This window comes from Cryobacterium adonitolivorans, assembly GCF_004402695.1.
Lineage (GTDB): Bacteria > Actinomycetota > Actinomycetes > Actinomycetales > Microbacteriaceae > Cryobacterium > Cryobacterium adonitolivorans.
In genome coordinates this window covers 56,604-113,812 of record NZ_SOFL01000008.1, presented here as the reverse complement: position 1 = coordinate 113,812, position 57,209 = coordinate 56,604, and the positions used below count along the sequence as shown (strand labels likewise).

Here is a 57,209-nt window from a genome sequence, read left to right as displayed (position 1 = left end):
ATGGCCGGCTTCCCGCTAGCCGGCACCTTCCGCACGCCGGTGGATGTCACCTCCAATGTGAGGGAAATCCTCGGTCGGGACGGGGACGGCTGGGCCGCCCACGACCACAGCTCCGTCGTCGACGGTGAGAACGTGGTGGTGCTTGCCCGCTACACCGCCACCCACCGGGCCACCGGCAAGAGCCTGAACGTGCGCGCCGCCCACCACTTCATCGTGCGCGGCGGGCTCATCGTGCGCTTCGAACAATTCGTGGACACCCTCAAGGTCGCCGAAGCTGCCTAGTCCACCCCACGCTAGATCCCTGTCTCGCGACCCCCGGGCACCCGCATGCCCGGGGGTCGTTCCCCTTTCATTGACAGGGCACGGCTGGAGGTCGACCCCTCTACTTAGGGGAAAGCCACCGGTTGGATCAGCGTTGCGTCCGGCTCACGTTTCGCTAGCCAGGCGTCCAGCTCGGCCGCCGGGACGGGCCGGGACATGAAGAATCCCTGCGCCGCGTCGCACCCGTAGCCGGCGAGGTCGGCGTAGGCGGCGCTGTTTTCGACTCCCTCGGCGACCATCCGCAGGCCGAGACTGTGAGCGAGGTCGATGGTCGAGGCCACCAGCGCGGTGGCACGGGGATCGTCGGCCATCGGCATCACGAACGACTTGTCCAGCTTCAGCTCGTCGATGGGCAGATCACGAAGGTACGCCAGCGAACTGTAGCCGGTGCCGAAATCGTCGACGGCGATCCGAACGCCGATGGCTCGCAGCCGGGTGAGGATGGCGTGGGCCCGGTCTCGATCTGCCATCAGGAAGTCTTCGGTGATCTCGAGCACGAGAACGGATGGCACCAACCCGCGGACAGTGACCATGTCACCGATCCGATCGGGCAGTTCGGCGTCGACGAGTGAGCTGGCCGAAAGATTGACCGCCACCGATAGCGTGCGGCCCTGCTCCTGCCAAATCGCGGCCTGGTCCAGGGCCTTCTCGAACACGATCTGTGTCATCGCCGGCATCAGCCCTGCCTCCTCGACGAGAGCGAGGAACGCATCCGGGTAGAGCAGGCCACGCACGGGGTGATCCCAGCGCACGAGGGCCTCCACTCCGCGGACGGTGCCCGTTGAGAGATCGATCTTGGGCTGGTAGTGGAGCAGCAGCTGGTCCTCGTGCAGCGCCGTGCGCAGCTCCGCCAGGGTGCGCAACCGCTCGTCGCCGTGGCTGTCGCCGTCGCGGTAGACGTGGTGCCCGCCCCGCGTGGACTTCGCCCGGTACATTGCCATGTCGGCCTTGCGCAGTAGAAGGGTGAGGTCCTGGCCTTGCTCCGGGTACAGGGCGATCCCGATGCTAGCGCTGGCCTGCAGGGTGATGCCGGCCAGGGTGAACGGTTCGATGAGTGCCGCGCGCAGCTTCGCCGCGACGCTCTCGGCCTTGCCCACGTCGCATCCGGCGAGGTGGATGGCGAATTCGTCACCGCCCAGCCGGGTCAACAGATCCGCCTCGCCAAGTTGCTCCGAAAGGCGCCCGGCGACCACCCTGAGCAGGCCGTCGCCGACGTCGTGGCCGAGGCTGTCATTGACCTCCTTGAACTTGTCGAGATCCAACAGCAGCAGCGCGCTGTGGCGATGCTGATCGGCGGCCAGCCGAGCAGGTACCTCGGCGTACAGTGCGCGCCGGTTGGGCAACCCGGTGAGCTCGTCGGTCATGGCTTGGCGGTGCATGTCCGCAAGCCGTATCCGCTGCCGGAACACCAGGGGGACAGCAGCGAGCACCAGAGTCAGGCTTGCGAGGGCTACGGCGAGCGGCGGGATCTCCACCTCGCTGGCCAGGATCAGCACACCCAGCGCCGTGGCCGTGGCCAACGCCGGCACGGCCTGCGCGGGAATCGCCAACGCCGGGACGGCTCGCGTCCTGTCGCTACGGGCGGACCCGTCGATCCACCAGGCGATGAAGGCGAGGCCGATGGCCCAGCCCATGTCGAGGGGAGTCCCCACGACGTACAGATCAGTGAGTTCCAGCAGGGCGTAGGTGACATCGGTGGCGGCAAACGTCATCAGGCCCAGCACGAGCAGGATCCACCGTGCACCCGCGCTCCGCCCCTGGGAAGCCCCGACCCCGACGAATGCGGCCACGAGCAGGAGGTCGCACAGGGGATACGCAACCGCGACCGCCGTGGCCAGCGAGGCGGGTCTGTCGGCGACGGGGCCCAGGATGGGATTGAGCAGCACCGCCAGCACGGCTGCGGCGGCGACGCTGCCGAGAGCGCCGTCCAGGGCCACGGGCCAGGCCATTTCCCGCGCTTTCCGGCCCACCAGCACCACCAGCGCAGCCATCATCAGGGGGCAGAAGGCCAGGAACCCGATATCGGCGAGCGACGGATACGGCAGCGGCACGTTGAAGCCCGCTGCGAGCACGAAGTAGATATTTCCGGCTGCCCATGAGGTCACTGCTGCTGCAGCGAACACCAGTTCCCGCTGGCGGAACCGGGTGCGGTGGAGCGCCCTCACGCTCACGAAGACGGGAAGCACCATGGCAAGCAGGCCCAGCCAACCGTCCACGAGCGGGCTGAACTCGGCGTCGGTCCGCAACATGATGGCGGCGAAGAACACCAGCAGCAGGACGGCCATGAGCCAGATCGGCCACGAGGCGAATCGGCCACCAGACCGACGTTGTCGGCCCTGCGGCGCAGTATTTATCGCCACCATGGCAGCCCCCAATGTCGTTTGTTCACGATAGCCGAATACCCGCCGCGATCGGTCGCCTGACCCGCCGGGCTACTGGTCGGCGTGCGCCTCGAGAAACTGGTACACCTCGGTGTCGTCGACGCCGGGGAAGGTGCCGCTGGGCAGCGGCGAGAGCACATGCGCGTGCAGCCGGGCGCTCGGCCAGGCCTTTTCGTTCCAGCGGGCAGCCACCGCACCCGACGGACGCCGGCAGCAGGACTCGTCGGGGCAGTGGGACACCGCCCGCTGCGTGGTCTCCCGGCCGCGGAACCACTTGGCCTGCGCGAACGGGGCGCCAACGCTGATCGAGAACTCGCCATCCGAGGTGCTGCCGGTCTGGGTGGCGCACCAGAAGGTGCCCGCCGGGGTGTCGGTGTACTGGTAGAACTCGGTGGTGCGGTTGGTGTGTGTGAACGCACTGCGGGCACTCCACTGCTTGCAGACCAACTGGCCCTCGATCGAGCCGGTCACGTCCGCGGGCAGCGGCAGGCCGTCGTTCTCGTAGCCCTTCTGCAGGGCGCCGTCGCCGGAGACCCGCAGGAAGTGCACGGTCATGTCCAGGTGCGTGCTGGCCAGGTTCGTCAGCCGCAACGCCGCGGCCTCGTGCGTGACCCCGAACGCGTCACGCAGGTCTTCCACCGACAGCACCCGCTCCCGCTTGGCGGTTTGCAGGAACGAACGGGTCGCCTCCAGCGGCATCAGGCAACAGGCCGCGAAGTAGTTGATCTCCAGCCGCTGCCAGAGAAACTCCGCGTAGCTGGAGGGACGCTCGTGGCCGAGCAGCCGGTGTCCCATCGCCTGCAGCGCCATCGACCGCAGCCCGTGCCCGCCGGGAATCGAGGCCGGCGGCAGGTAGATCCGGTGATTGGCCAGGTCGGTAACCGACCGGGTGGAATGCGGCAGGTCGTTCACGTAGATCAGGGTGAAGCCCAGCTGCTCGGCCATCACGCTCACCTCGCGGTGGGTGAGCGCCCCGGAGACGTGCCCGGATGCCCGCACCCGCTCCTCTGCGAGCCGCTCGATGTCTGGCATGTAGTTGCCGTGCTCACGCATCCGCTCACGCAGTTCGGTGTTGGCCCGGCGGGCCTCCTCCGGAGTAGCGATGGCCTCGCTGGCCCGGCGGGCGAGCTCGCGGTGCAGGCCCACCAGCGACTCGATCGCCGGCAGCGGCATGCCCTTGGTGACCTTCACCTGGGGCAGGCCGAGCGCGCCGTAGAGCGGGTTCTTCTGCGCGCGGGCCAGCTCGATCTCTAGGGCCGCGCGGGTGTTGGGCGCCTCGCCACTGAGCAGCTCGGCCAACGGCACGCCCAGCGCCTGCGCCAGCTGTTGCAGCACGGAGAGCTTGGGCTCGCGCCGGCCATTCTCGATCAGCGAAAGCTGGCTGGCCGCCAGGCCCACTTCCTCGCCGAGCTGGTCGAGGGTGAGCGTGCGCTCGCTGCGAAAGTGACGGATGCGGTGACCGAGGGTGACCAGGTCGGAGGCCGGCGTTGGCATTCCTTAAGCATACGTAAAGAACGGTGATTCTTAACACCTGTTTTTCGGTTTCTGGCCCGAATTCGGTCGCATTCTTAGTGCACAGGAGGAAATTAGCGCTCCTGCCCCACTCTTCCCGCCCCGCCCGCATCCTGAGGAAGGCCAGACCATGACCGTCACCCACCCCGTCCGCAGCGACATCCGCGCCCATGCCGCCCACGCCGTCCAGACCACGGCGGCCACCGTCGCCGGCCCGCCGACCTTCAGCACCGACCCCGCCCTGCAGGCCTGGGTCGACGAGATCGCCCGCCTCACCCGGCCCGACGCCATCGTCTGGTGCACCGGCACCGCGCAGGAGGCCGACGGGCTGTCCAAGCAGCTCGTCGCCGAGGGCAAACTCATCAGGCTGAACCCGGAGTGGCGGCCGAACAGCTTCCTTGCCCGCACCAGCCCGACCGATGTGGCCCGGGTGGAGGACCGCACCTTCATCTGCTCCGCCCTGCGCGAGGACGCCGGCCCAACCAACAACTGGGCCGAACCCGGCGAGATGCGTGTCGAGCTCGACGGGGTCTTCGCCGGCAGCATGCGCGGCCGCACGATGTACGTCGTGCCGTTCTCGATGGGTCCGCTCGGCGGCCCCATCTCGCAGCTCGGCGTGGAGATCACCGACTCGCCCTACGTCGTGCTGCACATGGGCATCATGACCCGGATGGGCGCTGCCGTGCTCCGCCTGATCGAGTCGGGCACCCCGTGGGTGCGTACCGTGCACAGCGTTGGCTTCCCGCTCATCGACGGAGCGGGCATCCGCCGGGCCGACGTGACCTGGCCCAGCAACGACACCAAGTACATCGTGCAGTTCCCCGAGGACCGCGAGGTGTGGTCGTTCGGCTCCGGCTACGGGGGCAACGCCCTGCTGTCGAAGAAGTCGTTCGCGCTACGGATCGCGTCGGTCATGGCCCGCGACGAGGGCTGGCTCGCCGAGCACATGCTGCTGATCAAGGTCACCTCGCCCGAGGGTGGCACATACCACGTGGCCGCCGCGTTCCCCTCTGCTTGCGGCAAGACCAACCTGTCGATGCTCAAGCCCACCATCCCGGGCTGGACCGTGGAGACCATCGGTGACGACATCGCCTGGCTCCGCCCCGGCGACGACGGACGGCTCTGGGCGATCAACCCGGAGGCCGGGTTCTTCGGCGTGGCCCCTGGCACCGGCGAGACCACCAACCCCACCGCCGTGCAAACGGTGTGGGGCAACACCATCTTCACCAACGTCGCCCTCCGCGACGACGGCGATGTGTGGTGGGAGGGCCTGACAGACACCCCGCCCGCGCACCTCACCGACTGGGAGGGCAACTCCTGGACGCCCGACAGCGGCCGGCCTGCCGCACACCCCAACTCCCGGTTCACCGTGCCCGCGGCGCAGTGCCCGTCGATCGCCGACAGCTGGGAAGACATCGGGGGTGTGCCCATCGACGCGATCATGTTCGGCGGCCGCCGCGCCACCAACGTGCCCCTGGTCGCCGAGGCGCGCAGCTGGAAGCACGGTGTGTTCATGGGCGCCACCATCTCCTCGGAGAAGACGGCCGCCGCCGAGGGCACCGTCGGGGAGCTGCGCCGCGACCCCTTCGCGATGCTGCCGTTCTGCGGCTACAACATGGCCGACTACTGGGCGCACTGGCTGCGCGTCGGCCGGGGCCTCGGCGCGAAGGCCCCCGCGATCTTCCAGGTCAACTGGTTCCGCAAGGGCGACGACGGCAGTTTCCTCTGGCCCGGGTTCGGGGAGAACTCCCGGGTGCTCGAGTGGATCATCCGCCGGGTCGAGGGCAGCGTCGACGCCGTCGACACCCCGATTGGGCGGATGCCGGTGGACGGGGCCATCAACATCGACGGCCTCGACGTGACCCCGGCTGCCCTCGAGCAGCTGTTCCGCATCGACCCGGAGTCCTGGCTGGCCGAGTGCGACCTCACCGAGGAGTTCTTCGCCCGATTCGGCAGCCGGGTACCGCCCGCCCTGCAGTCCGAGCTCGCCAGCCTGCGCTACCACCTCGCAACCTAGCGGCGCGTGCCCCGCTTAGCGCGCGGCGGCCCTGCGCCCGGCGCTCACAGCGTCGTGCCCGGTGACGGAATATGATGGCGTCATTCCGAGGGTGACGATGAGGTGGATCCGTGGTTTCAAACGGCGATGCTCAGGCTCGGCACGAAGAGAGCCGGCACAGTCATGCACGATGACAGCACACTCGTGGAGTTGCGGATCAGCCGATTCGTTCGAGAACGGCTCCGACCCGCCCTCAACCGGGCCGCCGTGCCCCTGGCCATCGAATCCTGGGATGCGCCGGGAGAGCCCGTGCCGTTCGACGACGCCATCCGCCAGGACTACAGCCCCTTCGGCACCGGCCGGGCCTGGGGACGCCCGTGGGGGACGACCTGGTTGCACATCACCGGCAGTGTTCCGGCGGAGTGGCCGGTCGATGACGCCCTGCGGGTTGAACTCCTGGTCGACCTCGGCTTCAGCAAAGCGACCCCGGGGTTCCAGGCGGAAGGCCTGGTCTGGTCGCCGGATGGCGTCATCCTCAAGGCCGTCGAGCCCCGCAACCGCTCCGTCCCGCTGGCGACGGGACCCGGCGGGCAGATCGACCTCTACATCGAGGCGGCCGCCAACCCGGATGTCACCTCCGGCTTCACCTTCGTCGCCACCGACCAGGGCGACCCCGCCACCGCCGGGGCCACACCGATCTACCGACTCCGGCAGGTGGACGTCGTCCTCAAGGACCAGACCGTGTGGGAGCTCCTCCAGGACTTCTGGACCCTGACGGGTCTCATGCGCGAGCTGCCGAAGGGTCTGGCGCGGCGGGCAGAGCTCCTGCGGGCTCTCGAACGAAGCATCGACGTCGTGGACCCCGACGATGTCGCGGGCACCGCAGCCCTCGGGCGCTCCGCGCTCGCCGGGGTGCTCGCTCGGCCGGCAAACGCCAGCGCTCACCATCTGCACGCCGTGGGGCACGCACACATCGACAGTGCCTGGCTCTGGCCGGTGCGTGAGACCGTGCGCAAGGTGGCACGCACCTTCTCCAATGTGCTGGCCCTGATCGAGCAGAACCCCGACTTCACGTTCGCCGCCTCATCCGCCCAGCAGTACGCGTGGCTCAAGGAGCACTACCCGGAGCTGTTCGCCCGGGTCAAGGCGCAGGTCGCGGCCGGCGCCTTCGTGCCGGTGGGCGGGATGTGGGTCGAGTCGGACACCAACATGCCCGGCGGGGAGGCCCTGGCCCGCCAATTCGTGGCCGGGAAACGCTTCTTCATGGAGGAATTCGGCGTCGAGCCGCTGGAGGTATGGCTTCCCGATTCGTTCGGCTACTCGGCGGCGTTGCCGCAGATCGTGGCGGCGGCCGGTTCGCGGTGGTTCCTGACCCAGAAGACCTCGTGGAACGAGACCAACCTGATGCCGCACCACACCTTCCGGTGGGAAGGCATCGACGGCACCCAGATTTTCACACACTTCCCTCCCGTCGACACGTATAACGCGGAGTTGTCGGGGGAGGAGCTGGCGCGAGCGGAGCACCAGTATGCCGAAAAGGGGACGGCTAACACATCGCTCGTTCCATTCGGTTGGGGGGACGGCGGCGGCGGACCGACCACGGAGATGATCGCCGCCGCCCGCCGAACCGAGTCGCTGGAAGGCTCGCCGACGGTTGAGCTGTCCAGCCCGCGCCGGTTTTTCGAAGCTGCCGAGGCCGAGTACCCCGAGCCACCGGTGTGGCTCGGCGAGTTGTACCTCGAGTTCCACCGGGGCACCTACACCTCCCAGGCGCGCACCAAACGCGGCAACCGCCGCAGCGAGCACCTGCTGCGCGAGGCCGAACTGTGGGCGACCACAGCGGCCGTGCGTTCGGGGGCCGCGTACCCGTACGACCTGCTCGAACAGACCTGGCACACCGTGCTGCTGCAACAGTTCCACGACATCCTGCCCGGCTCGTCCATCGCCTGGGTGCACCAGGAAGCCGAACGCAACTACGCCACCGTCGCCGACACCCTGACCGGGCTGATCGAGACGTCGGTGCGAGAGCTGTGCTTCGACGGCGACGCCACCGTGCTGCTCAACGCGGGTCCGTACGCCATCGACGGCGTCGCGGGGCTGGCGGGCGCGGATGCCGCCCGCCCCGATTCGGCAGCGCCGAAGCCCGACGTCACCCTGACCCGCACGGCGGCGGGCCTTGTGCTCGACAACGGACTCGTGGCCGTCACCATCGACACCAACGGGCTCTTCAGCTCGCTGCGGGACGTGGCGGCGCATCGCGAGCTGGTGCCGGCGGGTTCCCGGGGCAACCTGCTGCAACTGCACCGCGACACTCCCACCCAGTGGGACGCATGGGACATCGATGAACACTACAAACGGCACACCATCGCCCTGACTGCCGCCGAGTCCGTCGAGGTGTTCTTGGATTCGCCCGAACGGGTCGGCGTGCGGGTGACCCGCGTCTTCGGTTCGTCGCGCGTGGTCGAGGACATCACCCTGTCGGCGGGGTCGCCGGCGGTGGACCTGCACCTCGACCTAGACTGGCACGAACGGCAGAAGCTGCTCAAGCTGTCGTTCCCGCTCGACGTGAACGCCGATCGCGCCGCCTCGGAGATCCAGTTCGGCCACGTCTTCCGGGCCACGCACACCAACACGTCCTGGGATGCCGCCCGCTTCGAGACAGTGGCGCACCGCTGGGCGCACGTGGGCGAGCCCGGCTACGGGGTGGCCGTGGGTAACGATTCCACCTATGGGCATGACATCAGCCGGTCCCCGGATGGTGCCGGCCGGTCCGCGACCACGGTGCGGCTGTCGCTGCTGCGCGCTGCGGTGTTCCCCGACCCCGCCGCCGACCAGGGCCGGCACGAACTGCGGGTCTCCCTCCGGGTGGGCTCCGGCATCCCCGAGGCCGTGGCCGAGGGCTACCGGCTGAACCTGCCGCTGCGCACCGTGACCGGCGTGGCCGACGCGACCATCGAGCCCCTGCTGCGGGTCGACAACCCGGCCATAGTGGTCGAGGCGGTCAAGCTCGCCGAGGACCGGAGCGGCGACCTGATCGTGCGACTCTACGAAGCGCACGGCAACCGGTCGACGGCCCGGCTCATCCGGCACTTCGAGGCGACGGAGGTGGTCGAAACCGACCTGCTCGAGCGCCCGCTGGCCGACCCCAGGGTGGAACTGGCCGCAGGGGCGCCGCTGCCGGTGGAGTCGCACGCGCTGACCCTGACGCTGCGACCGTTCGAGATCGTCACGCTGCGCTTCATCCGCCGCTGACCCCACCCGACTCGCCGCAAAAGGCCCCTCGCGACGCGGGGAGAGGCCTTTTGCGGCATCTCGGCGAACAGCTCGCGGGTGTTGGTTAGACCAACAGCTGGTGCTTGGCGAGGTCGCGGTACAGCGGAGTGGAAAGCACCAGCTCGGAGTGGGTGCCGGTGCCCACGACCTCGCCGTGGTCGAGGACCACGATCTGGTCCGAGTCCACCACGGTGGACAACCGGTGCGCGATCACGATGAGGGTGCGGTCCACGGCCACGGCGTCGATGGCCTCGCGCATCAGCTGTTCGTTCATGCCGTCCAGGCTCGATGTGGACTCGTCCAGCAGCAGGATCGGCGGCGCCGCGAGCAGCGCCCTGGCGATCGCCAGGCGCTGGCGTTCTCCGCCGGAAAGCTTGACGCCGTCCTCGCCGACCGCCGCGCCGAGGCCGGCCGGGTCACGGTCGAGTACTTCGCCGAGGTTCACGGCGTGCAGCACGGCCACGCATTGCTCGTCGGTGGCGTCCGGCGTGGCGAGGGTGAGGTTGTCACGCAGTGATCCGGCCAGCACGGGCGCGTCCTGCTCCACGTAACCGATCTGCGCACGCAGGTCGGTGCGGTCCAGGCTCCGGATGTCCAGGCCGCCGAGCCGCACCACGCCGGAGTCGGCGTCGTAGAACCGCTCGATCAGCGCGAGGATGGTGCTCTTGCCGGCGCCGGACGGCCCCACCAACGCGGTGCGCAGGCCGCGCGGGGCGCTGAACGACACCCCGCGCAGCACCGGCGTCTGAGGGGCGGGGGCGGCAGCCGAGGTGATCGCGTCCGCGCCGGGGTCCACGGTGGCGAGCTGCTCGCCGGTGGCGGCATCCGTCGTGGCGAGCACGGTGGGGGTGTAGTGGAACCGCACGTCCTCGAAGGAGATCGCCGGCGCATCCGGGTTGACCCTGGCGTTCGCGGCGCCTACCACAATGGCCAGCGGGGCGATGTCGCGGTCGAACTGGTCCTCGCTGGGCAGGTCGATGATCTCCTGAATGCGGCCGAGCGCACCAAGCGCCGAGTTGACCGAGGTGATCGCGCCGAAGAACTGGCCCAGCGGCATGATCATCATGAACAGGAACAGGATGAACGAGACCAGGTCGGCGATGGTGATGCTTTCGGCGGCCACCCGGAAACCGCCGACGCCGAGCACGACCAGCAGCGACACCTGCAGGGCTATACCGGCGATCGGCACCACCAAGGCCGAGACCTTGGCGACCTTGATGCCCATCTGCCAGGCGCCCTCGGCATCCTTTTCGACCACCGCGATCTCGCGGGCGGTGGCGTTGGCGGCGCGCACCGTGCGTACGGCGCTGATGGCCCGTTCCACGCTGGCGGCCAGGTCGCCGACCTTGGTCTGCGCGGCCAGGCTGGCGGTGCGGATGCGCCGCGACAGCAACACCACGGTGACTACCGACACGGCGATCACGAGCACCGTCAGGCCGAGCAGCACCGGGTCGATGATGAGCATCGCGATGATGGCCCCGATGAAAGTGAGCGACCCGCCGATGGCCTCGACCGCGCCCTGGGTGAGGACGGCGCGCAGCAGGGTGGTGTCCGAGCTGACCCGGGAGACCAGGTCTCCCGTGCGGCGGGCGTCGAACTGGCTGATCGGCAGGTTCAGCATCCGCCCGATCAGCCGGCGGCGGCTGGAGAGCACCACGCCCTCGCCGGTGCGCTGCAGCAGGTAGTGCTGGTAGCCGCTGATCAGCGCGGAGACCACAACGAGGGCGACGAGCGCGGTGACGATGTTGTTCAGCGGATCGCCGGCCTCGACGAGGGTGATCACCTGGCTCACCAGCAACGGCTGGGCCAGGCTCGCGGCGGCGCCGAGGACGCTGAGCACCACGACCACGCTGAGCACGGCCTTGTGTTCGGATAGGTAGGGCAGCAGCTGGCTGAAGGATGCCCGCGGCCCCTCGGCTTGAGCGCTGCGACGGCCCATCCGGGAACGCGGTTTCGGTGCGGGGGTCTCGGACGAGGCTGTGCCGGGGGTAGTCGTACTCACCAGTCGAGCTTAACCGGCGCCGGCCCGGATTATCTGCGGCCGTACTTCTTGTGCACGGCCTGGCGGGAGACCTCGAGCGCGAGGGCGATCAGTTGCCAGGAGGAGTTTGAGTTTCGTGCTCGCCGCACGGCGACGGCCTCGGCCCGGTCAAGCTCTCCGCGCATCGCCTTGATCGCCCGCAGCGCGGTGAACGGGTCACCCGAGCCGGCGTCGCCGATCAGTGTGCGTCCGGTGTCATCCAACATGATGTCAACGCTAGTTGACAGCCTGTGCCCGTGTCAACCCTCGTTGACACGGGCGCCCGGGTCAGCGCTCCAGGTCGAGGTCGCGGGTCTCGCGGCTGAGGTACAGCGCCACCAGGGTGATCAGGCCCATCGCCGAGAGGTAGATTCCGACCCAGAACGGGCTGCCCTCACCGAGGGTCCACAGCCACACGGCGATAAACGGGGCAACGGCAGCGCCGAGGATAGCTCATGTTGTAGGCGAACGCGGAGCCGGTGTAGCGCACCTGGGTGGGGAACAGCTCGGGCAGCAGGGCGCCCATCGGTCCGAACGTCATGCCCATCAGGGTGAAGCCGAGGATCAGGAAGATCATCACGCCGGGGAACCCGGCGCCCAGCAGCGGCACGAACAGGAACCCGAACACCACGATGCCCGCGGTGACCCAGAGCAGCGTGCGGCGGCGGCCGGCGGTCAGTCGTCTGGGGCGGACGGGGTAACGCTCAGGAACAAGAGGTCGGCCGCTTGTGGCGGCCTGTTGCAGCCTACATTCGCGCTGGCGCGCCGGACGAATCGGACTCGGGGGCCGCGGCGGCGGCCTGCGGCGGGACGCGGGGGAGGGCAACGGTGACGTGGGTGCCGGCGCGGCCGTCGGACTGCAGGTCGATGGTGCCGCCGAGCCTGTCGACGAGCCCCTTGGTGAGGGGAAGCCCGAGCCCGGTGCCCGCCAGCAACTCGGCGCTCGCCGACCTGAAGAACCTGTCGAAGACCCGCTCGATGTCCTGAGGAGGGATGCCGACGCCGTTGTCGCTGACGGTGAGCAGCAGGCCGTCGCCGTCGGCGGTGCAGCCGACCCAAACCTGGCCGTGCGGGGGAGTGAATTTGACGGAGTTTGAGACCAGGTTCGTGAGCACCCGGCGCAGGTCGGCGGAGGAACTGCGCATATCGAACGGCCCGGCGCCGAACTCGGCGGTCAGGCTCACCCCGGCGGCGTGCGCCTGCGGGGCCAGTTCCTCGACGCACTCGGCCACCAGCGCCGCCAGGTTGATGGGCTCGGCCTGGTCGGCATCGGACTGGGTGCTCATCTTGGAGAGGTCGAGCAGGTCCTCCACCACCTGCGCCAGCCGGTGCGAGTTGCGCACGATAACCCGGGTGAACCGGGCCTGATCGGCGTCGAGCGCGGTGTCCTCCAGCTCTTCGGCGAAGCCCAGGATGCTCGTGATCGGGGTGCGCAGTTCGTGGCTGACCGATGAGACGAAATCGTCCTTCTGCCGGTTGAGCTCACGCAGGGCGTGCACCGCCTCCCGTTCCCGGGTGAGGACGTCGTCGCGCTGGGCAAGCTCGGCGGCCAGCAGCAGAACCGAGCTGGCGTAGGTGACCAGGAAGATTTGCACGAAAGACCCGGCCGTAGCGATGGTGGTGCCCGGGCTGGAGGTGACGTAGCCGACCCCCATCGTGGTCAGACCCGACGTGACCAGCGCCGTTCCGCACAGTTCCCAGGCCACGATCCGGATGCCGAACCTGAACGCCGCCCAGGTGAGCAGGGGCAGGATCAGGAAGGAGATCGGCAGCAACCGGCCCGGCCCGTACGCCACGCCGAGCAGCAGGAGCATCACGCCCACATGGATGAGTAACTCCAGGCGGCGCTCCGGCCGGCCCCGGCTGCTCTGCACCAGGGCGAGCGGAACGAGAACGAAGACCGCGAACGCGTGCGAGGGGACGGCGGAGAGCAGCACAGTGCCGAAGTCAGCACTCTCGAACAGGACCAGGGTGCCCGCCGCAACGACCCCGATCGTCACGGCACCGCACACCGCCGCGATGGCGAACCGGAGCACCTCGCGCACAGTGTGCAGCCGGGCGGGTTCGTCGCGGGTGGCCAGGATGCCGGTGACCACCATCGCCTCCAGGGCGTTGGCCAGCCCGAATCCGATGGCCACGGGCAGCGGCCGGCCGCCGCCGAGATTCGAGGCCACGCCGACCACGGCAACCAGTGCCGCCACCACAACGCGTTCCCTGCCCCTGGCCACGCACATGGCGAGCACGGCCGCGGCGGCGGCGGGCCACCAGTGAGCGACGCCGGTCTGCGAGGGCGGCGCCGCGAGAGAGGCACGGCCGAGGCCGTAGGCCATCAGCAGGAGCGCGAGTATTGCCGCATACCGCCAATGGCGCGGCGCGGCCCAAAGCCAAGCGACGACATTGTTCACCGGCGTGGTGTCTCCCCCTGTGAAACCGACCGCGGCGCGATTGGATAATGTCAACGTAGCGTGTCGTGTGCCCACTGCGGGTGACACACGCGAAAGTTTGAACGCCGATTCAGGGGACACGCCGAATGCCACGCATATTGATCGTCGAGGACGACGAGGACGTCAGGGCCCTGATCGGCCACAAACTGCGCCGGGCCGGGCACGAGGTGTCTGAGGCGGGCGACGGCGAGGAGGGCCTCGCGGCCGCCCGAGCCGGCGCGCCCGACCTGATCGTGCTGGACTGGATGATGCCCAAGCTCACGGGAATCGAGGTGTGCGCGCAGGTCCGCGCTGACACCGCGCTGACCCAGCCGCGCATCCTGCTGCTCACCGCCAAGTCGCAGGACAGCGACATCGCCTTGGCCATGGCGACGGGCGCGGATGGTTACCTGATCAAGCCGTTCCGCGCCAACGACCTGCTCGAACGGGTCACCGCGCTCCTGGCGCCCCGTTAGCTCCGCCAGCGGACGCCCCCATCCCGTTGGTCGAGCCAGTCGAGACCTCGTGGGCAAAGCGGCCGCTTAGCGCTCGCGCAGGGCTTTGAGTACCAGGGCCGTGGCCAGTGCCGCGGTGGCGGCCTCCTCGCCCTTGTCCTCCTTCGAGCCTGGCAGTCCGGCCCGGTCCAGGCCCTGCTGCTCGTCGTCGAGGGTGAGCACGCCGAAACCGACGGGCTTGCCGGTGTCCAGCGCAACCCGGGTGAGGCCATCGGTCGCCGCCGCCGACACGTACTCGAAGTGCGGGGTGCCGCCGCGGATGATCACACCCAGCGCCACCACCGCGTCGGCGCCGCTGTCCAGCGCCACCTTGCTCGCAACGGGCAGCTCGAAGCTGCCGGGCACCCGCACCAGCGAGTAGCTGGCCCCCGACGCCTCGAGCACCCGGGTGGCGCCGGCGATGAGACCGTCGGTGATCACGTCGTGCCAGCGGCCTGCGACGATCACCACCTCCAGTCCGGTGCCGTCGACGTCAATGTCGGGGGATCCTGCTCCACTCATAGTGCGAGTCCTTTCACGATCTGGTGTGCTGAGATTTCGTGGCCCATGCGGTCACGCTTGGCGGCGAGGTAGTCCTCGTTGTGGCTGCCCACGCCAACGACCAGTGGCACCCGCTCGGTGACCGTCACGCCGTAGGCCTGGAGTTGGCGTACCTTCTCCGGGTTGTTGGTGAGCAGCCGCACCGAGCGAAGGCCAAGCTCGTCGAGGATGGCGGTGGCCGCGCCGTAGTCGCGGGAATCTGCCGGCAGGCCCAGCGCGAGGTTCGCGTCGAGGGTGTCCAGGCCGTCCTCCTGCAGCTTGTAGGCGCGCAGTTTGTTGATCAGGCCGATGCCGCGACCCTCCTGGCCGCGGAGGTACACCACCACGCCGCCTTCGCGTTCGATGGTGTCCAGCGCGGCCTGCAACTGCGGCCCGCACTCGCACTTGAGCGAGCCGAAGGCCTCGCCGGTGAGGCATTCGGAGTGCACTCGCACGAGGGCGCCGTCCCTGGGGCTGCCGGAGACGATCGCCACATGGTCAGCCCCGGTCATCCGGTCGCGGTACGCGCGGATCTGGAACGAGCCGTGCTCGGTGGGCACCGTGGTCTCCACCTCGAAGTCCACCCGCGGTGATTCGCGGATCGGGCTCACCGAGGCGAGGTCGTCGTCGCAGTGGAACTCCTGCAGGTGCGCGATGAGGTCTGCGATGGTGATCACCGGTACGCCCTCGCGCTCGCCGAGCACGAGCAGCCCGGGTAGGCGCATCATCTCGCCGTCGTCCGCCACGATCTCGGCGATCCCGGCGACGGGGGTGAGTCCGGCCAGCTTCATCAGGTCGACCGCGGCCTCGGTGTGGCCGTCGCGCTCCCGCACCCCGCCGTCCATGGCCCGCAACGGCAGGATGTGGCCGGGCCTGTTGAGGCTGGCCGGCGTGGACGTCGGCTCGGCCAGCACCCGCAGGGTGTGCGCCCGGTCAGCGGCGCTGATGCCGGTGCTCAAGCGATCGGCGGCGTCGACGGTGACCGTGTAGTTGGTGCCGCGCGGGTCCTCGTTGTTCAACACCATGACGGGCAGGTCGAGGGTGTCGGCGATGTCATTGGTCATCGGCGCGCAGATGAAGCCGCTTGAGTGGCGCACGGTCCAGGCGATCCACTCCTGGGTGGCCAGCTGTGCGGAGATGATCACGTCGCCCTCGTTCTCGCGGCCCTCGTCGTCGGCGACGATGACGGGCTTGCCGAGCCGGAGTGCCGCCAGTGCGGTGGGGATGTCGGCGAGGCTCATGGGGTGCTCCTTAGAACGGCGGATGGTGCGGATGTTTCGGATGGGACGTCGGAGGGAACGGCGGGTTCGGCGGCGGCGCGGTCGGTGGCGCTCGCCGCGAGGGCGAGCATCCGCTGCACGTGCCGGGCGAGGATGTCGGTCTCCAGATTGACCCTGTCGCCCACCGCCAGGCCGCCCAGCGTCGTGGCGCCGAGGGTCTCGGGGATCAGCGACACTTCGAACCACTGGTCGGGCCGGCCGGCGGGGGAGATGGTGCTCACGGTGAGGGAGACTCCGTCGATGGCGATCGAGCCCTTGTCCACCACCAGCGGCGCCAGGCTCGCATCGAGGCTGAAGCGCACGACCCGCCAGGCGTCGCCCTGCACGACGTCCAGCACCGTGCCGGTGCCGTCGATGTGGCCCTGCACGATGTGGCCGCCCAGGCGGCCTCCCACCAGTGCGGCGCGTTCGAGGTTCACCGGTGCGCCCTCGGTTATGCCGGCGAGGGTGGACATCGACAGGGTTTGCTCCATGACGTCGGCGGTGAAGGTATCGGGGGTCTGCTCCACCACGGTGAGGCAGACGCCGTTCACCGAGATGGAGTCGCCGTGCCCGGCGCCGTCGACTACGAGCGGGCCGCGGATGGTGAGGCGGGCGGCATCCGCCGTGTGCTCGATACGCTCGACGGTGCCGAGCTCCTCAATGATTCCGGTGAACATGGTGGTCCTTCAGCTTGTCTCTGCCGGGGTGGCCCGGGTGGTCTGGTCGGTCTGGTCGATAGGACTGGTCTCGTCGGCGCCGGCCGGCCGGGCGACCAGCAGGATGTCCTCGCCGAGGTACTGCAGCTCGCTGATCCGCAGCCGGAGCTGCCCGTCGATGCCGGCGACACCGATGTCGCCCAGGGCCAGCTTGTCTCCGCCGAGCAGGGTGGGCGCGAGGTAGATGAGGTACTCGTCGACCAGGCCGGCCCGCACGAACGCGCTGGCCACGGTGGGGCCGCCCTCAACAAAGACCCGGCGGATGCCGCGCTCGTGCAGTTCACGCAACAGGGCCGCCACGTCGTGCCCGGGTATGAACCATGGGGTGAGCGGATGCCGGCGCACGGCCGCGTCGGCCGGCACCGGCCGGCACCCCACCACCACGGGCCGCGGCTGGTGCGGCAGCAAGGCGCCGTCGGCGGCTCGGGCGGTCAGCGACGGGTCGTCGGCCAGGGCGGTGCCGGTGCCCACCAGGATCGCGTCGGCGCGGGCGCGGCGCTCGTGCACGTCCTGACGGGCGGCCGGCCCGGTGATCCAGCGGCTGGAGCCGTCGGCGGCGGCGGCGCGGCCGTCGAGGCTGGAGGCCCACTTCACGGTCACGAACGGTCGGCCCAGGCGCGCCGAAATCAGCCAGTCGGCGAGGAACGCCTCGACCTCGTCGGCGAGCAGGCCGCCGGCAACGTCGATCCCGGCCGCCCGCAGGCGGGCGGCGCCGCCGGAAGAATGCGGCCCGGGGTCGGCGACGGCGTAGACCACGTTTCCCACGCCGGCCTCGATGAGGGCCAGCGCGCACGGGCCGGTGCGGCCAGTGTGGTTGCAGGGCTCGAGGGTGACGACGGCGGTGGCGCCGCGGGCGGCATCCGCGTCGAGCTGGGCGAGGGCATCCACCTCAGCGTGGCAGGTGCCGGCGCCGCGGTGCCAGCCTTCGGCGAGGACCTCGCCGGCCGGGCTGAGGATCACGCAGCCGACCCGGGGATTGACGCCCTCTGCCGGTCCGTTGCCCGCCAGCTGCAGGGCTCGGCGCATGGCGCTTGCGAGCGTGTGCTGCTGGTGCATTCCCTGTCCCGTCGTGTTGACGCTCTCCGGGAGGGGGTTTTTCGCGTACGCGAAAACCGTCGACGGTCCACCAGGAACCATCGATTCGTGCGCCTCCCATCCGGACTTTAACCGTCGGTGCTGGAATTTCACCAGCTCAACTAAGAACCCAAACATCGGGTTCCCGCTCGCGGACTCTCACCGCCGGTTCGGATTCTCACCGACCCCGGAGCACGTTTCTTATAGTCAGTTATATCTCAACGCGCACCGCTCCGAAGTATTCCCGACGTAACCCGACGGCGTCTCGGAGTCCTCAGGCGCTGGCGACCAGGGCTCGGGCGGTGCTCTCGTCGACGAACAAATCGGTGATCAGCTCGGCCTTCAACGCCCCGCGAAGGCTGGGCAGCTTGGCTGCCCCCGAGACGACGCAGAGCCGCCGCGGGGTGCGCCGCAGGACGTCGAAGTCCGGACCGGTGCCGCGGGTGTTCAGCGGAATCCCGTCGGTGGAGCCGTCGGCCCGGTAGAAGATGGTGGCCACGTCGCCCACCACGCCCGAGCGGCTGAGCGACGCGTAGTCCGGCTCCTCGAGGTAGCCGCCCGCGTAGACGTGGCTGGGCACCTCGGAGAACGGCGAGCCGAGGCCGAACAGGGCCACGTCCATCCGAGCCTGCATTTCGAGCAACCGGCTCACGCTGCGTTCGCGCCAGAGCGCCTGCTTGGTTGCCGGGCTGTCGAAGAACGCCGGCACCGGGAACTGGTGCACGTGCGCGCCGAAGGCGTAGCCGAACCGGCCGAGGATCTCGCTGGCGTAGCTGAGGCCGGTGGTGCGCATGTTGCCGGCGCCGTTGAGCTGGATGATCTGCGAACCGTGGGTCTGCTTGGGCGTCACGTGGCGGCTGATGGCGTTCATCGTCGACCCCCAGGCGATGCCCATCACCATGTTCGAGTCGAAGAACTGGCCGAGAATCCGTGCAACCGAGAGCGCCACCCGCTCCAATCTGTCGACATCCGTGGCGTGATCGGGCACCGGAACGACGTGCGCGGTGATGTGGAACCGCTCCTGGATGAGCAGTTCGAGGCGGCTCGGGGCGTCCAGGGGGGAGCGGATCTGGATGTCGACGAGGCCGGTAGCGCGGGCGTGACTGAGCAGGCGGGACACCGAAGAGCGGGAGGTGTGCAGCTCGTGGGCGATGGCATCCATGGTCAGGTCCTGCATGTAATACAGGTGCGCGGCCGTGAGGGCATCCCGCACCCGATCGGACTGCGACTCGTCGACGAGGCTCACAGCCCCTCCTTGCACGTTTGTTCACCCGGCTTGACCGGATGTGATTGATCTACTCAAGCTTGATTAATCCATATGGAGGGCCCCCGCGCAAACCCGGCTGGGCCGTCCGCATCAATTCGGCCGGGTACCGCCCGGCCGAAGTACGAACAAAGGTAGTGAACAGTGCAGTCCATCCCCGTCTCCTCGCCCGCTGATTCCGCCCGATCCGCCCTCGCCCAGCGCCCGCACGCGAAGGTGCTCATCATCGGCGCCGGCATCAATGGCATCGCCACCTTCCGCGACCTGGCGCTGCAGGGTGTGGACGTCACCATCGTCGACCGCGGCGACTTCGTCTCCGGCGCCTCCGCGGCGTCGTCGCACATGATCCACGGCGGCATCCGCTACCTGGAGAACGGGGAATTCAGGCTCGTCAAGGAGTCGGTCACCGAGCGCAACGGCCTGCTGAAGATCGCCCCGCACTACGTGAAGCCGCTGAAGACCACGGTGCCGATGTTCTCCGCGCTGTCCGGCGTGCTTGCCGCCCCGCTGCGCTTCCTCACCCACAAGCAGGGCAAGGCGCAGGAGCGGGGTGCACTGCTGATCAAGGTCGGCCTGGTCCTCTACGATTCTTTCTCCCGCGACGGCGGCTCTGTGCCCAAGCACGAATTCCACGGCCGCAAGAAGTCGCTCGAGCGCCTCCCGCGGCTGAACCCCGGCCTCAAGTACACGGCCACCTACTACGACGCGTCGATGCACGACCCTGAGCGCCTCGCGCTGGACGTGCTCCGCGACGGCCTCGACACCGGCGAGCACGCCCGCGCCGCCAACTACGTCGAAGCGGTGGGGATGGATGCCGACGGCGTGCGCCTGCGCAACACCGTGACCGGTGAGGAATTCAGCTTCGCCGCTGACGTCGTCGTGAATACCTCCGGCCCGTGGACCGACCTGACCAACTCGGCGCTCGGCCAGGCCAGCACCTACATGGGCGGCACCAAGGGTTCGCACATCGTGCTCGACCACCCGGAACTCCTCGCCGCGACCGGCGGTGGCGAGATCTTCTTTGAGAACAACGACGGCCGCATCGTGCTGATCTACCCGCTGGCCGGCCGGGTGCTCATCGGAACCACCGATCTCGAGCACGACATGACCCAGCCGATCCGCACCACCGAGGACGAGATCGACTACTTCTTCGACCTGGTCAGGCACGTCTTTCCCGACATCACGGTGGACCGCTCGCACATCGTGTTCAGGTTCTCCGGCGTGCGCCCGCTGCCTCGGCACGACGACGAGGCTCCCGGCTTCGTGTCCCGCGACTACCGCATCGAGTCCAGCCCGCTGGGCGAGCGCCCCGGCACCCTGCTCAGCCTGGTCGGCGGCAAGTGGACCACCTTCCGCGCCCTGGCCGAACACCTCAGCGGCGACATTCTCACCCTGCTCGGCCTGCCGCGCACGGTGTCCACCGAGGGGCTCGCCATCGGCGGCGGCAAGGACTTCCCGGCCACGCCCGCGGCCCACACCGTCTGGCTCGCCGCGCACGGCGACGAGGTCGGCCGCCCGCGCGCGCAGGCCCTGCTCACCCGGTACGGCACCCGGGCCGGCGCAATCATCGACTTCCTCACCGAGCAGCCGGATGCGCCCCTGGCACACAACCCGCTGTACACCCGCCGGGAGATCGAGTACCTGGCTCGCGAAGAGGCGGTCACCCACCTGATCGACCTGCTGCTGCGCCGCACCAGCCTTGCGTTCGTCGGCGGGCTCAGCGTCGACCTGTTCGTCGAGCTGGCCGGGGTGCTCGCCCCCGTGCTGGGCTGGGATGCCGCCACGAGCGCCGACGAGGTGGCCAAGGCCACCCGGCAGCTGCGTGAAGTGCACGGCGTCGACCTGGCAGCCGCGGACTCGGTGCACTCGCTCTAGAACTTCCCACTACTTCGGAGGGAGCGGAGGACTTCTCCGCTCCCCATTGCTGCACGACGGTGTGCGCGGAACCTTCCGCGTGCGCCGAGAACACGAAAGGTCAATGTGGACAATCTCGGTGTTGTATTCCTCTCGGAGGTGGTGGGCACAGCCCTCCTGGTCCTCCTCGGCTGTGGCGTCGTCGCCAACGTCGCCCTCACGAAGAACAAGGGCTTCGGAGGCGGGTTCCTCATGGTCACCATCGGCTGGGGCCTCGCGGTCTTCGTCGGCGTGATCGTCTCGTATAACTCCGGCGCCCACCTGAACCCGGCGGTGACGCTCGGCCTCGTGGCCTCCGGCGCCACCGAGTTCGGCTCCGGCGTTCCGGTGAACGTCGTCTCGGTACTCACCTACCTCGCCGCGGAAATGATCGGCGCCTTCCTCGGCGCGATCGTGGTGTGGCTGGCATACAAGCAGCACTTCGACCAGGAACCGGAGGCCGCGAACACGCTCGGCGTCTTCTCCACCGGTCCGGCCATCCGTTCGTACGGCTGGAACCTGGTCACCGAGATCATCGGCACCTTCGTGCTGGTGTTCGTGGTGATCGCCTTCGGCGGCGGACGCCAGGGCGAAAGCGGTGGCCTCGCGGCTCTCGGTGCCCTTCCGGTGGCGCTGCTCGTGATCGTGATCGGCACGTCGCTCGGCGGGCCCACCGGTTACGCCATCAACCCGGCCCGTGACCTCGGGCCGCGCATCGCACACTTCCTGCTGCCGATCAAGGGCAAGGGATCCTCCGACTGGTCCTACTCGTGGGTCCCCGTTGTCGGTCCGGTCATCGGCGGCGTGCTCGCCGGCTGGGCCTCCCTCGTGCTGCTGCCCATCCTCACCTGATCCATCCGTTTCATCCCTACCGTCAACAACCACGTCCCATCAGTCCCAACACAGGAGTTCCGACATGAGTGACAAGTACATCTTCGCCATCGACCAGGGCACCACGAGCACCCGCGCCATCATCTTCGACCACTCGGGGTCGATCATCTCCACCGGCCAGCTCGAGCACGAACAGATCTTCCCCCGCGCCGGCTGGGTCGAGCACGACCCGATGGAGATCTGGGGAAACACCCGGCAGGTGATCGGCCAGGCCCTGTCCAAGGCCAACCTCACTCGGCACGACATCGAGGCCGTTGGCATTACCAACCAGCGTGAGACCGCCGTGGTCTGGGACCGCACCACGGGCCTGCCGGTCTACAATGCCATCGTCTGGCAGGACACCCGCACCCAGCCGATCGTCGACCGCCTCGCCGCGGATGGCGGCGGTGACCGGTTCAAGGCCACCGTGGGCCTGCCGCTGGCCACCTACTTCTCCGGCACCAAGATCGTCTGGATCCTGGAGAACGTCGAAGGCGCCCGCGAGAAGGCCGAGCGCGGCGACCTGATGTTCGGCACCACCGACTCCTGGGTGCTCTGGAACCTCACCGGAGGCCTGGAGGGCGGCGTTCACGCCACCGACGTCACCAACGCCAGCCGCACCCTGTTCATGAACCTCGAGACCCTCGAATGGGACGACGAGATTCTGGCTACCTTCGGGGTGCCGCGTTCGATGATGCCCGAGATCCGCTCCTCCNTGGCACCGTGAACGAGCACAGCCTGCTGCGCGAGGTGCCGATCGCGGGCATCCTCGGCGACCAGCAGGCCGCAACGTTCGGCCAGGCCGCCTTCGACCAGGGCGAGGCCAAGAACACCTACGGCACCGGTAACTTCCTGATCTTCAACACCGGCACCGAGATCATCCACTCCAAGAACGGCCTGCTGACCACGCTGGGCTACAAGCTCGGCGACGCCGAACCGCACTACGCCCTCGAGGGTTCGATCGCCGTCACCGGGTCGCTGGTGCAGTGGCTGCGCGACAGCATCGGCCTGATCTCGTCGGCGGGCGAGATCGAGACCCTGGCCCGCACCGTGGACGACAACGGCGGCGCCTATTTCGTGCCGGCGTTCAGCGGCCTGTTCGCGCCGTACTGGCGCGCGGATGCTCGCGGTGCGCTCGTCGGGCTCACCCGGTTCGTCAACAAGGGCCATATCGCCCGGGCTGCGCTGGAGGCCATCGCGTTCCAGACCCGCGAGGTCATCGACGCCGTGAATGCGGACTCCGGGGTGCCGCTGACCGAGCTCAAGGTCGACGGAGGGGCCACCGGCAACAACCTGCTGCTGCAGTTCCAGGCCGACATCCTCGGCGTGCCCGTGGTGCGACCGGTCGTGGCCGAGACCACCGCGCTCGGCGCCGCGTATGCGGCCGGCCTGGCTGTGGGCTTCTGGAGCGGCCTGGGCGAGCTGCGCGCCAACTGGCAGGAGGACGCCCGCTGGGAGCCCGACATGGAGGTCGCCGAGCGCGAGCGCCTGCTGCGCAACTGGAAGAAGGCCGTCACCAAGACCCTCGACTGGGTCGACGAAGACGTCCTGTAGCCCCCACCACCGCCCCCACCCACCCCAAGACGCGACGGTGAGGGCATAACTCCTGCTATTTTCATGCCGGCCGGCTGCCGGCCCGGTAATTCCGGGGCTGGGCATCCGGCCGGCGGTCTTTCTGCAGGAGTTATGCATTACGCGGGGCCGGGGGGAGTGGCCGACAGGAGTTGTGCACAGGGGTGCGGCCGCTCGTGTTCTGCACAGCTGTGCGGTGATTCGGGCAGCGGATGCGCGCCAGCGGCACGGTTCAGGTATGGCCACGCCCGTCTACCTGGCATTCCTGTTCGGCACTCGCCGCATCATCCACCGCGTCGATCTGCGCAGGGGAGGTCTCAGCGGCGTCGAGATCACCGAGGCGGTTCGACGACAGGACATCATCCGGGTGCGCCGCGACCACTATGCCCGCCCCGGTCTTGACCAGCACACGCTCGAGGCGGTCCGCGTGGGTGGCCGGCTGGCGTGCGTGTCGGCGGCCGCCGAGCTCGGCCTGTTCGCGTTCGACTACAGCCACACGCACCTGCACGTCGACCGGGAGGCCTCACGGCTCCGCAGCCCACACACCCGATTTCGACCGCTCGCCGAACTACCGCGCAACGGCGTGCAGTTGCACTGGTGGCCGCTTCTCGAATCTGCCGACGGCAATGAATTCTGCGTCGGTGTCAAGGATGCCCTGGTGCAGATCATCCGGTGCCAGGAACCTCGATTCGCCCTCGCGGCCCTGGATCTCGCGTTACACGAGCGGCGCATCCGGCCTCGAGACCTTGATTCGATCTTCGCCCGGGTGCCCGCCGAAAAGCAGCCCCTTCGCCTGCTGATCGACGCCAGGTCCGAGTCCGGCCAAGAGACGGTGCTGCGCCAGTTGATCCTCGATGCCGGACTTCGCTGCGAGATCCAGGTATCCATCGACGGGGTAGGCCGGGTCGACCTGCTCGTCGAGGGCTGTGTCGTGGTCGAGGCCGACAGCCAGGCCTTCCACAAGGAATGGGAGCAGCATATTCGGGACCGTACCCGGGACTTGCTCCTGGCCGAACGTGGTTACCTGTCGCTGCGGGTGCTCTACCAGCACACCATGTTCGAGCCCGAAACTGTGATCGCGGCCATCCGTCGCCTGGTCGACATCAGCCGCGCCGGCATCCCGCCTCGTTGACTTCGCCGCTGACCCCTGGTGTCGGCACGAGAGCCTGACCTAGTGCCGGGCCGGGCGCCCGGCCCGGTGCGCGCCACGTCGCTCCGTCGAACGGCTGCCGTTCGCGCCCAGCGGCACCGACGACGGGCATAACTCCTGCAGAGCCGCTGGACGGGACTCGACCAAACCCGCATTTCGAACCGTCGAGTGGCATCAACCCGAGAATTGCAGGAGTTATGCATCCGACCAATTGGGCGAGGCGGCCTCCGGCCCGGGTCACGAGGCCGCCACTGCCACGCCCGTTTCTTGCGTTGGCCGCCAGTGCGGCCTTGCACAACTCCTGCAGAATTTTGTCGGCGAATGTCGACTTCGGCGGGATTCCGCGGCGCGGCAGTATCGGCTGGAGCTCGACCCGGGAATTGCAGGAGTTATGCAAGACCTACCGGGATGTGGGGCGGGCGGGACGGGGGCAGCGCTCCGGCTATTGCGGGGCGAAGACGTCCGGCAGGGCGGCGAGGGTAGTGAGACGGATGACGCCCAGCTGGCGGGCCTCGGCGAGGTCGGCCTCCGGCGGGGGAGGGCCCGCCGTGCCGACCCGGTCCAGCCACAAGCCGGACAGCCCCGCGGCGGCGGCGCCGATGGCGTCGGTGCGCAGCCGGTCGCCCACATAGACGGAGCGGGCCGGGTCGGCGCCGAACAGAGCGCAGGCGTGCAGGAAGATCTCCGGTCGCGGCTTGCTCAGCCCGAATTCGGCCGAGGTGATTACGTGCTCCACCCGGGCGTCCAGACCCGTGTCGGCCAGCTTGACGCTCTGGTAGGCCAGCTCCCCGTTGGTGATCAGCCCGAACCGCACCCCGGGAAAACGCCGGGCCAGCTCGTCGAGGCAGGGCAGCGCATCCTCGTGCAGTCGCCAATGCGCCCGGTAGTGCACGAAGTAGTCCTCGAACCAGGCGGTGGCCTCGGCGTAGGTGAGCGCCACGCCGTGCGCGGCCGCGAAGTCGCGGGCCCGGGCGCTGCGCTGGCCGGCGAAATCCAGGTCGCCGGCGAGGTACGCGTGGTAGTGCTGCTCCTCGAGGGCGTTCCACAGCGTCACGACGGCGTGCGGGTCGGTGGCAGCGCCCCGCCCGCCCTGCGCGGCGACGTGGCCGAGGATGCCGGCGGCCACGGCCGCGCGGTGCGCGAACAGGGTGTCGTCCAGGTCGAACAGCACCACAGTGGGCACGGTCACGGCAGCCTCTCCGGCCACAGGCGCCCCGCGAAGCGCACGGCGGACCTCCTTCGCCCACGACCTCGGCCGGCCAACCCGCGTGCGGCACGCGGTCGTCCGTGGCGTGCAGCAGGCCGTGCCTTGACACCGGATGCGAGCCGTCGCGGTACGCGGGCCGGGAGGGACCCTGCCCGGTAAAGCTGAACCCGGCCTTGCGGCCCGTGCGCGTCGACCCTAGGTTTACACCGAGCAGCGCGGGGGCACCGGCCACCCGCAGCGCCCAGGTGTACTCGCTGTCCCCTGCCCACCCGACCGGCACGAACCCGGTGATGAACGCCGACCGGGTCCTGGCAGTCCTCGAAGACCTGCTCCGCGTCGTCGGGGCGCAGCTGGTCCAGCCGGAGAAGCGGAGACGAGAGTTCGACCGGACGCATCAGCGCAGCACCATCGGTACGCCTCAGCGGCGCGCCAGGAAGCCCATCCGATCGAATGCGCCGGCCAGGGTGACGTCGGCCACCGCGGCGGCCCGGTCGGCGTTGGCGGCCAGGAGCCGGTCCAGCTCGGCCGGGTCGTCGAGCAGCTCGAGCACCCGGCCGCGGATCGTGCCGAAGGTCTCGGTGACCACCTCGGCCAGGCCCTTCTTGAAGTCGCCGTAGCCCTTGCCCGCGTACTCGTCCTCGAGTGACTGGATGGAGCGTTCCGCCATCACGGAGTAGATCGTGAGCAGGTTGGCCACGCCGGGCTTGTTCTCCCGGTCAAAGACCACACCGCCCTCGGCGTCGGTCACGGCCCGCATGATCTTCTTCGCGGTCACTTTCGGCTCGTCGAGCATCCAGATCACGCCGGCGTGCGACTCGGCCGACTTCGACATCTTCGAGGTGGGGTTCTGCAGGTCGTAGATCTTCGCGGTGTCACGGATGATGCTCGCTTCCGGAATCGTGAAGGTGTCGCCGAAGCGGGAGTTGAACCGGGCGGCCAGGTCGCGGGTGAGTTCAACGTGCTGGCGCTGGTCCTCGCCCACCGGCACGATCTCGGTCTGGAAGAGCAGGATGTCCGCGGCCATCAGCACCGGGTAGGCGAACAGGCCCACCGTGGTGGCGTCGGCGCCCTGCTTGAGCGACTTGTCCTTGAACTGGGTCATCCGGCTGGCCTCGCCGAAACCCGTGAGGGTGTTCAGAGCCCAGGCCAGCTGCGCGTGTGCGGCCACGTGCGACTGTACGTACAGGGTCGACGCGGATGGGTCGATGCCAGCCGCAATGTACTGCGCGGCGGTCGCGCGGGTGTTCTCCCGCAGCTTCGCCGGGTCTTGCGCCACGGTGATGGCGTGCAGATCCACGATTGAGAAGAACGCGTCGTGGGTCTGCTGCAGTTTCTTCCAGTTCAGCAGGGCGCCGATGTAGTTGCCGATCTGCAGCGAGTCGGCGGACGGCTGCATGCCGGAGTAGAGGCGGGTCTTGGTCATCAGGGGAGTCTTTTCGTCAGGAGCAAAGCCGCGTGCGCGGCGGGAGGACTGGTCAGATGGCGTAGTCGACGACCACGGGGGCGTGGTCGGACCAGCGCTGGTCGTAGGCATCCGCCCGGTCGACCGTGTAGTTGACGACGGATGCCGCCAGCGCTGGCGTCGCGAGCTGGTAGTCGATGCGCCAGCCGGTGTCGTTGTCGAACGCCTGGCCGCGCCAGGACCACCAGGTGAACGGCCCGTCCATCTCGCCGGCCTGCTTGCGGCCCACGTCCACCCAGCCGAGGCCCGCGCCGTTGTTGTAGTCGGTCTCGTCCTCGGCGCCGAGGATCTGGTCGAAGTAGGCACGCTCGGCGGGCAGGAAGCCGGCACGCTTGACGTTGCCCTTCCAGTTCTTGATGTCGAACTTGCGGTGTCCAACGTTGAGGTCGCCGAGCACGACGACCCGCTCGCTGTGCGCGGCCAGTTCGGGCAGCCGGGTGAGCATGGAGTCGAGGAAGGTGAACTTCTCGACCTGCTTGGGCGTGTCCACCTCGCCGGAGTGCACGTAGGTGCTCACGACGGTGACGATCTTGCCGTTGACCTCGTAGTCGGCCTCGAGCCAGCGACCGGCGCTGTCGAACTCGGGGTGGCCCAGCTCGACCCGGTGGATCGACGCAGTCTTGCGGCTGGCGATGGCCACGCCCGCCCGGCCCTTGGCCGACGCGGCGTCGTGCAGGATGCTCCACTCCGGGCCGAGCAGGCCCTCGATGTCCTCGGTCGAGGCGCGCACCTCCTGGATCGCGAGGATGTCGACGTCGCGGGTGGCGAGCCAGTCGCCCATGCCCTTGCGGTACGCCGCCCGGATGCCGTTGGTGTTGATGCTGGCGATGCGCAGGGGGCGGGTGGTCTCTGATGCGGAGGAAGACGGCATGGCCCGATTCTACTAAGTGCCGCCGACGCCGGCCGGGGCGGCTAGAGTTCGGCGGGCTCCGTGACGCCGGACTTCTCGGCACGCTGCCGGGCCTTCCGCAGCCGGCGGTTGCGGCTGGGGCGCTGCAACCAGGATGCGCCGTCCCGCGCCTGCCTGGCCTGGCGCAGTTCCACTGTCGCGGCGAGGCGCAGCGCCGCCGCCTCCTTCTCGTCTTCGAGCTTCTTCGCCTCGTCGGCGCTCAGGCTGGATGGTGGGATGCCGGCATCCATCATACCGACGGCGATCCACGAGGCCGAGATCAGGGTGACGGTGGAGGTGAGGTTGAACCAGATCAGCAGGCCGATGATCACCGCGAACCCGGCCAGCAGCGGGTTCTTCGCCGCCCCGCCGAGGAGAGCCGCGCCGAGCACCTTGAGCACGCCAAGCGCCACCGCGCCCAGCAGTGACCCGACGAGCAGGTTGCGGAAGGGGATGCGCACCCGGGAGAGCACCCGGAACAGGCCCGCGAGGGTGATGGTGTCGATGATGAGCACGATCACGAGCGCGACGGCCTGGGTGGAGGCGATGAACCAGAACGAGTCGGTGCCCTGGCCGAGCAGGCCGAGGAACCCGCGAAGGAGTTCCGTGCTGACAATCGAGATGACAGCCGACACGACGAGAGCGAGGCCGAAGGCCAGGCCGAGCCCGAGCTCGCGCAGCTTGACCAGCACGAAGAAGGTGGTCTCCTGGCCCATGCCGAAGATGCCGCGCACGGCCTGAGACGTCGTACTCAGCCAGCCGAGGGTGGTGGCGAGCAAGCCCACCAGTGCGATGGCACTGCTCCAGGTCAGGGTGCCGGTATTGGCCAGGTCGTCGGGATTGACCACCCCCTTCGGGCCGATCAGGCCGGGAACGGACTGGTTGATCAGGGCGAAGAGCTGGTCCATCAGGTCGGGGTTGCCGGCGAGCCAGAGACCGGCGATCGAGAAGACTAGCCAGAGGGCGGCAAAGATCGCGAAAATGGCCTGGTACGCCATGCCGGCGGCCAGGACCGGCCCGCGGCTCTGCCCGAAATGGGTGAAAACCCGCACCGGCCTGGTGGCCATGATGCGGGTGACAATGTCGCCGATCTTCATCGCACCAGCCTAGCCAGCGGTTGCGCCCGCCCAGGCCCGTTAACGACGAACGGCGGCCGATGGCCGCCGTTCGTGAGAAACCCGTAAGGAAGTTACGGCTTGCCGCGCATGATGGCCTGCTTGACCTCGGCGATGGCCTGGGTCACCTGGATGCCGCGCGGGCAGGCCTCGGTGCAGTTGAAGGTCGTGCGGCAGCGCCAGACGCCTTCCCGGTCGTTGAGGATGTCCAAGCGCACGGCGGCGTTCTCGTCGCGGGAGTCGAAGATGAACCTGTGCGCGTTCACGATCGCGGCCGGGCCGAAGTACTGCCCGTCGGTCCAGAACACCGGGCAGCTCGACGTGCACGCGGCGCAGAGAATGCACTTGGTGGTGTCGTCGAAGCGCTCGCGCTGGGCGACGGTCTGGATGCGCTCCTTGCCGTCCTTGGGGGTGTTCTGCGCCATCAGGAACGGCTGCACCTCGCGGAAGGAGGCGAAGAACGGCTCCATGTCCACGATCAGGTCCTTCTCCAGCGGCAGGCCCTTGATGGCCTCCACCGTCACCGGCTTGGTGATGTCGAGGTCCTTGATCAGGGTCTTGCAGGCCAGACGGTTGCGCCCGTTGATGCGCATAGCGTCCGAGCCGCAGATGCCGTGCGCGCAGGACCGGCGGAAGCTCAACGAGCCGTCCTGCTCCCACTTGATCTTGTGCAGGGCGTCCAGGATGCGGTCCGTCGCGTACATTTCGACGTCGTAGTTCTCCCAGTGCGGGTCCTCGTCGGTTTCCGGGTTGAACCGGCGCACCGACAGGGTGACGGTGAACGACGCGATCTCTTCGGGAACCGCCGGAGGCGATTCGAGGGTGGGGGTGCTCACTAGTACTTCCTCTCCATCGGCTGGTAGCGCGTAATGGTCACGGGCTTCCAGTCGAGCGAAATGTGGTCGGCAGCATCCGCCGACAGGGCGTCGCCCGACAGGTAGGCCATGGTGTGCTGCAAGTAGTTGACGTCGTCGCGCAGAGGGTAGTCGTCGCGCATGTGGCCGCCGCGGCTCTCCTTGCGGTTGCGGGCGGAGTACACCACCACCTCGGCAAGGTCGAGCAGGAAGCCGAGTTCGACGGCCTCGAGCAGGTCGGTGTTGAATCGGCGGCCCTTGTCCTGCACGCCGATGTTCTTGTAGCGCTCACGCAGGGCGTGGATGGTCTCGGTCACCTCGCGCAGCGACTCGTCGGTGCGGAAAACCTGGGCCTTGGCGTCCATGATCTCCTGCAGCTCGCGGCGGATGACCGCGATGCGCTCGGTGCCGGTCGAGGTGCGGATGGTGGCGAGCAGCTCCCGCACGAACTTGGCCGGGTCTTCCGGCAGTGGGGTGAACTCGGCCGTCTTGACGTACGCGACGGCGTTGTTGCCGGCGCGCTTGCCGAACACGTTGATGTCCAGCAGCGAGTTGGTGCCGAGCCGGTTGGAGCCGTGCACGGAGACGCAGGCGCACTCACCGGCGGCGTAGAGGCCCGGCACGACGGTGGTGTTGTTGCGCAGCACCTCGGCGTTCACGTTGGTGGGGATGCCGCCCATCGCGTAGTGCGCGGTCGGCATCACGGGCACGGGTTCGGTGACGGGGTCGACGCCGAGGTAGGTGCGGGCGAACTCGGTGATGTCGGGCAGCTTGGTCTCGAGCACCTCGGCGCCCAGGTGGGTGCAGTCCAGGTACAGGTAGTCCTTGTTGGGGCCGGCGCCGCGGCCTTCCGCGACCTCCTTGACCATGCACCTGGCGATGATGTCGCGCGGGGCGAGGTCCTTGATCGTGGGGGCGTATCGCTCCATGAACCGTTCACCGGCGGCGTTGCGCAGAATTGCGCCCTCACCGCGGGCGCCCTCGGTGAGCAGGATGCCCAGGCCGGCCAGGCCGGTCGGGTGGAACTGGAAGAACTCCATGTCCTCCAGCGGCAGGCCCTTGCGCCAGATGATGCCGACGCCGTCGCCGGTGAGGGTGTGCGCGTTGGACGTGGTCTTGTAGATCTTGCCGAAGCCACCGGTGGCAAAGATGAACGCCTTGCCGGAGAAGACGTGCAGCTCACCGGTGGAGAGGTCGTAGGCGACCACGCCGGAGGGCTGGTCGACACCGTCGACGTTGGTCATGATCAGGTCGAGCACGTAGAACTCGTTGAAGAAGTTGATGCCGCGCTTGACACAGTTCTGGTACAACGTCTGCAGGATCATGTGGCCCGTGCGGTCGGCGGCGTAGCAGGCGCGGCGCACCGGGCTCTTGCCGTGGTCGCGGGTGTGGCCGCCGAAGCGGCGCTGGTCGATCTTGCCCTCCGGGGTGCGGTTGAACGGCAGGCCCATGTTCTCGAGGTCGATGACGGCATCGATGGCTTCCTTGGCGAGGATCTCAGCGGCGTCCTGGTCGACGAGGTAGTCGCCGCCCTTGACGGTGTCGAAGGTGTGCCACTCCCAGTTGTCTTCCTCCACGTTCGCCAGTGCTGCGGCCATGCCGCCCTGCGCCGCGCCGGTGTGCGAGCGGGTGGGGTAGAGCTTGGAGATCACGGCGGTGGATGCGTTCGGTCCGGCCTCGATGGCGGCCCGCATGCCCGCTCCCCCCGCCCCGATGATCACGATGTCGAACTGGTGATAGTGCACCCCGTCGACGATGGTGGATTCGGCGGGGTTGGTCACAGGTGCATCCGTCATGAAAGTTTTAGCAGCTCCTCGAGGGCCTAAAGGGCCTGGCAGAAAGTGGGCAGAAGGTCGGCGGGCTGGCCGGCCGGGCAGGCGTCGAAGGTGAACACCACGAGGGTGCCGAGCACGATCAGGATGACTACGGCGGCGAGGATCGCCGATTTGAGGATGCCGCGGCTGATGCGCGTCGTGGCATAGTCGTTCACCAGGGTGCGCATGCCGTTGCCGCCGTGGATCAGGGCGAGCCAAAGCATCGCCACGTCCCACCACTGCCAGAACGGGTTGGCGAGCTTGCCGGAGACGAAGGCGAAGTTCAAGGCGCTGACGCCCTCGCCCACCATCAGGTTCACGAAGAGGTGGCCGAAGATCAGAACGACCAGCACGACGCCGGAGACGCGCATGTAGATCCAGCCCCACTTCTCCCAGTTCACACCGTTCTTACGCGGGGCGCGGGCGTACGGGCTGCGGGGGGCGGCGAGTGTCGATGTCATGATCTCGTCCTCCTAGTGGCTGAACACATTGATGAGGTGACGGGGCACGAAGGCGAGCATCGTGATCACCCAGAGGCCGATCACGACGTAGAACAGCACCCGCTGGTACTTGGCGTTCCAGAAGTCGATGGCGATGATGCGCAGGCCGTTGAAGGCGTGGAACACGATCGCGCCGACGAGGGCAACCTCGCCCAGGCCCATCAGGGGGGTCTGGTACTGGCTGATCACGGCGTTGTACGCCTCGGGGCTGACCCGCACGAGAGCGGTGTCGAGGATGTGCACGAGGAGGAAGAAGAAAATCGCCACCCCGGTGATCCGGTGCAACACCCAGGACCACATGCCCTCGCGGCCACGGTAGAGCGTTCCGGCCGGGCGACGCGAGGTCGTCTTCCGCTGAGCTGTCAGGGCCTCTGCCGAATTCTGTGGCATGACCAACCCTCCCTGGCTGAGTCGTGACCCCTGCTGAACGAGGTGTCATCGTTGAACAAACACGTGCCGCCATTCTATATCTTGACGACGAGATAAGTCTGGTTAGGGGTGCCTAACCGGGAGCGCAGCCGCTGGTGACCAGAGGCTTTGGACCCGCATCAAGGGTAGTGCGGATCAGCGGCGCTGCGCTGCAGGAACCAGGGTTTCCGCCCGCATCGCGAGGTTCTCGTCGATGACCTGCTGATAGAACCCGAACAGGGTGGAGCAGACGGTTTCCCAGCTGCGGCCGAGCACGGCCCGCCGGCCGGCCTCGCCCATCCGGTGCCGCAGGGAAACATCGGTGACCAGCGCGGCCACGTGGCGGCGCAGGTCCCTGTCATCGTCCGGCACGAACAGGAAACCGTCGGTACCGTGCTCGATCAGGTCGATCGGGCCGCCGGCACGCGGCGCCACGACGGGCAGTCCCGCGGCGTGCGCCTCCTGCAGGGTCTGCCCGAAGGTCTCCTCGGTGCCGGCGTGAAGGAACACGTCGAAGCTGGCGTAGGCCGCCGCGAGCTCGGCGCCGGCGAGCCGACCGAGCCAGGTCACCGGCATCCCCGCCAGGGCCCGGGCCACCAGGGGAGTGGACGGCCCGTCGCCGACCAGGGCGATGCTGATCCCCGGCAGGCCGCGGAGCGCCCTGAACCGCTCCACCTGCTTTTCCGGGGCGATCCGGCCGACGTAACCGACCACCACCTCACCGTTCGGCGCCAGCCGCCGGCGCAACTCTGCCACCCCGGCGCCGTGCCGGGTGTTGGGGTGGTAGCTCTCCAGGTCCACGCCCCTGGTCCACCGGTCCAGGCGTTGCACGCCGATGCGGCGCAAGTCCTTCATCGACGCCGTGGACGGCACCAGGGTGAGGTCGGCGCCGTCGTGCACCCACTTCACGAACCGCCAGGCCAGCCCGGTCGCCTGGCCGAGGTGGTTGCGGCTGGCGTACCCGGCCACATCCGTCTGAAACACGGCCACGCTCGGCACGCCCAGGCGCCGGGCGGCCGCGATGCCCTGCGCGCCGAGGAGAAACGGTGAGGCCGCGTGCAGCACGTCCGGCTCGAAGTCGGCCAGCACCCCCAGCACCCGGGGGTTGGGCAGGCCGACCGGGAACTGCCGGTAGGAAAGTGAGGGCACCGTGTGCACGGGAAAACCGGCGTAGCTGGGCGGGGCGCCGAACGGCGCGATCACCAGGGCGTCGTGGCCCGTGCGGCGCAACTCGTCGAGCACCTTGCAGACGCTCGTTGTGACCCCGCTGATAGTGGGGAGGAAGCTTTCGCTGACGACGGCAACCCTCATGCCGCCACAGTAGGCAGCCCGCACGTCCGTGCGGTGAACCCAGGATGAACAGGGGCGATGGACCGGTAGTCTGGCGCAATGTCCCACTCCAGCGATGCCCTCGACCGCTTCTACAGTGTGATCCCCGCCGGCGGGATCGGTTCCAGGCTCTGGCCGCTGTCCCGCGCCGACGCGCCCAAGTTCCTGCACGACCTCACCGGCAGCGGGCAGACGCTGTTGCGCGCCACCTGGGACCGGCTCGCACCCCTGTCCGGCGACCAGCGCATCATGGTCGTCACCGGGCGGGCGCACCGGGCCGCCGTCGAGGAGCAGCTGCCGGAACTCGCCGACCTGAACGTGGTCCTGGAGAGCGAACCCCGGGACTCCTCTGCCGCGATCGGCCTGGCCGCCGCAATCCTCGAGCGCCGCGAACCCGGGGTGATCATCGGCTCCTTCGCCGCCGACCACGTCATCAAGGGCCCGGCCGCCTTCCGCCAGGCCGTCGTCGAGGCGATCGCCGCCGCAGACACCGGCCTGATCGTTACCATCGGCATCCAGCCCACCGAGCCGGCGATCGGCTTCGGCTACATCAAGACCGGCGAGGCATTGGACATCCCCGGTGCCCCGAGCGCCCAGTCGGTCAACTCCTTTGTGGAAAAGCCCAGCCCGGCCACTGCCAAGCGCTACCTCTCCAGCGGGCAGTACCTCTGGAACGCCGGCATGTTCATCGCTCGCGCCGACCGGCTGCTCGAGGAGATCGGCAGGGCGGAGCCCGAGCTGCTCGCTGGGCTGCTCGAACTGGCCGAGGCCTGGGACACCCCGCGCCGCGGCGCCGTCGTCGACCAGGTCTGGCCCAAGCTCAAGAAGATCGCCATCGACTACTCGGTCGCCGAGCCCGCCGCAGCGAAGGGCAAGCTGGCCGTCATCCCCGGCCAGTTCGACTGGGATGACGTCGGGGACTTCGCGTCGATCGCCAAGATCCACGCCAACGGCCGCAAGCGCGACCTGGCGATCCTCGGCGAGGGCGCCCGGGTGCTCGCCGACTCCTCCAGCGGCATCGTCGTCAGTCACACCAAGCGCATGATCGCGCTGATCGGCGTGGACGACATCGTCGTCGTCGACACCCCCGATGCCCTGCTGGTGACCACGAGCGCCAACGCCCAGAAGGTCAAGGCCGTCGTCGACGCGTTGCGGCTGTCGGGCAGTTCCGACGTCCTGTAGCCCACGGGCCGGTCGGGCCGCGAGACTTTCTCAGGAATAGGCCCGGTAGATGACCATTTGTGTCGGTGCGATTTCGGAAATGTCGCGGCTTGATAACCTTTTGGCTACAGTGTCGGTTTGCTCATCTGAGCAGGGCTGTTCTGGGTAACGTGTAGACCATATAGCAGCCCGTGCGATCCCACGCCGGGCCTCATCTGGAGGTCAATCTTGACAATCACGACCCGCAAGGCAACGCTCGGCGGCCTTGCCTCACTCGGCGTTCTCGCTTTGCTCGCGGCGTGTGCGCCGGCCCCCACCGAAGATGCCGGCGCCAACGACGCCGCATCGGACTTCCTGCCCTGCATCGTCTCCGACTTCGGCGGCTTCGACGACAAGTCGTTCAACCAGTCCAGCTTCGAGGGCATGTCCAACGCCGCCGAGGAGCTCGGTGTCGAGTTCAAGCAGGCAGAGTCCACCTCCGAGGACCAGTACGCCGGCAACGTCACCAGCATGGTCGACCAGGGTTGCAACTTCGTCCTCACCGTCGGCTTCGCCCTGGCGAACGCCACCAGGGACTCGGCAGAGACCGCTCCGGACACCCAGTTCGCGATCATCGACTCCGCGCTCTCCAACGACGACTTCAGCCCGCTGGAGCTCGACAACGTGAAGCCGGTCCTCTACGACACCGCGCAGGCCGCGTTCCTCGCCGGCTACCTTGCCGCAGGCACCAGCAAGACCGGCATCGTCGGCACGTTCGGTGGCATGCAGTTCCCCTCGGTCACGATCTTCATGGATGGCTTCGCGGACGGCATCGCCTACTACAACACCGAAAAGGGCGCCAACGTGCAGCTCACCGGGTGGAGCAAGGAAACCCAGGAAGGCCTGTTCGCCGGCAGCTTCGATGACCAGAACCAGGGCAAGACGCTCAGCCAGGGCCTGATTGACGCCGGAGCGGACATCATCCTCCCGGTCGCCGGCCCGCTCTTCCAGGGCACCGCCCAGGCCATCACCGACTCGGGCAAGGACGTCGCCATCGTCGGCGTCGACAGCGACCTGTTCGAAACCACGCCCGAGTTCTCGGCGATGTACCTCACCTCCATCATGAAGTCGATGACCGACGCCACCCAGCAGATCATCACCGACGCGGCCGACGGCGAATTCTCCTCCGAGCCGTACGTGGGCACCCTGGAGAACGAGGGCGTCGGCCTGGCCCCGCTGCACGAGTGGGAGTCCAAGGTTGACCCCGCACTGGTCACCGAGCTCGACGACATCAAGGCGCAGATCATCAGCGGCGACATCGTCGTGACGAGCGACTCCACGCCCAAGTAATACCCATCTCACCAGGCATTACCGTTAGCAGTACCGCCCATCGAGGGCACCGGGGAGGCCAGCATGCTGGCCTCCCCGTTTCGTTGCGTGGTGTCGCAACGGCAATAGGCCCCCGCCGGACGGCACCTCAATAGAATCGACACTATGAAGCTCGAACTTCGCGGCATTACGAAGAGATTCGGTGCCCTTGTTGCCAATGACGACATCAACCTCACCATCGAGGAGGGCGAGATCCACGCCCTGCTCGGCGAGAACGGAGCCGGTAAGTCAACGTTGATGAACGTGCTCTACGGCCTGTACCGGGCCGAAGAGGGCGAGATCCTGCTCGATGACGTGCCGCAGCACTTCGCCGGACCCGGCGACGCAATGGCCGCGGGCATCGGCATGGTGCACCAGCACTTCATGTTGATCCCCGTGTTCACGGTGGCCGAGAACGTGATGCTGGGCCACGAGCAGGTCAAGGCCGGCGGTCGTCTCGACCTCGCCGCCGCCCGCAAACGGGTCCGTGAGATCTCCGACCGTTTCGGGTTCGACGTCGACCCCGACGCCCTCGTGGAGGCCCTGCCCGTCGGTGTGCAGCAGCGCGTGGAGATCATCAAGGCGCTCTCCCGCGACGCGAAGGTGCTCGTCTTCGACGAACCGACCGCCGTGCTCACCCCGCAGGAAACCGACGAGCTGATGAACATCATGCGCCAGCTCAAGGCCGCCGGCACCTCGATCGTCTTCATCACGCACAAGCTGCGGGAGGTGCGCGAGGTCGCCGACCGGATCACCGTCATCCGCCTGGGCAAAGTCGTCGGCACCGCCTCGCCGACCGCGAGCAACGAAGAACTCGCCACCCTGATGGTCGGCCGCGCCGTCGACCTCACCGTGGACAAGAAACCCGCAACCCCGGGAGCCCCGGCGCTGGTCGTGACGAACCTCACCGTGATCGACCCGCTCGGCCAGATCCTGGTCAACGACGTCAGCTTCGACGTCAAGGTGGGCGAGATCCTCGCCATCGCCGGCGTGCAGGGCAACGGCCAGACCGAACTGACAGAGGCGCTGATGGGACTGCAACCCCGCGTCGTCGGCGAGATCACCCTCGACGGCAAGTCGCTGCGCGGCCACTCGGTGCGTCAGGTGCTCGACGCCGGAGTCGGCTTCGTGCCGGAGGACCGCACCAGGGACGGCCTGGTCGCTGGCTTCACTATCGCCGAGAACCTGATGCTCGACCGTGCCAACAAACGCCCGTTCGTCAAGCGGTTCAACCTGCAGCTGTCCTTTCTCGCCGACTTCGCCCGCACCAAGGTGACGGAGTTCGACGTGCGGTCCCAGGGCATCGAAACGCCCGCCGGCCGCCTCTCCGGCGGCAACCAGCAGAAGGTGGTGCTCGCCCGCGAGCTCAGCCGCGACCTGCGACTATTCGTGGCGGCGCAGCCCACCCGCGGCCTCGACGTCGGCTCGATCGAATTCGTGCACGAACGCATCGTGGCGACCCGGGATGCCGGCACCCCGGTGATCGTGATCTCCACCGAACTCGACGAGGTCGCCGCACTCGCCGACCGCATCATGGTGATGTACCGCGGTCGCATCGTCGGCATCGTTCCCGGCGACACCCCCCGATCCGTTCTGGGTCTCATGATGGCGGGCGAAACCCCCGCAGAAGGAGCCGCAGCATGAGCGCCGCGCAGCAGCCCACCCCGACCACAACCCCGACCCCGACGGCGTCGCCGGAGCCGGCCGAAACCTCCCGCTGGCAGAACGTCTTCCGGGAGATCACCACCGGCAACGCCATCATCTCGGTGTTGGCTGTGCTGCTGGCCCTGCTCGTGGGCGCCGTGATGATCGCCTTGACGAACCCGAACGTGCAGGAGAGTGCCGGCTACTTCTTCTCCAGGCCCGGCGACATGCTCTCCGCCGCCTGGGACGCGGTGTCCGGCGCCTACTCCGCCCTCTTCCAGGGCTCGGTGTACAACTTCCGTCGGCCGAGCTTCGCCGACGGCATCCGCCCGTTCACCGAGACCCTCACCTACGCCACCCCGCTGATCGCGGCCGGCCTCGGTGTCGCGCTCGGGTTCCGGGTGGGCCTGTTCAACATCGGCGGCCGCGGCCAGATGCTCATCGCCGCAACCCTCGGCGGTTGGGTGGCCTTCGCCGTCGACCTGCCGGCGGGCATCCACATGATCGCCGCGCTCGTCGCCGGCGTGCTCGGCGGCGCCCTCTGGGGTGGCCTGGTCGGCCTGCTCAAGGCCCGCACCGGCGCGCACGAGGTCATCACCACGATCATGCTCAACTACGTGGCGTTCTACCTGGTCAGCTTCCTGCTGCGCGATGGGTTCCTCAAGACCCCCGGGTCGAACAACCCCAAGAGCCCGGCCAGCAAGGAGACCGCGGTCTTCTTCGACCTGCTCGGCCCGAACTACAATCTGCACTTCGGCTTCATCCTGGTGATCGGCGCCACGGTGTTCACCTGGTGGCTGCTCGGCCGCTCCAACCTGGGCTTCAAGTTCCGCGCCGTCGGCGAGAACCCGAACGCCGCCAGGGTGGCGGGCATCAGCGTGCAGCGCATGTACGTCTACGCGATGCTGTTCTCCGGCGGCCTCGTCGGCCTGGCCGGCATCAACCAGGTGCTCGGTACGACCACCAGCGGCTTTGGCGCCGGCATCGACTCGGGGATCGGCTTCGACGCCATCACCGTGGCGCTGCTGGGCCGGTCCAAGCCCTGGGGCGTGTTCGCAGCGGGCGTCCTGTTCGGCGCGTTCAAGGCCGGCAGCTTCTCGATGCAGGCCGCCGAGGGTGTGCCCATCGACATCGTGCTCGTGGTGCAGTCGCTCATCGTGCTCTTCATTGCCGCGCCGCCGCTGGTGCGCGCGATCTTCAGGCTCCCGGCGCCCGGAGCGCCCCGCCGCAGACCGGTACCCAACGTGACCCAGGAGGTGGTGGCGAAATGAGCATCATCGCTCCCGTGAACCAGCCCACCCAGCCCGTCGAACCCGAGGAGGGCCCGGCGACCGCGGTCATCAAGAGCTGGAAGGTGCCGATCATCCTCGGCGTCTTCACCGTGCTCGGCTTCCTGCTGATGGTGGTCTTCGGCCGCACCGGCACCAGCACCATGGTGCTCTCCACCTCCAGCGACCTGATCCAGCTGCCCGACGTGCTGCTGCCCACCCTGCCGACCGGCATCGTGATCAGCATCCTGCTGGCCGGCATCACCGGGTTCAGCGCCTGGATGGTGCAGACCCGCCGCAAGGTGCCGCTCTGGCTGATCTCGGTGTTCGGCGTGCTGCTCCTGATCGGCTTCCTCACCTGGGCCTCCGCCGACGAACGCATCCCGGTGCCCGGCCTGCTGTTCGGTTCGCTGAGCCTGGCCGTCCCGCTGATCTTCGGTGCCCTCGGCGGCGTCATCTCCGAACGCGTCGGCGTGGTCAACGTGGCGATCGAGGGCCAGCTGCTGGCCGGTGCGTTCACCTCCGCGATCGTGGCCTCGATCACCCAGCAGCCGCTGCTCGGCCTGCTCGCGGCGATGGTAGCCGGGGTACTGGTGTCCTTCGTGCTCGCGGCCTTCTCGATCAAGTACTTCGTCGACCAGGTCATCGTCGGTGTGGTGCTCAACGTGCTCGTCACCGGCCTCACCGGCTTCCTGTTCTCCGAGCTCCTCGCCCCCAACGCGGCCACCCTCAACCAGCCGCCCAAGTTCGAGCGCATCAACATCCCGCTGCTCAGCGAGATCCCGATCATCGGGCCGGTCTTCTTCAGGCAGACCCTGATCGTGTACATCATGTACATCGCCGTGGCCGCGGTGTACTTCGGGATCTTCCACACCAAGTGGGGCCTCCGCCTGCGCGCCGTTGGCGAGCACCCGCAGGCCGCCGACACCGTGGGCATCAACGTCACCGGCACCCGGTTCTGGAACGTGTCCCTCGCGGGCGCCGTCGCCGGCCTGGGAGGCGCGTACTTCACCCTCGGGTCGGTGGGCGCTTTCGGCAAGGAGATGACCGCCGGCGCCGGCTTCATCGCCCTCGCGGCGGTGATCTTCGGCCGGTGGGACCCGATCCGGGCCACCCTCGCGGCGCTGTTGTTCGGCTTCGCCAGCAATCTGCAGAACGTGCTGAGCATCATCGGTTCGCCGGTGCCCAGCGAGTTCATGCTGATGCTGCCCTACCTGGTCACCATCTTCGCCGTGGCCGGCCTGGTGGGCCAGTCGCGGGGCCCGGCGGCATCCGGTAAACCGTACATAAAATCGTGACGGAGACGCCAATGACCCAGACCCCCGTGACCCCCACCTCCGGCGACATCGACTGGGGCGTGCTGCGCAGCGCGGCCGCCGAAGCGATGACGAAGGCCTACGTGCCCTACTCGAAGTTCCCGGTCGGAGCGGCAGCCCTCGTCACCGACGGCCGGGTGATCAGCGGGTGCAACGTGGAGAACGCCTCCTACGGCCTCACCCTCTGCGCCGAATGCGCGCTGGTGTCGGTGCTGCACCTCACCGGCGGCGGCCAGCTCGTGGCGTTCAGCTGCGTCGACGGCAACGGCAACACGCTGATGCCCTGCGGCCGCTGCCGCCAGCTGCTCTACGAACACTCGGTACCAGGCATGCTGTTGGAGACCGTCTCCGGCGTGCGCACCATCGACGAGGTCCTGCCGGACGCCTTCGGGCCCCGCCAGCTCGCCGCCTACAGGAAAGACAACTCATGAGCTCCACCCCCGCCCGCACCATCGAGGCCTTCGACGCCGTCGACCTGATCCACGCCAAGCGCGACAAGGGCGAACTCTCGACGCCCCAGATCGACTGGCTGATCGACGCGTACACCCGCGGCTACGTCGGCGACGAACAGATGGCCGCCATGACCATGGCGATCTTCCTCAACGGCATGTCCCGCCGGGAGATCCGCGACATGACGATGGCCATGCTCAACTCCGGCGAGCGGATGAGCTTCGACGGCCTGGGCAAACCGACCACCGACAAGCACTCCACCGGCGGTGTGGGCGACAAGATCACCCTGCCGCTGATGCCCCTCGTGGCGGTCTTCGGTGCCGCGGTGCCGCAGCTCTCCGGCCGTGGCCTCGGCCACACCGGCGGCACCCTGGACAAGCTCGAGTCCATCCCGGGCTGGCGCGCCAACCTCAGCAACGAAGAAATGTTCGCGCAGCTGCAGGATGTCGGTGGCTGCATCTCCGCCGCCGGCAGCGGCCTGGCCCCGGCCGACGGCAAGCTCTACGCCCTGCGCGACATCACCGGCACCGTCGAGGCGATCCCGCTGATCGCGTCGTCGATCATGTCCAAGAAGATCGCCGAGGGCACCGCTGCCCTGGTGCTCGACGTCAAGTTCGGCTCCGGCGCGTTCCTCAAGGACATCGACCGGTCCCGCGAGCTGGCCCGCACCATGGTTGCGCTCGGCGAGGACGCCGGCGTGGCCACCTCCGCCCTGCTGACCAACATGAACGTGCCGCTGGGCCTGGCCATCGGCAACGCCAACGAGGTGCGGGAGTCCCTCGAGGTGCTCGCCGGCGGCGGCCCCGCCGACGTGGTGGAGCTCACCGTGGCGCTGGCCCGCGAGATGCTCGCCCTGGTCGGCCAGAAGGACGTCGACGTCGAGGTGGCCCTGAAAGACGGTCGCGCGATGGACAAGTGGCGCGCGGTCATCCGTGCGCAGGGCGGCGACCCCGATGCCGCGATGCCCGTGGCTCGCGAAACCCACACCGTGCTCGCCGACCGCGACGGGGTGCTCGTCGAGCAGCAGGCGCTGCCGTTCGGCATCGGGGCCTGGCGCCTGGGAGCGGGCCGCGCCCGCAAGCAGGACCCGGTGCAGCACGCCGCGGGCATCGACCTGCACGCCAAGCCCGGCGACACCGTCCGCAAGGGCGAGCCGCTGTTCACCCTCAGCGCCGACGAGCCCGAGCGCTTCGCGCGGGCCCTCGAGGCCGTCGAGGGCGCCTGGCGCATCGGCGATCCCGGCGAGCCCGTGCTCGACGGCGGCCCCCTGATCGCCGAGCGCATCTCCAACTAGCGAGCGCCAGCCTCCCCGGGGGCTCGAGTTGCCCGATGAGGCCCCGTCGCCCGCCGCGATGGGGCCTCTCCTGTCCTCTCGCCAGCCCCACCCAACGCCGTCGTTCGCCGGCGTGCACGAGATGACATATGGGGCCGGTGTGGATGGCCCGAGCGGGCCCGAACTGCCTTCTCGTGAGGCTGTTCTCCCGGCTCAGACGCTAGGGGCGCCAGCCTCTCGCTCGCAGCGCCTCGTCCAGGCGGCTGAGGATCTCGGCGGGACGGGTGCCCTTCGCCGCGCGGATGACCCGCCAGCCTGCGGCGGCCAGGTCATCGAGGCGTTCCAGGTCGCGAGCGAATTGAGCGTCATCGGTGCGATGCTGCTCGCCGTCGTACTCGACCAGGATCTTGTAGCGCAGGTAAACCAGGTCTCCGCGCGCCCGCCTGCGCCCCGGAGGCAGGGGCAAGTCGACATTGGTGTCGGGTTCGGGGAAGCCGGCGCGCACCACCAGCAGCCGCAGCCGGGTTTCGCGCGGGGACTCCACCCTGGGGCGCACCCACACCAGCGCCTGGCGTAGCCGTTGCACACCGCGTCGTCCCGCCCGCGCCGCGACAGCGGCGGCGAGCAGCTCCATCGTGGCCGGCGGCGCGAGCTTTCCCAGGAGGTGATCGCCGACCGCAATCAGGTCGTCAGGGCCGAGTAGAGCTGCGAGGTCGCACCAAGTGCTCACGGGGTCCGTCATCGTGAGGCCGTTCACGATCCAGAGGCCTGGGCGGCCCCGTACGGAATGACCCACGACGCCCCTCATGCGGAGCGCTCGCTCGGGGGACAGGACGCTCACATGCAGCCGCGGATCGTTCTCGAGCCGACGCGGAAGCGGAAGGCCGAGCAGAAGCGCCCCCGTGGTGTGGCTGAAGAAGTGGTCTGCGGGCATCCGTGCGGCATAGGCGCGGGCGAGGCCGGCCACTGCCGCACCGCTGCCCGCAAACGCCCGCACACCGCGGAACGGGATCTCCAGGTCGCGGGCGCGCGTGCGCTTCCGGTTGACCCCCGCCGCCCGGGCCTCGGCGACGGTGAAACCATCCAGGTCGAGACCGCGGGGGAGTTCTGATCGACGGGACATGCCAGCACCGTGCCAGTTCCTGCTCGCGCGCGTCAGAGTTATCCACCGACACCGGGAGTGCACCCCACTGAGTGGGCAGTTCGGGCCCGTCTGGAACAGGTAACGGGGCCGCAACTGCCCACTCGCCGTCTCCAACTTCGGCGAACGGGCAGATGGGGCCCGTTGGGGGGCCGTTCCACGGGCCGCACCTGTCACCCGGCGTCGCCGGGCGGGCCGGGGCGCGGCGGCGGGCGGGTGCCGAGGGCGGATGTGGCGGCATCGGGATACGTGCCGCGCGGGAGCGATAGATTGGGGGAGTGAATATCAGCTCCGAGGAATACCTTTTGCCCGGCAGCGGCGTGAGCATCAACGCCCTGCCCAAAGTCTCCCTGCACGACCACCTCGACGGCGGCCTGCGGCCGGGCACGATCCTCGAGCTGGCCGACTCGATCGGCCTTGAGCTGCCCGCCACCACCGAGGCCGGTCTCGCCGACTGGTTCGTCAGCCAGGCGACCTCCGGCTCGCTCGTGGACTACATCAAGACTTTTGAGATCACCGTCGCCGTTATGCAGACCCACGAGGCCCTCGTGCGGGTGGCCAGGGAATTCGTCGAAGACCTCGCCCTGGACGGCGTGATCTACGCCGAGGTGCGCTGGGCCCCCGAGCAGCACCTGGCGGCCGGCCTCAGCCTCGACCAGGCCGTCGACGCCGTGCAGGAAGGCATCGCCGCGGGCATCGAAGGGGTTGCCCGGGCCGGCACCAACATCAAGATCGGCCAGCTGATCACCGCGATGCGGCACGCCGACAGGTCCCTCGAGGTCGCCGAACTCGCCGTGCGGCACCGCGACCTCGGCGTGGTCGGGTTCGACATCGCCGGCGCCGAGGAGGGCTTCCCGGCCGGCAACCACGCCGCCGCGTTCGACTACCTGGCCCAGAACCTCTTCCCGGTCACCGCGCACGCCGGCGAGGCCGACGGGCTGGACAGCATCCGCGGCGCCCTCTTCGCCGGCCGCGCCCTGCGTCTCGGGCACGGAGTGCGCCTGGCCGAGGACATCGAAATCGGCCGGGAGGACCAGGAGAACACCTACGTCACCCTCGGCCCGCTCGCCCAGTGGGTGCGTGACCGGGAGATCCCGCTGGAGCTCAGCCCGTCGTCGAACCTGCAGACTGGCGCGATCGCGTCCTGGGGCGACGACATCCTCGACCACCCGTTTGACCTGCTCTACCAGCTCGGTTTCCGCGTCACCGTCAACACCGACAACCGGCTGATGAGCGCCACCACCCTCAGTCGTGAGCTGGCCCTGCTCACCGATGCCTTCGGCTACGACCTCGACGACCTCGAGGCCCTGCAGCTCAACGCGGCCTCCGCGGCATTCCTGCCGCTGGAGGAGCGCGAAGAACTCGCCGACGCCATCGTCGCGGGTTTCGCCAACGCCTAGCCCGCCGTCGCCCACGCTAGAAAGCAGCCATGTCCCTCCCACCACTTCCCCTTGACGCCATCGACGTCGGCCTGCACGTTCCCGACTGGCGGGCCGCCGTCGGCGCCGCCGGCGCGGCGCTGGAGAGATCCGGTTCCACCGCACCCGGCTATACCGAGCGCATGGTCGCCGTGATCGAGGAATTCGGCGCCTACGTGGTGATCGCGCCCGGGCTGGCCCTGGCGCACGCCCGGCCCGGCCCCGATGTGCTCACCGAGGGGCTGAGCGTGGTGACCCTCGCCGAGCCCGTGGCGTTCGGGCATCCGCACAACGACCCCGTGAACGTGATCCTGGGCCTGGCGGTGACCACGGGTGACGAGCACGTGCACTTCGTCGCCGAGCTCGCCAACATTTTCAACGACTCGAGCATCATCCCGGCGCTGGCAGCGGCGCCGGACGCAGCATCCGTACGCTCGCTCCTGGGCATCGCGGCACCAACCGGCGAAGACGCCAGCACGGAGGAACCACAATGAAGATCGTCGCACTCTGCGGTGTCGGTATCGGCACGTCCGCCATTCTCAAGGTCAACGCCGAACGCGCCCTCGAGCGCCTGGACATCGAGGCCGACGTCACCGCGGCCGATATCGCCAGCGTGAAGCTGGCCGCCGCGGACGCGCAGGTCATCCTCACCTCGTCGGAGCTGGTGCCGTCGATCGGCAAGACCAACGCCGACGTCATCGTGATTGACAACTTCTTCGACCTCGACGAGCTGACCGCGAAGCTCGAGATCGCGCTCGGTTAAGCACGGCGCGGATGCCCGGTCGGGCATCCGCGCTCAAGCGCCGGCCGGTCAGCCGATGAGCGCGCGCATGCCCCTGTCGAGCTCGACGAGGGCATCGGATGCCGCCTGCCGGCGTTCGGCGAGGCTGCCGAGGCTGCTGTGCGTGTCGAGGTACACCTTGAGCTTGGGTTCGGTGCCGCTGGGCCGCACCATCACCCGGGAGCCGTCGGCGAGCACGATCCGCAGCACGTCGCTCGGCGGCAGGCCGTTGAAGCCGTGGGAGAGATCGTCGATGTGGTCGACCCGGCTCGCGCCGATCATCGCGGGCGGGCTCTCGCGCAGGCGCGCCATCACCCTCTCGATTTCGGTGAGGTCGGTGACGCGCACCGAGATCTGGCCCGAGGCGAAGAAACCGAACCGCTCGGCGAAGGCGTCGAGGTGCTCGGCGAGCGTGACGCCGTCGGCCTTGAGGTCGCTGACCAGGGACAGCAGCGCCACGGCGGCCGAGATGCCGTCCTTGTCGCGCACCGTGCCGGGGTTGACCAGGTAGCCGAGGGCCTCCTCGAAGCCGAAGATCAGGCCGGGAGCGCGGGAGACCCATTTGAACCCGGTGAGGGTGTCGGCGAAGTTCAGGCCGTACGCGTCGGCGACGGCCTTGAGCGCCGGCGTCGACACGATCGAGCAGGCGAGGGTTCCGTCCGCGCCGCCGTCACCTGGCGCGGTCGCGGCGAGCTCAGCGGCCCGCCAGCCGAGGATGGCGCCGACCTCGTTGCCGCTGAGGCGACGGTAGCCCTCCGGCGCGTCGACGTCGGGGATGGCGATGGCGAGCCTGTCCGCATCCGGGTCGTTCGCGATGATCAGTTCGGCGTTCACCTCGCGCGCGCTCTCGTAGGCGAGGTCCATCGCGCCGGGTTCCTCCGGGTTGGGGAACGCGACGGTGGGGAACGCGGAGTCGGGGGCGATCTGCGCGTCCACGAGGGTGGGCAGGGCGAACCCGGCAGCGTCGAACACCCGGCGGGTGGTGTCCCAGCCCACTCCGTGGAGGGCCGTGTAGACGCAGGTCACCTGCGCGCGCGGCGGCCGGCCGACGGCGGCGGTCGCATCCACGTAGGCCTGCACGACGGACTCCGGGGCGGTTTCGTAGGCGGCGCGGGCCAGTTCCGTCACGAGCTGGGTGTCTGCCACCCGCTGGATCTCGGCGGCGATGGCGACGTCATCCGGGGAGACGATCTGCGAGCCCTCGTCGGAGTCGCCGAGGTACACCTTGTAGCCGTTGTCGTTGGGCGGGTTGTGCGAGGCGGTGACCATCACGCCGGCGCTCGCGCCGAGGTGGCGCACCGCGAAGGCCAGAACCGGGGTAGGCAGCAGGCGGGGCAGCAGCACGGCACGCACGCCGGCACCGGCCATGATCGCGGCCGTGTCTGTGGCGAAGACGTGCGAGTTGCGTCGGCCGTCGTAACCGATGACCACCGAGGGGATGCTGCCGGGCCGGTTGTTCGCTGCGGCGGCGAGGAGATAGGCGGCGAGCCCGGCGGCGGCCTGGCTGACGAGAACCCGGTTCATCCGGTTGGAGCCGGCGGCGATTTCGCCGCGGAGGCCCGCGGTGCCGAACGCGAGGCGCTCGTCGAAGCGGGAGTGCAGGTCGGCGACGGCGGCCGGGTCGCGGTCCTGGGCCTGCTGGATCAGCACACGCAGCTCGGCGCGGGTCTCCGGGTCCGGGTCCTGGGCGAGCCAGGCGGTGGCGGTCACGAGCAACAGGTTGACCGGGTCGGTGGCCGTGGTGTCCAGCACGGCCGTGGCTGCGGGCACGTCTGCGTCCTGCTCGCTGGCCGGCTCGTCGGCGACGGTGTTCAGCACGGCGGTTTCCGGTTCGCGTTCGTCGTCTGTGGCGGTCTCGGGGACCGCGGCGACGGCATCCGTGCCGGGCTCGGTGTCGGGCGTGGCGGCGTGGGCGCCGCGCGGGCGCAGCGGCTCGGCGGGGGTGCCCGGCTGGGCCGGAGTCTGGTCGTTGAGGCTCACAGTGCGGCCACAATGCTGGCGAGGAGGGCGCTGATGGTGGTCTCGGCGGCCTGGCCGGCCTCGAGCACCTCGCCGTGGCTGAGCGGGGTCTTCTGGATGCCGGCGGCAAGGTTGGTGATCAGCGACATGCCGAGCACTTCCATGCCGGCCTGGCGGGCGGCGATGGCCTCCAGGGCGGTGGACATGCCCACGATGTGGCCGCCGATGACCTTGGCCATCTGCACCTCGGCGGGCGTCTCGTAGTGCGGTCCGCGGAACTGGCAGTAGACGCCCTCGTCCAGGGTGGGGTCGATGCCCCTGGCGAGGTCGCGCAGGCGCTGGGAGTACAGGTCGGTGAGGTCGATGAAGGTGGCGCCTTCGAGCGGCGAGTCGGCGGTGAGGTTGATGTGGTCGCTGATCAGCACCGGGGTGCCCGGCTTCCAGGTCTCGCGGATGCCGCCGGCCCCGTTGGTGAGGATCATGGTCGTCGCCCCGGTCGCGGCGGCGGTGCGTACGCTGTGCACGACCCGGCGCACGCCGTGGCCTTCGTAGTAATGGGTGCGGGCGCCGATCACCAGGGCGCGCTTGCCACTGGGCAACAGCACAGAGCGGAGCATGCCCGCGTGGCCGGCGAGGGCCGGCGCGCTGAACCCGGTGATCTCCTGCGCGGGGATCGTGTGGGTGGTCTCGCCGATCAGGTCGGCGGCCTTGCCCCAGCCGCTCCCCAGGGTCAGGGCGATGTCGTGATGGGCGACGCCGGTGGCGTCGGCGATTTCCTGGGCGGCGGTGGCGGCCACGTCGAACGGGTTGGTTTCCGGCGCGTCAAGAGGATTGATCTCGGTCGTGAGCATCCTCCTACTCTAATTGCCTGCGGGGCAGCCGTGGTTTGGCGGGTCGCGCGGTGCAGGACAGAATAAGTGAATGCCTTACGAGTTCGAACGAAAACAACGCATCGCCATCATCGGCGGCGGCCCCGGTGGATACGAAGCGGCACTCGCCGGCGCCCAGCAGGGCGCAGAGGTCACGCTGATCGAACGCGTCGGCGTGGGCGGCGCCGCGGTGCTCACCGACGTCGTGCCCTCGAAGTCCCTGATCGCGACCGCGGAGGCGTCGAATTCCATCCGCGAGGCCAGCGACCTTGGCGTGCAGTTCTTCGTGCGCGACTCCACCGGAAAGCCCCTGCATCCCGAGGTCGCTATCAACCTTGCCGCGGTGAACAAGCGCCTGCTCGCGCTGGCCAGGGAGCAGTCCCAGGACATGCGGGAGACCCTCGTCAAGGCCGGCGTCAAGCTGCAGAGCGGCCACGGCCGGCTCGACGGCCGGGACGCGGTCATCGTATCCACCGGGGACGACGGCTCCGGCACCGATTTCGACCGGGTCGAGGCCGACACCATTGTGCTGTCGGTCGGCGCGAGCCCGCGCATGATGCCCACGATGATGCCCGACGGCGAGCGGATCCTCACCTGGACCCAGCTGTACAACCTCAAGTCGGTGCCCAAGCATCTCATCGTCGTGGGTTCCGGCGTCACCGGTGCGGAGTTCGCCTCCGCCTACCGGGCGCTGGGCGCCGAGGTCACCCTCGTCTCCAGCCGCGACCAGGTGCTGCCAGGCGAAGACGTCGACGCGGCCGCCGTGATCGAGAACGTGTTCAAGCGCAACGGCATGGTGGTGCTGAACAAGTCCCGCGCTGCCACCGCCGAACGCACCGACACCGGCGTGCTGGTCACCCTCACCGACGGCCGTTCCGTCGAGGGCAGCCACTGCCTGATCGCCGTCGGCGCCGTGCCGAACACCGTGGGCCTTGGCCTGGCCGAGGCCGGCGTGCAGCTGAACGATTCCGGCCACATCCGGGTGAACCGGGTCGCGCGCACCTCGATCCCCAACATCTACGCCGCGGGCGACTGCACCACGGAGATGCCGCTGGCCTCCGTCGCATCCATGATGGGACGCACCGCGGTGTACCACGCCATGGGCGACGCCGTGAACCCTATCGAGATCCGAAACGTGGCCGCCAACATCTTCACTCAGCCGGAGATCGCCACCGTCGGCTGGACCCAGAAGGAGATCGAAGAGGGCGTGCGCCGCGGCGAGGTATACAAGATGCCGCTCGAATCGAACCCGCGCGCCAAGATGATGGGCATCAAGGACGGCTTCGTTAAGCTCATCGCCTCCCGCGGCACCGGCACCGTCATCGGCGGCGTCATCGTGGGCCCCAAGGCCAGCGAGCTGATCTTCCCGCTCACTCTCGCGGTCGAGCACGGCCTCACCGTCGACGAGGTCGCCGAGGCGTTCACCGTCTACCCGTCGCTCACCGGTTCCATCACGGATGCCGCCCGCGCGATGCACAAGGTGCACTACTGACCCGCAGACCCTGACGCACAGGAGGCAACTGTTGCTTCGGGCACAGTTGTGCCTGGCGACCGGGCGGGACGCCGGGCGGCGGCTAGCTGACCGTGAGCAGCAGGTGGCCGCTGGACACCGTCGAGCCGACGTCGGCGCCGATGACCCCGACCACGCCGTCCTTGTGCGCGGTGAGCGGCTGTTCCATCTTCATGGCCTCCAGCACCAGCAGCAGGTCGCCCTTGACGACGGTGTCGCCCTCGGCGACGAGGATCTTGACGACGGTGGCCTGCATCGGCGCCTTCACGGCATCGCCCGTCGCGGTGTTCACCGAGTGCGCGGCGGTACGGCGGCGCGGGGCGGGCCCGGCGGTCCTCTCCGACGCGGTACCGGGCAGCAGCTTGCTGGGCAGGCTCACTTCGATACGGCGGCCGTCCACCTCGACGACGACGCTGTGACGGGCGTCGGAGCGCGGACGGTCCTCGAGGGTGCCGCTCCAGGGATCGATGGTGTTCTCGAACTCGGTCTCGATCCAGCGGGTGTAGATCGTGAACGGGGCGCCGTCGGCGGGGGCGAAGGCCGGGTCGCGCACGATCAGGCGGTGGAACGGCAACACCGTGGGTAGGCCGGCCACCTCGAACTCGTCGAGGGCGCGGCGGGCGCGCTCGAGAGCCTGTTCCCGGGTGGCGCCGGTGACGATGAGCTTGGCCAGCAGCGAGTCGAAGGAGCCGGAGATCTCGTCGCCGGACTGCACGCCGCTGTCGACGCGCACGCCAGGGCCGCCGGCGACCTTGAACACGTGCACCGGGCCGGGTGCGGGCATGAAGCCGCGGCCGGCGTCCTCACCGTTGATGCGAAACTCGAAGGAGTGGCCGACGGCGATGGGGTCGTCGTAGTCGAGCACGCCGCCCTCGGCGAGCCGGAACTGCTCGCGCACCAGGTCGATGCCGGTGACTTCCTCCGACACCGGGTGCTCCACCTGCAGGCGCGTGTTCACCTCAAGGAAGGAGACCGTGCCGTCCTGGCCGATCAGGAACTCACAGGTGCCGGCACCGACGTAGCCGACCTCCCTGAGGATGGCCTTGGACGCCCGGTACATCTCGGTCGTCTGCGCCTCGGTGAGGAACGGCGCCGGCGCTTCTTCGACGAGCTTCTGGTGGCGGCGCTGCAGGGAGCAGTCGCGGGTGGAGATCACGACGACGTTGCCGTGGGCATCCGCCAGACACTGGGTTTCAACGTGCCGGGGCTTGTCGAGGTACTTCTCCACGAAGCACTCGCCGCGGCCGAACGCCGTGATGGCCTCGCGCACGGCGGAGTCGAACAGTTCCGGTACCTCTTCGCGGGTGCGGGCCACCTTCAGGCCGCGGCCGCCGCCGCCGAACGCCGCCTTGATGGCGACGGGCAGGCCGTGCTGGTCGACGAAGTCGAGCACCTCGCTGGCGTCTGCTACGGGGTTCAGGGTGCCGGGCGCCATGGGCGCGTGCACCTTCTCGGCGATGTGCCTGGCCGACACCTTGTCGCCGAGCTGTTCGATGGCCTCGGGGGACGGGCCGATCCAGATGAGGCCGGCGTCGATGACGGCACTGGCGAACGCGGCGTTCTCGGCCAGGAAACCGTAGCCGGGGTGCACGGCGTCGGCGCCGGAGCGGCGGGCGATGGAGAGGATCTTCTCGATGACGAGGTAGGTCTCGGCGCTGGAGGTGCCGTCGAGCCCGTAGGCCTCGTCGGCGAGGCGGGCGTGCAGGGCGTCCCTGTCCTGGTCGGCGTAAACGGCGACCGAGAGGATGCCACTGTCCTTGGCCGCTCTGATCACTCTGACGGCGATCTCGCCCCGGTTGGCGATGAGGACCTTCGTTATACGCGACATAGGTACTGAGCCTATTGGTCAGAACCCCCGCAATTTTGGTTCTTTCCCACAAAAACCGCCCGAAGAACACTGCGTCGGGCTACAAAGGCCCCGAAAGGACGGTCAGTCCGGTAGGGCCGAAGTGCCCGTATTCCACAGGCCTGGCCAGTCATAGCCCAGCCGGAGCACTAATTTGCGCAGGGTGGGCAGCGACAGCCCGACGACGGTGGACGGGTCGCCCTCGATGCGGCTGATGTACGGCGCGCCGAGGCTGTCGATGGTGAAGGCGCCCGCGACGAACAGCGGTTCACCCGTATTGATGTAGGCGTCGAGCTCCGTATCATCGAGGTCGTCGGTGAAGGTCACGTCGGCCACCGCGACGGCGCCGACGGCCCGGCCGGGACGGCCCTCGATGTGCTCGATCAGCCAGTGACCGGAGTAGAGCTGCCCGGTGCGCCCGCGCTGCCCGTGCCAGCGCTCCCGCGCCCGCTCAGGGGTGTGCGGCTTGCCGTAAATCACTCCGTCGAGCACGAAGACCGAGTCCCCGCCGAGGATCAGTCCGTCGATGCCGTGCCCGGCGCCGCCGTCTGCGACGGCCTCCGCCTTCGCCCTGGCCAGCAGCTCCACCACATGGTGCGGGGTGAGCGCGGAGCCGGTGCGGGCCGCTTCCGCCGCGGCAACGGCATCCTCGTCGACGGCCGGCGAGATTGTCACCGGTTCGATGCCCGCCGCGCGCAGCAGCGACAGCCGGGCGGGGGACGTGGAGGCGAGATACAGACGCATGGAACCCTTCGGTGGCGCATCAGTGTGGGATGCTCATTCAATGGGCACCAACACTAATCGTCAGGCAAGTCAGAGCACTTCAGAGGGCGAGATCGGCGCAGAACTCGAGCTCGATATCACCAACGTAGCCCACGGCGGCATCTTCGTCGCCCGGCACGAGGGCCGCGTGGTCTTCGTCAGCGACACCGTCCCGGGTGAACGGGTGCGCGCCAGGCTCACCGACGCGAACAAGAAGAGCTTCTGGCGGGCCGAGACCGTCGAGGTCCTCACCGCGGCTCCCGAACGCCAGCCGCACATCTGGGCCGCAGCGGCCATCGACCGGGACCCGGCCGACCGCGCCGGCGGCGCCGAATTCGGCCACATCGAACTGGGCCACCAGCGCGAGCTCAAGCGACAGGTCCTCACCGACGCGCTGCACCGGATGGCCAAAATCGACAGCGACGTCACCGTCGAGGCCGTGCCGGTCGCAGCGGATGCCTCGCCGGGCGACGCCATGGACGGCACAGGCTGGCGCACCCGGGTGCGCCTGCACGTGACGGAAACCGGCATCGTCGGCCCGTACGCCGCCCGCTCGCACCGGGTGATCCCCGTCGACGACCTGCCGCTGGCCGTGCACGCCCTCGAAATGGCCGCGCCGCTGGACAAGATGTTCGCCGGCGCCGCATCCGTCGACGTGATCGCCCCCAGCGTGGGCGAGGTGCAGATCCTCGTCGCCGAGCAGGACGAGAAGGGACGCCGGCGCCGCACCGCGCCGAAGCCGATCACCGAGCTGGTCGGCGACCGCGAGTTCCGGCTCGACGCCGCCGGTTTCTGGCAGGTGCACGCCCGCGCCGCCGAGACCCTGTTCGCCGCCGTGCAGGACACCATCGACCCCGACCTGTTCGACCCCAAGGCCGCCAACCTCGACCTGTACGGCGGCGTCGGGCTGCTCGCCGCCGCCGTCGGAGACAGGTTCGGTTCCGGCGTGCGCATCACCTCGGTGGAGAGCGACGACCAGGCCACCGGCAACGCCACTACGAACCTCGCCGAATGGGTCGGCGCCACCGCGCAGACCGCCAGGGTGGACAAGTTCCTGACCGGCCTCACTCGCGACGCTGACGCGGCCGAACGCAGCCGCCTGCAGGCCGCCACCGTGGTGCTCGACCCGCCGCGCTCCGGCGCCGGCGGCGAAGTCGTCGACACCCTGGCATTCCTCGGGCCGGCTCAGGTGGTGTACGTCGCCTGCGATCCGGTGGCCCTGGCCCGCGACGTCGCCCTGTTCGCCGGGCACGGTTACACGTTGCGAAGCCTGCGCGCCTTCGACCTGTTCCCCAACACCCACCACGTCGAAGCCGTCGCACTGCTCACCAGATAGCTAGTGTTAGCACCAAGACCGCAGACGAAAGATGACAATCGTGACCGAGCCTGACACCGCGCCCGACCTGGCCGACCGCCCCGTACGCGTGGGCATCGCCGACGACCATGAGTCGGTGCGGCTCGGCCTCAAGGCTGCCTGCGAGAACACCGGCTTCGAGGTGGTCTTCGAGGCCGCGACGGTGCGCGAACTCGTCGACGGCATCGCCGGCCGGCCGGTCGACGTGATCGTGCTCGATCTGTCCCTGGGCGACGGGTCCCTCGTCACCGACAACGTGCACCTCGCCCGCGGCACCGGCGCGTCGGTGCTGGTGCACAGCATCGCCGACAGGGTCGCCCTGGTCCGTGAGGGCCTGGCCGCCGGTGCGGCCGGAGTCATCCCCAAGTCCTCGCCGACGACCACGGTGATGGCCGCCGTCGCGTCGGTGGCTCGCGGCGACGTGCTCAACAACCTCGAGTGGGCCACCGCCATCGACGCCGACCGGGACTTCGCCAAGGCCCAGCTGGGCCGTCGCGAACGTGACGTGCTGCACCTCTACGCGTCCGGCCTGCCACTGAAGATGGTGGCGATGCAGCTGGGCATCGCCCACTCCACAGCCCGGGAATACCTCGACCGAATCCGGGTGAAGTACGTCGAGGTGGGCCGCCCGGCGCCCACGAAGGTCGACCTGCTGCGCAGGGCCGTCGAAGACGGCATCCTGCCGGGGCTCGACTCGGAAGGCGGGGATGGGCGCTCCTAGTCCCGCGGAGGTCACGCCGGTCCGGTCGCGGAGGCTGTCGCCGGACCGCGTCGAACCGGAACAGCTCGGTGCCGACCTCCTCAACGAATCCAAGCAGCCGCGCAAGCCCATCAGCCGCGCGCAGATCGAGCGGGTGGTCTCGCGGTCCGTCGGCGGCGTCGGCCTGATTTTCGCCCTGCAGACCTATCCGGCGACGCTGGGCCAGCTGGACGCCCTGAAGCCGGGTCTGGGCATCGCCCTCGCCGTCGCGATCTACGGTGGGCTGGGCCTGGCGATCATCGCCACCCTGGTGAAGAAATTCATCAGGTTCACCAGCGGACTGTTCGCCGTGCTGTACCTCGTCGCCCTGGTCGTGTGGCCGGCGATGCTGAACACCCCTGACGGGGTGCTGGACGGCAAGTCCTGGCTCTGGTACCTGTGCACCGTCGCCACAGCCTGCGCCGCGATTTCGTTCCCGCTGTGGTGGGCGATGACCTACACCCTGCTGGCCCCGATCGCCTACGGCGTGGTGCGGGTCCTGCCCGCCGGGGGTGGCGCGGAGCCCATGCTCGGCGCTCTCGACGCGTTCTACGCGATCCTGCTCGGCCAGGTGGTGTTGATCATCATCACGATGCTCCGCCAGGCCACCGCCGCCGTCGACACCGCCCAGATTAATGCCCTGAACACCTACTCCGCCGCCGTGCGCCAGCACGCCACGGAGGTGGAGCGGGTGCAGGTGGACTCCATCGTGCACGACAGCGTGCTCGCGGCCCTGTTGTCCGCCGCGGCGGCCGGCACCCCCAAGGCCGCAGAGCTCGCCGCCACGATGGCGAGGGAAGCCATCATCCGGCTCAACGAGGCGGGCTCCATCCCCGCCGCCGACGACAGCATGGTGTCGTTCAGCGACCTCAAGGACCGCATCCGCACCATCGCGTACCGGTTCGAGGAGACGATCGAGTTCATCGACTGCGATACGGAGAAGCTGAGCCTGCCGGCGTACGCCAGCGAAGCGCTCTTCGCCGCCAGCGCCCAGGCGATCGTGAACAGCATCCAGCACGCCGGCGCTCCCGGCGACCCGGTGTCCAGGTCGGTGCGGATGAACTCCAACCTGCTCGGTGGCTGCGTCATCGAAATCGCCGACTCCGGTGCTGGGTTCGACCCTGACGCGGTGCCCAGCGAACGCCTCGGCCTGCGTATCTCGATCCGGGAGCGGGTTGCGACCGCCGGCGGTGCCGTGCAGGTGCGGAGCGGACCGGGCCGGGGCACCTCGATTCTGATCGAGTGGCCGCTGGGCGAGCGCGGTGACGCCTCATGATCACCGTCCCCCGCGGGCTGATCCTCTCCCTGGCCGCCCTGTTCTCGACCTATCACGTGATCCTGGCGCTGTACTCCCTGGATGCGCCGACCTCGCCCGTGCCGCCGCTGCTCGCGGTCCTGCTCTACGCCCTCGCTACCGTGATGAGCCTGTGGCCCACCTGCCCGGCCCGTATGCCGCTCTGGCTGGCGTTCTTCAACGTTGCCGTGTGCGTCGCCGTTCCGCTGCTGGTGGGCAGCCAGCTCGACGGGTCGGTGGCGGACAACGGCTACGCCACCTGGTACGTCGCCGCCGTCGGCACCCTGATGACCATCACTGCCACACGTCGGCGCGCTACCCTCTCCTGGGTCGGGGTGGGCTTCCTGGTCGTCCACACCATCGTCTGGGCCGGTGCGGGCTCCCTCGCATCGATGGGCGTCATCGGCAGCGTCGTGTGGGTGTTCGTGGCCGTGACGCTGGCCAGGGCGCTGGCCAAGGCCGGTCGGGACGCCCGGCAGTACGGCCTCGCCGAACGGGAGGCCACCGAGTGGCAGGCGGCGCAGGAAGCGCACCTGTACGAGCGGCAGGTGCGCCTGGCCCAGACCATCCGGCTGGCGGCGCCGATGCTGCGCCGCGTAATCCAGGAACGCGGCACGCTCAGCGACGGGCAACGCAAGGAGTGCCGGTACCTCGAGGCCGCGATCCGTGACGAGATCCGCGGGCGCCGGCTGCTCAACGACGCCGTACGTCGTGAGGTGATGGCGGCACGGCGGCGCG

46 protein-coding genes, 2 pseudogenes and 1 riboswitch (2 of these 49 cut by a window edge) are annotated in these 57,209 nt (G+C 68.9%); of the genes and pseudogenes, 23 read left to right on the top strand and 25 right to left on the bottom strand.

What is annotated here, in order from left to right; genetic code table 11:
• A protein-coding gene (locus E3O42_RS02890) for a nuclear transport factor 2 family protein (protein ID WP_241984589.1) crosses the window boundary here: on the top strand, positions 1-282 show its 3' portion. The gene continues 15 nt to the left of window position 1, outside the view; the window shows 282 of its 297 coding nt (coding positions 16-297); its start codon lies off the left edge, out of view; the stop codon is at positions 280-282.
• A gap of 104 nt (positions 283-386) precedes the next feature.
• Here the strand turns inward: E3O42_RS02890 and E3O42_RS02885 are convergent, their stop codons facing one another.
• Together E3O42_RS02885 and E3O42_RS02880 are read right to left on the bottom strand one after the other, a co-directional pair.
• The gene (locus tag E3O42_RS02885; protein WP_166787874.1) at positions 387-2,606 is read right to left on the bottom strand and encodes a putative bifunctional diguanylate cyclase/phosphodiesterase; all 2,220 of its coding nucleotides are present in this window, start codon (positions 2,604-2,606) and stop codon (positions 387-389) included.
• Between the two features lie 147 nt (positions 2,607-2,753).
• The gene (locus E3O42_RS02880; protein WP_134452424.1) at positions 2,754-4,196 is read right to left on the bottom strand and encodes a helix-turn-helix domain-containing protein; all 1,443 of its coding nucleotides are present in this window, start codon (positions 4,194-4,196) and stop codon (positions 2,754-2,756) included.
• A gap of 148 nt (positions 4,197-4,344) precedes the next feature.
• On the opposite strand from E3O42_RS02880, the gene E3O42_RS02875 reads away from it, so the two are divergent.
• On the top strand, positions 4,345-6,231 hold the full coding sequence (locus E3O42_RS02875; protein WP_134452423.1) for a phosphoenolpyruvate carboxykinase (GTP): 1,887 nt from the start codon (positions 4,345-4,347) through the stop codon (positions 6,229-6,231).
• Between the two features lie 162 nt (positions 6,232-6,393).
• Positions 6,394-9,462 (top strand): alpha-mannosidase, encoded by a 3,069-nt coding sequence (locus E3O42_RS02870; RefSeq protein WP_134452422.1) that lies wholly within the window; start codon positions 6,394-6,396, stop codon positions 9,460-9,462.
• Between the two features lie 85 nt (positions 9,463-9,547).
• Here the strand turns inward: E3O42_RS02870 and E3O42_RS02865 are convergent, their stop codons facing one another.
• The 4 genes and pseudogenes from E3O42_RS02865 to E3O42_RS02850 all read right to left on the bottom strand — a co-directional run bounded on the left by E3O42_RS02865 (position 9,548) and on the right by E3O42_RS02850 (position 13,908).
• A complete protein-coding gene (locus E3O42_RS02865) occupies positions 9,548-11,422 on the bottom strand; it encodes an ABC transporter ATP-binding protein (protein ID WP_134452573.1) in 1,875 nt (624 codons plus the stop codon).
• A 92-nt stretch (positions 11,423-11,514) separates the two neighbouring features.
• Positions 11,515-11,730 (bottom strand): hypothetical protein, encoded by a 216-nt coding sequence (locus E3O42_RS02860; RefSeq protein WP_134452421.1) that lies wholly within the window; start codon positions 11,728-11,730, stop codon positions 11,515-11,517.
• A 61-nt stretch (positions 11,731-11,791) separates the two neighbouring features.
• Positions 11,792-12,173: pseudogene (locus E3O42_RS02855) on the bottom strand (MFS transporter); the annotation flags it as partial.
• Positions 12,174-12,249: 76 nt separating this feature from the next.
• The gene (locus E3O42_RS02850) at positions 12,250-13,908 is read right to left on the bottom strand and encodes a sensor histidine kinase (protein WP_134452420.1); all 1,659 of its coding nucleotides are present in this window, start codon (positions 13,906-13,908) and stop codon (positions 12,250-12,252) included.
• A 125-nt stretch (positions 13,909-14,033) separates the two neighbouring features.
• On the opposite strand from E3O42_RS02850, the gene E3O42_RS02845 reads away from it, so the two are divergent.
• Positions 14,034-14,402 (top strand): response regulator transcription factor, encoded by a 369-nt coding sequence (locus E3O42_RS02845; protein ID WP_134452419.1) that lies wholly within the window; start codon positions 14,034-14,036, stop codon positions 14,400-14,402.
• A gap of 66 nt (positions 14,403-14,468) precedes the next feature.
• Here the strand turns inward: E3O42_RS02845 and ribH are convergent, their stop codons facing one another.
• The 5 genes from ribH to E3O42_RS02820 all read right to left on the bottom strand — a co-directional run bounded on the left by ribH (position 14,469) and on the right by E3O42_RS02820 (position 19,189).
• A complete protein-coding gene (gene ribH / locus E3O42_RS02840; protein ID WP_134452418.1) occupies positions 14,469-14,942 on the bottom strand; it encodes a 6,7-dimethyl-8-ribityllumazine synthase in 474 nt (157 codons plus the stop codon).
• Complete coding sequence (ribA, locus tag E3O42_RS02835) at positions 14,939-16,201, bottom strand: GTP cyclohydrolase II (RefSeq protein ID WP_134452417.1); 1,263 nt, start codon at positions 16,199-16,201, stop codon at positions 14,939-14,941. Before ribA ends, ribH begins: the two co-directional genes overlap by 4 nt.
• A complete protein-coding gene (locus E3O42_RS02830) occupies positions 16,198-16,899 on the bottom strand; it encodes a riboflavin synthase (RefSeq protein WP_134452416.1) in 702 nt (233 codons plus the stop codon). The genes ribA and E3O42_RS02830 overlap by 4 nt, the downstream gene beginning before the upstream one ends.
• Before the next feature lie 9 nt (positions 16,900-16,908).
• Complete coding sequence (gene ribD / locus E3O42_RS02825; RefSeq protein WP_241984588.1) at positions 16,909-17,994, bottom strand: bifunctional diaminohydroxyphosphoribosylaminopyrimidine deaminase/5-amino-6-(5-phosphoribosylamino)uracil reductase RibD; 1,086 nt, start codon at positions 17,992-17,994, stop codon at positions 16,909-16,911.
• Positions 17,995-18,078: 84 nt separating this feature from the next.
• Positions 18,079-18,211, bottom strand: a riboswitch (FMN riboswitch).
• A gap of 75 nt (positions 18,212-18,286) precedes the next feature.
• Complete coding sequence (locus tag E3O42_RS02820) at positions 18,287-19,189, bottom strand: sugar-binding transcriptional regulator (RefSeq protein WP_134452571.1); 903 nt, start codon at positions 19,187-19,189, stop codon at positions 18,287-18,289.
• A 240-nt stretch (positions 19,190-19,429) separates the two neighbouring features.
• On the opposite strand from E3O42_RS02820, the gene E3O42_RS02815 reads away from it, so the two are divergent.
• The 4 genes and pseudogenes from E3O42_RS02815 (at position 19,430) to E3O42_RS02800 (ending at position 24,743) form a co-directional block, all read left to right on the top strand.
• Positions 19,430-21,151, top strand: a complete 1,722-nt coding sequence (locus E3O42_RS02815; RefSeq protein ID WP_134452570.1) for a glycerol-3-phosphate dehydrogenase/oxidase — start codon at positions 19,430-19,432, stop codon at positions 21,149-21,151.
• A 105-nt stretch (positions 21,152-21,256) separates the two neighbouring features.
• Positions 21,257-22,021: an MIP/aquaporin family protein gene (locus E3O42_RS02810; RefSeq protein ID WP_134452415.1), complete on the top strand. Its 765-nt coding sequence runs from the start codon at positions 21,257-21,259 to the stop codon at positions 22,019-22,021.
• Between the two features lie 64 nt (positions 22,022-22,085).
• A pseudogene (gene glpK / locus E3O42_RS02805) lies at positions 22,086-23,593 on the top strand (glycerol kinase GlpK).
• Positions 23,594-23,849: 256 nt separating this feature from the next.
• Complete coding sequence (locus tag E3O42_RS02800; RefSeq protein ID WP_134452414.1) at positions 23,850-24,743, top strand: endonuclease domain-containing protein; 894 nt, start codon at positions 23,850-23,852, stop codon at positions 24,741-24,743.
• A gap of 460 nt (positions 24,744-25,203) precedes the next feature.
• On the opposite strand, the gene E3O42_RS02795 is transcribed toward E3O42_RS02800, so the two are convergent.
• The 9 genes from E3O42_RS02795 to E3O42_RS02755 form a co-directional block, all read right to left on the bottom strand.
• Positions 25,204-25,950: an HAD family hydrolase gene (locus tag E3O42_RS02795; RefSeq protein WP_134452413.1), complete on the bottom strand. Its 747-nt coding sequence runs from the start codon at positions 25,948-25,950 to the stop codon at positions 25,204-25,206.
• A 436-nt stretch (positions 25,951-26,386) separates the two neighbouring features.
• On the bottom strand, positions 26,387-27,391 hold the full coding sequence (trpS, locus tag E3O42_RS02790; RefSeq protein WP_134452412.1) for a tryptophan--tRNA ligase: 1,005 nt from the start codon (positions 27,389-27,391) through the stop codon (positions 26,387-26,389).
• Between the two features lie 52 nt (positions 27,392-27,443).
• Entirely contained in the window at positions 27,444-28,301 is an 858-nt protein-coding gene (locus E3O42_RS02785) for an exodeoxyribonuclease III (protein ID WP_134452411.1), read from the bottom strand.
• A gap of 41 nt (positions 28,302-28,342) precedes the next feature.
• Positions 28,343-29,416 (bottom strand): YihY/virulence factor BrkB family protein, encoded by a 1,074-nt coding sequence (locus E3O42_RS02780; RefSeq protein WP_134452410.1) that lies wholly within the window; start codon positions 29,414-29,416, stop codon positions 28,343-28,345.
• Positions 29,417-29,508: 92 nt separating this feature from the next.
• Positions 29,509-30,270: a succinate dehydrogenase iron-sulfur subunit gene (locus E3O42_RS02775; RefSeq protein WP_134452409.1), complete on the bottom strand. Its 762-nt coding sequence runs from the start codon at positions 30,268-30,270 to the stop codon at positions 29,509-29,511.
• Positions 30,270-32,084, bottom strand: coding sequence for a succinate dehydrogenase flavoprotein subunit (sdhA, locus tag E3O42_RS02770; RefSeq protein WP_134452408.1), 1,815 nt, complete (start codon positions 32,082-32,084; stop codon positions 30,270-30,272). The genes E3O42_RS02775 and sdhA overlap by 1 nt, the downstream gene beginning before the upstream one ends.
• Positions 32,085-32,110: 26 nt before the next feature.
• On the bottom strand, positions 32,111-32,563 hold the full coding sequence (locus tag E3O42_RS02765) for a succinate dehydrogenase hydrophobic membrane anchor subunit (RefSeq protein WP_134452407.1): 453 nt from the start codon (positions 32,561-32,563) through the stop codon (positions 32,111-32,113).
• A gap of 12 nt (positions 32,564-32,575) precedes the next feature.
• Positions 32,576-32,992 (bottom strand): succinate dehydrogenase, cytochrome b556 subunit, encoded by a 417-nt coding sequence (gene sdhC / locus E3O42_RS02760; protein ID WP_134452406.1) that lies wholly within the window; start codon positions 32,990-32,992, stop codon positions 32,576-32,578.
• Between the two features lie 174 nt (positions 32,993-33,166).
• Positions 33,167-34,321, bottom strand: a complete 1,155-nt coding sequence (locus tag E3O42_RS02755) for a glycosyltransferase family 4 protein (protein ID WP_134452405.1) — start codon at positions 34,319-34,321, stop codon at positions 33,167-33,169.
• Between the two features lie 78 nt (positions 34,322-34,399).
• Between E3O42_RS02755 and E3O42_RS02750 the strand changes: the two genes are divergently transcribed.
• The 7 genes from E3O42_RS02750 (at position 34,400) to E3O42_RS02720 (ending at position 42,819) form a co-directional block, all read left to right on the top strand.
• Positions 34,400-35,521, top strand: coding sequence for a mannose-1-phosphate guanylyltransferase (locus tag E3O42_RS02750; RefSeq protein ID WP_134452404.1), 1,122 nt, complete (start codon positions 34,400-34,402; stop codon positions 35,519-35,521).
• Between the two features lie 207 nt (positions 35,522-35,728).
• Positions 35,729-36,829 (top strand): BMP family lipoprotein, encoded by a 1,101-nt coding sequence (locus E3O42_RS02745; protein WP_134452403.1) that lies wholly within the window; start codon positions 35,729-35,731, stop codon positions 36,827-36,829.
• A gap of 144 nt (positions 36,830-36,973) precedes the next feature.
• Positions 36,974-38,491, top strand: a complete 1,518-nt coding sequence (locus E3O42_RS02740) for an ABC transporter ATP-binding protein (RefSeq protein ID WP_134452402.1) — start codon at positions 36,974-36,976, stop codon at positions 38,489-38,491.
• Positions 38,488-39,762, top strand: a complete 1,275-nt coding sequence (locus E3O42_RS02735; protein ID WP_134452401.1) for an ABC transporter permease — start codon at positions 38,488-38,490, stop codon at positions 39,760-39,762. Before E3O42_RS02740 ends, E3O42_RS02735 begins: the two co-directional genes overlap by 4 nt.
• The gene (locus E3O42_RS02730; protein WP_134452400.1) at positions 39,759-41,057 is read left to right on the top strand and encodes an ABC transporter permease; all 1,299 of its coding nucleotides are present in this window, start codon (positions 39,759-39,761) and stop codon (positions 41,055-41,057) included. Before E3O42_RS02735 ends, E3O42_RS02730 begins: the two co-directional genes overlap by 4 nt.
• 11 nt (positions 41,058-41,068) lie before the next feature.
• The gene (locus tag E3O42_RS02725) at positions 41,069-41,506 is read left to right on the top strand and encodes a cytidine deaminase (protein WP_134452399.1); all 438 of its coding nucleotides are present in this window, start codon (positions 41,069-41,071) and stop codon (positions 41,504-41,506) included.
• A complete protein-coding gene (locus E3O42_RS02720) occupies positions 41,503-42,819 on the top strand; it encodes a thymidine phosphorylase (protein WP_134452398.1) in 1,317 nt (438 codons plus the stop codon). Before E3O42_RS02725 ends, E3O42_RS02720 begins: the two co-directional genes overlap by 4 nt.
• Positions 42,820-43,018: 199 nt before the next feature.
• Here the strand turns inward: E3O42_RS02720 and E3O42_RS02715 are convergent, their stop codons facing one another.
• On the bottom strand, positions 43,019-43,921 hold the full coding sequence (locus tag E3O42_RS02715) for a DUF559 domain-containing protein (protein ID WP_134452397.1): 903 nt from the start codon (positions 43,919-43,921) through the stop codon (positions 43,019-43,021).
• A 296-nt stretch (positions 43,922-44,217) separates the two neighbouring features.
• Here E3O42_RS02715 and E3O42_RS02710 point away from each other — a divergent pair, with 296 nt between their 5' ends.
• From E3O42_RS02710 to E3O42_RS02700, 3 genes are read left to right on the top strand one after another with little or no spacing between them, the layout of a single operon-like run.
• A complete protein-coding gene (locus E3O42_RS02710; protein ID WP_134452396.1) occupies positions 44,218-45,339 on the top strand; it encodes an adenosine deaminase in 1,122 nt (373 codons plus the stop codon).
• Between the two features lie 29 nt (positions 45,340-45,368).
• Positions 45,369-45,851 (top strand): PTS sugar transporter subunit IIA, encoded by a 483-nt coding sequence (locus E3O42_RS02705; protein ID WP_134452395.1) that lies wholly within the window; start codon positions 45,369-45,371, stop codon positions 45,849-45,851.
• Positions 45,848-46,120 carry a PTS sugar transporter subunit IIB gene (locus E3O42_RS02700; protein WP_134452394.1) on the top strand — a complete coding sequence of 91 codons (273 nt, stop codon included), beginning with the start codon at positions 45,848-45,850 and terminating at the stop codon, positions 46,118-46,120. The genes E3O42_RS02705 and E3O42_RS02700 overlap by 4 nt, the downstream gene beginning before the upstream one ends.
• A 48-nt stretch (positions 46,121-46,168) precedes the next feature.
• Here E3O42_RS02700 and E3O42_RS02695 read toward each other — a convergent pair whose 3' ends face one another.
• Entirely contained in the window at positions 46,169-47,890 is a 1,722-nt protein-coding gene (locus E3O42_RS02695) for a phospho-sugar mutase (RefSeq protein WP_241984608.1), read from the bottom strand.
• A gap of 224 nt (positions 47,891-48,114) precedes the next feature.
• The gene (locus tag E3O42_RS02690) at positions 48,115-48,948 is read right to left on the bottom strand and encodes a purine-nucleoside phosphorylase (RefSeq protein ID WP_134452393.1); all 834 of its coding nucleotides are present in this window, start codon (positions 48,946-48,948) and stop codon (positions 48,115-48,117) included.
• A gap of 70 nt (positions 48,949-49,018) precedes the next feature.
• Here E3O42_RS02690 and E3O42_RS02685 point away from each other — a divergent pair, with 70 nt between their 5' ends.
• Complete coding sequence (locus E3O42_RS02685) at positions 49,019-50,458, top strand: NAD(P)H-quinone dehydrogenase (protein ID WP_134452392.1); 1,440 nt, start codon at positions 49,019-49,021, stop codon at positions 50,456-50,458.
• Positions 50,459-50,540: 82 nt separating this feature from the next.
• On the opposite strand, the gene E3O42_RS02680 is transcribed toward E3O42_RS02685, so the two are convergent.
• The gene (locus E3O42_RS02680) at positions 50,541-52,304 is read right to left on the bottom strand and encodes an acetyl/propionyl/methylcrotonyl-CoA carboxylase subunit alpha (RefSeq protein WP_134452391.1); all 1,764 of its coding nucleotides are present in this window, start codon (positions 52,302-52,304) and stop codon (positions 50,541-50,543) included.
• Positions 52,305-52,406: 102 nt separating this feature from the next.
• Positions 52,407-53,066: a Maf family protein gene (locus tag E3O42_RS02675; protein WP_134452390.1), complete on the bottom strand. Its 660-nt coding sequence runs from the start codon at positions 53,064-53,066 to the stop codon at positions 52,407-52,409.
• A 40-nt stretch (positions 53,067-53,106) separates the two neighbouring features.
• Between E3O42_RS02675 and E3O42_RS02670 the strand changes: the two genes are divergently transcribed.
• The 4 genes in view from E3O42_RS02670 to E3O42_RS02655 are tightly spaced (at most 31 nt apart) and all read left to right on the top strand, a layout consistent with a single transcriptional unit that may run on beyond the window.
• The gene (locus E3O42_RS02670; RefSeq protein WP_134452389.1) at positions 53,107-54,420 is read left to right on the top strand and encodes a class I SAM-dependent RNA methyltransferase; all 1,314 of its coding nucleotides are present in this window, start codon (positions 53,107-53,109) and stop codon (positions 54,418-54,420) included.
• A gap of 31 nt (positions 54,421-54,451) precedes the next feature.
• Entirely contained in the window at positions 54,452-55,159 is a 708-nt protein-coding gene (locus E3O42_RS02665; protein ID WP_134452388.1) for a response regulator transcription factor, read from the top strand.
• Entirely contained in the window at positions 55,146-56,453 is a 1,308-nt protein-coding gene (locus E3O42_RS02660) for a sensor histidine kinase (protein ID WP_134452387.1), read from the top strand. The genes E3O42_RS02665 and E3O42_RS02660 overlap by 14 nt, the downstream gene beginning before the upstream one ends.
• Positions 56,450-57,209, top strand: the 5' portion of a protein-coding gene (locus tag E3O42_RS02655) for a hypothetical protein (protein WP_134452386.1). Its footprint extends 302 nt past the window's final position; 760 of the gene's 1,062 nt are visible here — the first part of the coding sequence; the start codon lies at positions 56,450-56,452; the stop codon falls past the right edge of the window. The genes E3O42_RS02660 and E3O42_RS02655 overlap by 4 nt, the downstream gene beginning before the upstream one ends.

Excerpts from the sequence above, each read along its gene's own strand:
- E3O42_RS02885 (WP_166787874.1), bottom strand. The coding sequence starts at position 2,606 with ATGGCCGTCCTGCTGCTGGTGTTCTTCGCCGCCATCATGTTGCGGACC.
- E3O42_RS02880 (WP_134452424.1), bottom strand. The coding sequence starts at position 4,196 with ATGCCAACGCCGGCCTCCGACCTGGTCACCCTCGGTCACCGCATCCGT.
- E3O42_RS02875 (WP_134452423.1), top strand. The coding sequence starts at position 4,345 with ATGACCGTCACCCACCCCGTCCGCAGCGACATCCGCGCCCATGCCGCC.
- E3O42_RS02870 (WP_134452422.1), top strand. The coding sequence starts at position 6,394 with ATGCACGATGACAGCACACTCGTGGAGTTGCGGATCAGCCGATTCGTT.
- E3O42_RS02865 (WP_134452573.1), bottom strand. The coding sequence starts at position 11,422 with ATGGGCCGTCGCAGCGCTCAAGCCGAGGGGCCGCGGGCATCCTTCAGC.
- E3O42_RS02860 (WP_134452421.1), bottom strand. The coding sequence starts at position 11,730 with ATGTTGGATGACACCGGACGCACACTGATCGGCGACGCCGGCTCGGGT.
- E3O42_RS02845 (WP_134452419.1), top strand. The coding sequence starts at position 14,034 with ATGCCACGCATATTGATCGTCGAGGACGACGAGGACGTCAGGGCCCTG.
- ribH (WP_134452418.1), bottom strand. The coding sequence starts at position 14,942 with ATGAGTGGAGCAGGATCCCCCGACATTGACGTCGACGGCACCGGACTG.
- ribA (WP_134452417.1), bottom strand. The coding sequence starts at position 16,201 with ATGAGCCTCGCCGACATCCCCACCGCACTGGCGGCACTCCGGCTCGGC.
- E3O42_RS02830 (WP_134452416.1), bottom strand. The coding sequence starts at position 16,899 with ATGTTCACCGGAATCATTGAGGAGCTCGGCACCGTCGAGCGTATCGAG.
- ribD (WP_241984588.1), bottom strand. The coding sequence starts at position 17,994 with ATGCACCAGCAGCACACGCTCGCAAGCGCCATGCGCCGAGCCCTGCAG.
- E3O42_RS02820 (WP_134452571.1), bottom strand. The coding sequence starts at position 19,189 with ATGCAGGACCTGACCATGGATGCCATCGCCCACGAGCTGCACACCTCC.
- E3O42_RS02800 (WP_134452414.1), top strand. The coding sequence starts at position 23,850 with ATGGCCACGCCCGTCTACCTGGCATTCCTGTTCGGCACTCGCCGCATC.
- trpS (WP_134452412.1), bottom strand. The coding sequence starts at position 27,391 with ATGACCAAGACCCGCCTCTACTCCGGCATGCAGCCGTCCGCCGACTCG.
- E3O42_RS02785 (WP_134452411.1), bottom strand. The coding sequence starts at position 28,301 with ATGCCGTCTTCCTCCGCATCAGAGACCACCCGCCCCCTGCGCATCGCC.
- E3O42_RS02780 (WP_134452410.1), bottom strand. The coding sequence starts at position 29,416 with ATGAAGATCGGCGACATTGTCACCCGCATCATGGCCACCAGGCCGGTG.
- sdhA (WP_134452408.1), bottom strand. The coding sequence starts at position 32,084 with ATGACGGATGCACCTGTGACCAACCCCGCCGAATCCACCATCGTCGAC.
- E3O42_RS02765 (WP_134452407.1), bottom strand. The coding sequence starts at position 32,563 with ATGACATCGACACTCGCCGCCCCCCGCAGCCCGTACGCCCGCGCCCCG.
- sdhC (WP_134452406.1), bottom strand. The coding sequence starts at position 32,992 with ATGCCACAGAATTCGGCAGAGGCCCTGACAGCTCAGCGGAAGACGACC.
- E3O42_RS02755 (WP_134452405.1), bottom strand. The coding sequence starts at position 34,321 with ATGAGGGTTGCCGTCGTCAGCGAAAGCTTCCTCCCCACTATCAGCGGG.
- E3O42_RS02750 (WP_134452404.1), top strand. The coding sequence starts at position 34,400 with ATGTCCCACTCCAGCGATGCCCTCGACCGCTTCTACAGTGTGATCCCC.
- E3O42_RS02740 (WP_134452402.1), top strand. The coding sequence starts at position 36,974 with ATGAAGCTCGAACTTCGCGGCATTACGAAGAGATTCGGTGCCCTTGTT.
- E3O42_RS02735 (WP_134452401.1), top strand. The coding sequence starts at position 38,488 with ATGAGCGCCGCGCAGCAGCCCACCCCGACCACAACCCCGACCCCGACG.
- E3O42_RS02730 (WP_134452400.1), top strand. The coding sequence starts at position 39,759 with ATGAGCATCATCGCTCCCGTGAACCAGCCCACCCAGCCCGTCGAACCC.
- E3O42_RS02725 (WP_134452399.1), top strand. The coding sequence starts at position 41,069 with ATGACCCAGACCCCCGTGACCCCCACCTCCGGCGACATCGACTGGGGC.
- E3O42_RS02720 (WP_134452398.1), top strand. The coding sequence starts at position 41,503 with ATGAGCTCCACCCCCGCCCGCACCATCGAGGCCTTCGACGCCGTCGAC.
- E3O42_RS02715 (WP_134452397.1), bottom strand. The coding sequence starts at position 43,921 with ATGTCCCGTCGATCAGAACTCCCCCGCGGTCTCGACCTGGATGGTTTC.
- E3O42_RS02705 (WP_134452395.1), top strand. The coding sequence starts at position 45,369 with ATGTCCCTCCCACCACTTCCCCTTGACGCCATCGACGTCGGCCTGCAC.
- E3O42_RS02700 (WP_134452394.1), top strand. The coding sequence starts at position 45,848 with ATGAAGATCGTCGCACTCTGCGGTGTCGGTATCGGCACGTCCGCCATT.
- E3O42_RS02690 (WP_134452393.1), bottom strand. The coding sequence starts at position 48,948 with ATGCTCACGACCGAGATCAATCCTCTTGACGCGCCGGAAACCAACCCG.
- E3O42_RS02685 (WP_134452392.1), top strand. The coding sequence starts at position 49,019 with ATGCCTTACGAGTTCGAACGAAAACAACGCATCGCCATCATCGGCGGC.
- E3O42_RS02680 (WP_134452391.1), bottom strand. The coding sequence starts at position 52,304 with ATGTCGCGTATAACGAAGGTCCTCATCGCCAACCGGGGCGAGATCGCC.
- E3O42_RS02675 (WP_134452390.1), bottom strand. The coding sequence starts at position 53,066 with ATGCGTCTGTATCTCGCCTCCACGTCCCCCGCCCGGCTGTCGCTGCTG.
- E3O42_RS02670 (WP_134452389.1), top strand. The coding sequence starts at position 53,107 with ATGGGCACCAACACTAATCGTCAGGCAAGTCAGAGCACTTCAGAGGGC.
- E3O42_RS02665 (WP_134452388.1), top strand. The coding sequence starts at position 54,452 with ATGACAATCGTGACCGAGCCTGACACCGCGCCCGACCTGGCCGACCGC.
- E3O42_RS02660 (WP_134452387.1), top strand. The coding sequence starts at position 55,146 with ATGGGCGCTCCTAGTCCCGCGGAGGTCACGCCGGTCCGGTCGCGGAGG.